The sequence below is a fragment of the Psychroflexus sp. MES1-P1E genome (assembly GCF_002836055.1).
Lineage (GTDB): Bacteria > Bacteroidota > Bacteroidia > Flavobacteriales > Flavobacteriaceae > Psychroflexus.
Map to the genome: position 1 here is coordinate 1 of NZ_PJBS01000312.1, position 54,195 is coordinate 54,195.

Consider the following 54,195-nt stretch of genomic DNA (forward strand, 5'->3'; position numbering starts at 1 on the left):
TAAGTTAATTAATTTTATAAATAAAAAAAACTGTGCTAAGCTATGTCGACGTATAATTCAATTTATTTATACGACATTATAAATTTAATTTGGTGTTCCCAAAAAAAACTGAAATACACAATTTTAGTAAATTAAACTTAGCATAAAAAAATCGCTTTATCCGTAGATAATGCGATTTTATGACAATTACTAGCGTAAATGTTTCGGTATTTATAAATAAAAAAGGCGGCATCATTGCCGCCTTTTTTAAGCTCTTACCGGTTGATTCATGATCAGATCCAAGTATAAATTGATTTTATTTTTCAATTCTTTTCTGTGTGAAATGAAATCTAAAAACCCATGTTCTTTTAAAAATTCTGAAGATTGAAAACCTTTTGGAAGGTCTTTACCCGTAGTATCTTTTACAACTCTAGGTCCTGCAAAACCTATTAAGGCACCAGGTTCTGATATATTAATGTCTCCTAACATAGCAAAAGAAGCTGTAGTCCCCCCTGTAGTAGGATCTGTACAAAGTGAGATATATGGCAATTTTGCATTAGCAAGTTGTGTGAGTTTTATGGATGTTTTAGCCAATTGCATTAGAGATAAGGCGGCTTCCATCATTCTTGCTCCTCCAGATTTTGAAATGATAATTAAGGGACACTTATGGGCAATAGCATGATCTACTGCTCTAGCAATTTTCTCACCAACTACAGAGCCCATAGAGCCACCAATGAATTTAAAATCCATCGCGGCAATAACTACCTCTTTACCTTTAGATTTGCCAATACCTGTTCTGATGGCATCATTTAACTGAGTCTTATCTTGAACTTCTTTAAGTCTGTCTTTATATTTTTTTGTATCCTCAAATTTTAAGGGATCTTTCGACTTAAGTTTTTCATCTAGTTCTTCAAATTTTCCATTATCAAACAAAATGTCAAAATATTCTACGGAACCAATTCTAACGTGATAACCATCCTCCGGACTTACATAAAAGTTTTTTGCTAGTTGCTCTGAATCAATTATTTTACCTGTAGGAGATTTATACCAAAGACCCTTGGGGACATCTTTTTTGTCTTCGGTAGCGGTTTGTATTCCCTTTTTCTTTCTTTTAAACCAAGCTGCCATATTTTTTTTATATAACTATTATAACGTGTTGACGTTGTTTAAATCCTCGAAAGCTTTCGTTAATCTGGCTATTAATGTGTTTTCACCTTCTCTCAGCCACTTTCTAGGATCATAATATTTTTTGTTTGGAACGTCGCCCCCTTCAGGATTTCCAATTTGAGTAGAAACATACTCAGCATTGTCTTTCATGTAATCTCTTATGCCTTCTGCAAATGCATATTGAAGATCTGTATCAATGTTCATTTTGATTACCCCGTATCCAATGGCCTCTTTTATCTCTTCTACTGTAGAACCACTTCCTCCATGAAAGACGAAATCGATATGATTTTCTTCGACATTGTATTTTTTGGATACGTATTCTTGAGAATTTTTAAGAATCTTTGGGGTTAATTTTACATTACCTGGCTTGTAGACTCCATGTACATTTCCAAAAGCTGCAGCGATTGTAAATTGATCGGATACTTTGCTCAACTCTTCGTAGGCATAAGCAACTTCCTCAGGCTGTGTGTAAAGCTTAGAAGAATCTATATCTGTATTGTCTACGCCATCTTCTTCACCACCTGTTACTCCAAGTTCGATTTCTAAAGTCATTCCCATTTTCTTCATTCTCTCCAAGTAGGTCTTACAGATCTCTATGTTCTCTTCTATAGGCTCTTCCGACAAGTCAATCATATGAGAACTATAAAGCGGTTTACCGTGAACTTTAAAAAATTCTTCACCTTCATCTAGCAAACCGTCGATCCATGGCAATAATTTTTTAGCACAGTGGTCTGTATGTAAGATGACAGTTGCACCATAAGCTTCTGCTAAATCATGAACATGTTTTGCACCAGTAGCAGCTCCCTTGATTGCTGCAAGCTCGTTAACATTGCTCAAACCTTTTCCAGCATTAAACTGAGCACCTCCATTCGAAAATTGAAGAATAACAGGCGAGTTTAGTTTTGCAGCAGTTTCTAAAACGGCATTGATTGTGTTAGACCCTACAACATTTACAGCTGGTAAGGCATAATTGTTCTCTTTTGCGTGTTGGAAAATCTCTTGAACTTCTTTTCCAGTGGCAACGCCTGGTTTTATGTTATGACTCATAGTTTATGTTTTAAAAGTTAAACGGTAAATTTAAGAAATAATAATCTTTTAGAACGGATAATTGATCCCGAAGTTAAAAATAACGTTGCTAAAATTATAATCTTTAAACCATTTAGACCCTTCACTACCAGGATTATAGGTTTTAAAACCAAGATCCATCCGGATCACGAAAAAATCAATATCATATCTTAATCCAAAACCAGAAGCAATGGATAACTCACTAAGATCTTTTAACCCATCAAACCTAGCTGCTGGGTCTTCTACATTATCTAATACATTCCAGATATTACCTGCATCTATAAATAAAGCACTGTTTAGTGAACCAAAAAGATTAAACCTATATTCTGCATTAAAGGATAATTTAAAATTAGCCTCATTAAAATCATTCACAGCATTGGTGCTTCCTGGTCCAAGATCGTAAGGTCTCCATCCTCTGTTGTCATTGGGGCCACCTCCAAAAAAACTTCTTGGGAATGGAATCGAGTTTGCGTTTCCAAAAGGAATGGCAATACCTCCATAAGCTCTTGTTGCAATAACGCGTTGGTTGCCCAAATCCCAATGCTTTATGTAGTTAAGCTCTGTTTTGACATACTGAGAAAACTGAACGCCAAATAATCTATAATTTCCAGCCTCAGTTTGTTCTAAACCCAAGGGCTTGGCTAAAGCAGACAAGAGGTTTCCAGCCCATTCTAACTTAGCTCTAAATTGTGAAAAGTTTTCATCATAAATATTCTGTCTTGAACTGTAGTCGTACACAAAATCAGAAGCGATTATAAGGTTATTTTCTGTTAGGCGTTCTTTTCTTTCTATTAATGAATTCGCTATTTGTTGTTCATCAACATTTAGTCTGGTTGTTCCGTTATTAATAGAATTAATAAAGCCTTCAGCACCTTGAGGAATAATGAGGTTGAAATCACCTTCATTATTTCCGACTAGGAATTCTGGATTCACCTGCCCTATATTAGCTATTGCTATTTCATTTAACTCTGTGTAAGAATTTCTAAAGACGTTGAAAAAGTTATCTACATTTAAATTATTTACAAACTGAACATTCATTAAATTGAATTGATAAGACCTTCTTTCTTTAGGTTTCCAGCGATAGCCAAAAGTAGCATTCAAATTTCTTCGATCTAAACCTATGTTTTCTTGCGTACTAAACCCAACACTTGCCGAAGTAAATGGAGACATCCTTTTGTTTATGATGCTTTGAATCGAGAAAGGAAAGATAATTCTAGGAAAATTCAGTCTTAGATCTGCTCCATACTCTAGAATGTCCAAAAATTGATCCTCAGAATTTGATAAATCTCGGGAAGCACCAAAATTTCCTCTTCCTGAAAGCTCTAAAGTTTCTGCCCCTCTAAAAATATTTCTTGCTAAAATAGAAGTGTTAAAACCAATACCAAATTCTTGAATATTACTTTGGCTTACGTCCACACTAAAGTTGGTAGAAAATCTCTCCTTTGGAGTTAAGAGAACATTGGCTATTAGGTCTGTGCCGGTAGTATCTCTTGGGTCTTCTTGATAAAGAATATTTGGGTATTTGAAAATTCGAGTTTCAGAAATTCTATTGTTTGTTCTTGTCCTATCTACATCCCTATAAACACTATCTTTTTTAATAAAAATAAAGTCAGACAAGACTTGAGGTTTGATCTTTAGGCTTCCAAAACTAAAAATATTTAAACCTTTTAAGCGCAATGAATCTTCTATTTTGGTAGACGTTCCGTCATAATCTGAAAAGACATTGACTTCACTTATTTTATGAACCTTAAACGGAATGGATGCAACGGTATCCCTCACGTCAACGCTGCGGTTGGAAATGTTTAATTCGAGGTTTATTTTTTTGTCATTATTAATTGTATCAGCGTAGTAGGTAATAAACTCTTTCTCAAAATGATAGAGTCCATGATTTCTAAAATAGGTGCTGATTTGATCTCTGTCAATATTAAACTGAATGGTATTGTAAGGTTGACCTACTTTAACTTTTGAGTTTTTTTTGATAATTTGATATAAAGAATCTGCGGAAGGAGATTCAATATTTTCTGAAATCGAATCTATAAGGTATAAGAAGCCAGGATTAACAGTGTAATTGATTTCAACTGTCTGTCTAATAGAGTCAGTCTTTACCGAGTATTCAGCTTTTGCATTAAACCAACCTTTGTTCCAATACCAAGATTCTAATTTTTTAAGTGAGTTTTCAGTTTTGGTTTTATCAAAAATAATTGGAACTTCTCCTGTTTTTTTAATAGAATTATTGATATTAATCCAATATTTTTTCAATTGAATTACTTGGCGTTTTGATAAAAATGAAACTAACTTATCTGATCTTTTGTCTTTCTTATTTATCCAATTTATAAATCGCTTTTCAGGATTGCGTTGACCTAAATTATAAATATGAAGTTTAAGAGGAAAGCTAAGAAGTTTGGAATTGACTTGCTGAGATAACTGATTGTAAAGTTCTCTTTTTATGACTAGAGAATCTTTGCTGTAAATAGATTGCTCTGTAATTAAAAACTCATTATTCTTTAGCTTTCTAGTTGCATCACAAGAAAAAAACAGGACTACTATTAGAAGAATTAATGGTAGTTTTGTGAGTCTATAGTTCAAGTGTTTCCTGTTTTCAAAAATGTAATTCTAAATGCTTAGTAAAAATCAAATTAAACTCATAAAAAGTTTAAATAAAAAAAAGCACCGATTGGAAAACGGTCTTTTTGTAGCTGAAGGTGTAAAAGTAATCAAAGAATTTCTAATAAGTCCATTCAGGCTTAATGCATTATATTCAATAGCAGATATTTTTCATATTGAAGAAGGTGAAAGTCATATTATTTCAGAAAAAGATCTACAGCAAATTTCAAATCTTAAAACAGCTCAAACTGCATTGGCAGTCTTTGAGATTCCTAAATCTTCTGTTCCCGATGAAAAAGTGGAGCTGACTCTTGCCTTGGATAGCATAAGGGATCCTGGGAATTTAGGAACTATAATTAGAATGTGCGATTGGTTTGGAGTAAAGCAGTTGATTTGCTCTTTGGATACAGTAGATTGTTTTAACCCTAAAGTAGTTCAAGCTACCATGGGATCTCTAACAAGGGTAAAGGTTATTTTTACAGATCTAGAGTCTTACCTATTAAGCACGTCCAATTTTAAATATGGAGCTTTTATGGATGGAGAAAATATTTATGAAACTTCATTAAAAACTAAAAACGCCATTATAGTTTTAGGAAATGAAGCCAACGGTATTAGCTCGGAAATTAACTCCCAGCTGGATGCTAAGATATCTATACCAAGACATGGTGTTGTGAAAAGTGCGGAAAGTCTGAATGTAGCTATGGCAGGAGCCATCTTGCTTAGTGAATTCAAGCGTAGATAAGTTATTGAAACGTAAAGTTGATAAAAATCCCTCTGGTTTTTAAAGATTCAATATTAGCGGTCCATAGACTATTTGAATCTTCGTCTCTAACTAGCTCATCGCCCATCCCAAAAACACCTCTAATTGATGGGGTGAATTTGAAATAATCAAAATAAAAATCTATTCCAAAACCTACTTCATAATAATAATTTTGAGTTTTTAGACGGAATTGGCCAGCAGAGTTATCCTGTGGATTGTCTTCATTACTGGATAAATTATGAGATATAGAAGCGCCTCCAATAACAAAAGGTTTAAAGTTATTGATTCGCTTGGTCGAAAATTTTAAGAGCAAAGGGATGTGGATGTAAGAAGACTTCACCTCCCTAAATTTATCACCTTGGTCCTCGAAATTGGGAAAATTTAAATTTCTATTGGCAAATACAACACTTGGCTCTAGTCTTAAATCTACATAATCATTAAGCCTTAAGTTTCCGATTAACCCCACACTAAAACTAGGACTTTTTTCAACTGTTATCTCTTCTCCTTGGGTTTTATATTTAATTTGGAAATCGTACATGTTAAATCCAAGGAAATAGCCCCAGGACCATCTTTTTTTATCCAAATTTTCTTTATTAAGAACCTTTTCTTCACTGAAAAGTTGAGCATTTACATAGTTAAAACCCAATAAAAAAACCAGTAGAAAAATAAGCCTCATAATCATTTTTTTGTTGCGGAATAAATTGTAGAAACTCCAAATGTTTGTGGAAGGTTTTCTACATCTGTAAACCCAACTTTCCTTAAAATATTGTTGAACTTTTCTCCAAAAGGAAAAACAGAGGCACTTTCACTTAAATATTGATAGGCGCTTTTGTCTTTAGAAAAAAGTTTTCCAATGTTAGGTAATATGTAGTTAGAGTAAACTTTATAGCCTTGTTTAAAAAGAAATTTAGTGGGGACTGATGTTTCTAGGATGACAAAGAGGCCTCCAGGAGAAAGGACTCGATAAATTTCAGATAGGCCTTTATCTAAATTTTCAAAATTACGAACACCAAAAGCAACTGTAATAGCATCGAAAGTGTCATCTGGGTAGGGTAAATTTTCAGAATCAGCTTGAACCATTTCAATGCGTTTGTTCAACTTTTTTTTCTGAATTTTATCTTTCCCAACTTGAAGCATACCAGCAGAAATATCAAGTCCAATAATTTTTTCGGCATCAGAATCTGCCATAGCAATAGCTAAATCTCCAGTACCAGTGGCGACATCCAAAATGTATTTAGGATTGGTTTTTTTCACCATCTCTATTACTTTTTTTCTCCATTTAAGGTCTATACCGAAAGTAATAACACGGTTTAAACCGTCATAGTTTCCTGAAATATTATCAAACATCTGTTCGACTTGTTTTTTCTTTTCTACTTCAGAATCTTTGTAGGGCTTAACGTCCTTACTCATAGCCTATTGTTTTTGGCGAAGATACATCTTCTAAAGAATACCTTTGTCCAATATATAAGTAGTTAATGGTACTTTTTTAAAATTTTACCTTAATTTTGTACTTATGAAAATAATTATTGCTGGTGCTGGAGAAGTTGGTTTTCATCTTGCCAAACTTTTCTCTTATGAATCTCACGCTATTACTCTTTTAGATATTGATGAAGATAGATTAGAGTACGCCAATAAACATTTAGATATCAAAACGATTTTAGGCGATGCGACCCTTCCAAGTTCATTGAAAGAGGCAGATGTTGTTCATTCAGATATGGTTATTGCTGTTACTTCCAACCAGTCTATCAATATATCCGTTTGTGTTTTTGCTAAACAGATGGGAGCTGGTAGAACTGTCGCTAGAGTTTCTAACCAAGAGCTCTTGGAATCTCACCAATTGGGGAGTGAAAAAGTTATAGACATGAAAGCTTTAGGGATTGATGAAATGATATCCCCTGAATCTCTAGCAGCTAAGGAAGTGGAAATGCTATTAAACCAATCTGCCTTTACAGATACTTTTAAATTTGATGACGGTGCCCTTACTATGATTGGGCTTACCTTGAGGTCTAAAGCACCGTTTATAGGTAACACGGTACAAGAAGCCGCTGACATTTTCCCAGGTTTACACTTTGTACCGATAGCCTTACAGCGCTATGGAACTCAACTTACTATCATGCCCCGGGGAGACACTATTTTTAAAAGAGGAGATAGAGTTTATTTTATTACAGATTCTGAAGGAGTTGAAGAGTTGTATAAACTTACTGGAGCAGAAAAGCGATCTATAAAAAAAGTAATGATTTTGGGTGGTAGTAATATTGGTAAAACACTTGCCGAAAAACTTTGCAAGGAGAAATTTGCAGTCAAAATTATAGAGAAAGATCTCAAGAAGGCGACTCACCTAGCCAATGTTTTACCAGATGCTTTGATAATTAATGCTGATGGTAGAAATGTTGAAATTTTAAAAGAGGAAAACATCAGTAAAATGGATGCCTTCATTGCTGTGACTGAGGATTCTGAAACAAACATTATCACTTGCCTAGTGGCTAACTCTAAAGGCGTAAGAAAAACCATAGCTTTGGTTGAAAATGTAGATTATTTTCAATTGAGCCATTCCATTGGGATTCACTCATTGGTTAATAAAAAACTATTGGCCGCCAATAGTATATTTAGATATTTACGAAAAGGAGATGTTATTGCTATGACAAAACTCAATAATATGAATGCTGAATTACTTGAGTTTGTGGTAAAAGCAAATTCAAAAGTGACCAACAGTAAAATCATTGACATCAATTTCCCTCGAACAGCTGTCGTTGGTGGTGTAATAAGAGATGGCAAAGGAATAATTGCTCTTGGTGATTTTAAAATTAGAGAAGGAGACAGGATTGTTGTGTGTACACTTCCTAAGTCTATAAAAAGTGTAGAGAATTTATTCTGTTAATGTGTTGAATTTGAATTTTAAAATAGTTGCGCATATCATGGGCGTGCTCCTTGTTTTTAATGGGGGCTTTATGCTTATACCCGCTATTTATAGCTGGTTTTCTCAGGAGTCTGTAGCGTTTTCCATCGCGGTCTCAGCTATTATTTCAATATTTATTGGTCTTTTAGCGATGTTTTTTACTAAAAATCACGACAAAGATATTTCCCAGAGAGAAGGATATTTAATTGTGACTTTAGGTTGGCTCTTTATGGTGTTGAGTGGAATGCTGCCGTACGCTTTGTCTGGAGAAATAAAGGGAATTGAAAATATCTTTTTTGAAACAATGTCGGGATATACCACTACAGGAGCTTCAATTGTAAACGATATCGAGGCACTGCCAGAAGGTATTTTACTTTGGAGAAGCCTTACGCATTGGATAGGGGGTATGGGAATTATCGTTCTTGCTGTAGCCATATTACCTTTATTTGGAATTGGAGGGATGCAATTGTTTTCTGCAGAATCTCCAGGTCCTAGTGCTGATAAAGTCAAGCCTAAAATAGCAGATACAGCTAAACGTTTATGGCTCATTTATTTTGGATATACCATCTCAGAAACAATTCTACTCAAAGTTGCTGGTATGACTTGGTTCGATGCGTGCAATCATGCTCTTAGCACACTTTCTACTGGAGGATTTTCAACAAAAAATGCAAATTTAGCCTATTGGAATGACAATCCATCCATACAATACATCGTTATATTTTTTATGTTTTTGGCAGGTACCAATTTTGTAGTAAGCTATTATGCGTTTAAAGGTAAAATAACTAATGTTCTTCATAATGAAGAATTTAAATGGTATTTCTTATTTATTCTTGGGGCTACTGCATTTACCTCATTATCGATCTATTATGTTTCAGATCCAACTAGTGCGAGTATAGAATATCCTATGGTTTTTGGTGAAATTGAAAGTGCTATACGTCATGGCTTATTTCAAGTCCTCGCTATAATAACCACAACAGGATTCGTCTCTGCGGATTATACCTTATGGACACCTTTACTTACTGTTTTATTCTTTGGGTTGTTTTTTCTCGGAGGGTCTGCAGGGTCAACTTCAGGTGGAATAAAAGTCATAAGACATCTTATTATGATCAAAAATGGATTTCAAGAGTTTAGAAGGATACTTCACCCTAACGCTATCCTTCCAGTGAGATATAAAGGATCCTCTGTAGACCAAAAAATCGTCTATAATGTTTTGGGGTTTTTTATATTATATTCTCTTTCTTTCATCATAGGTGCTGCAGTTTTTGCAGGAACTGGACTAGATTTTGAAACTGCTTTAGGAGCCTCTGCATCCTCTCTAGGAAACGTTGGGCCAGCCTTTGGAGAACTTAGTCCTGTAGATAATTATGTTTCACTTTCTGTATTTGGTAAATTTTGGAGCTCCTTTTTAATGCTGTTGGGCAGGTTAGAATTGTTTACAGTATTGATTTTGTTTACATCATACTTTTGGAAAAACAGTTAAAATAAAAGCTGCTTAAGTTTTCCTTAGCAGCTTTCAATGTAAAATTTAAAAAAGATTTTAAAAGCCTACTTTTTCAGATGTTTTTTTATATTCTCTTTGAAATAGCTCTTGTTCCTCGATCATTTTAGCGGTTTTTTCAGGTAAAGCTTCCTGCCAACCATTTTCACCGTTTGAAATTTTTTGCAGAATATCTCGAGAAAATATACTTAAAATATTTTTATCATAATTTTCAATATCAACAACTCTTCCGTTATGCTTAAAGAATTTGTAAAGCTCTTTCATACGAGGGTGAACTTTTAAGTTGTCACTATCAGTTACTTTTTCTGTTTTTGGATCCTTATAAGGATATAAATAAACCCTTAAATCTTTAAAAAATAGTTTACCAAAAGCTTCAAGAATTCCTCCGCTTAAGTGTCTGTAATACTTTTCGTCAAAAACATCTATAAGATTATTGACACCCATAGCAAGGCCCATTCTTTCTTTGGTATAATTAGAAAAGTACTCTACAAGTTTATAGTATTCTTGAAAGTTTGAAATCATAACTGTATGACCTAGTGAGCAAAGTAGCTTCGCTCTATCCATAAAGTCTTCTTCGTTTATTTCTCCTTCAGATCTTAAGTTGGATAATGTAATTTCAAATACGGCTTGGATATTTTCTTTTTTAACTTTCTTTTCCTTTTCAAAAAGTTCCAAAGCGGTATCATAAATATCCATATTTACTTTAGTGACCGGCCTAAAGCTCCCTCTTAGGGCTAAGATATTTTTTTTATATAAAGCTTTAGCCGGCAAAATATTATTGCCATCTGGGGCAAACATAACGGCTTCTGTCATGCCGTTTTTTACCAATTGTAAACTCATTAACCTATTATCTACTTCTTTAAAAACAGGTCCAGAAAAGTTTATGGTATCAATTTCTATCTGATCTTTATGTAAATGGTCATAAAGTTCATTTAGGATTTGCTTAGGATTATTATGGGCATAGTAAGCTGCATATATAAGGTTCGTTCCTAAAGTTCCCAATGTGTTTTGCTGTAATCTGGCATCATTTTCCTTAAAACGAATATGTAAGGCTATTTTGTTATATTCAGATTTAGGCTTTAATTGGTATTTGATTCCAACCCATCCATGGCCTTTATAACGCTTTGCAAAATCTATAGTAGCGACTGTATTCCCATAGGTGAAAAATAATTTGTTTGGATGTTTACTTCTGTGAATCCTTTCTTCAATTAGATTGGTCTCGTGGTCCAGCATCTTCTGAAGTCTACTTTCTGTAACATAGCGTCTATTTTCTTCAATACCATAGATAGCATCACTAAAATCCTTGTCGTAGGCACTCATAGTCTTTGCTATGGTTCCAGAGGAGCCACCAGCACGAAAAAAATTCCTCACGGTCTCTTGGCCAGCACCAATTTCAGCAAAAGTTCCGTAAATATTTTCGTTGAGGTTTATTCTTAAGGACTTGTCTTTGATGGAAAGTGCACTTTCAAAGTCTTTGTCACCCATTATTGTAATAGACATAAGCTGAAATTTTATGAAGTCTTAAACAGTTTTTAAACTCACAACAAAAATAGGTAATACTCTTATCTTAAGAAAAAAAAACTATAGTTTTGTATGAAAAATAACGTTTTGAAGGTAACATTTTTAGGTACAGGGACTTCGCAGGGAGTTCCCATTATAGGCAGTGATCATCCAGTATGTTTAAGTAAAAACCCAAAAGACAAGCGCTTAAGGGTTTCAGTGCTTCTAGAGTGGGAAGACTTTTCCTATGTAATTGATTGTGGTCCAGACTTTAGGCAGCAAATGTTAGCCAATAATGTAAAAAAAATAGATGGTATTTTATTCACTCACGAACATAACGATCACGTTATTGGTCTTGATGATATTAGGCCATTTTATTTTAGGCAAGGTAATATTTCAATTTATTCTCATAAAAGAGTTTTAAAGAGTTTAAAACAAAGGTTTCAATATGTATTCGAAACTGAAAATAAATATCCTGGTGCACCAACTTTAGACACCACTATTATTGATGATTCACCTTTTTTAATAGGGAACAAAGAAGTTATTCCTATGAATGTTTACCATCCAGAACTTCAAGTTTATGGCTTTAGATTTGGTGATTTCGCTTATGTAACAGATGCCAAGATCATTCCAGATGAAGAATTAGAAAAGCTTAAAGGTGTGAAAACTCTAGTGTTGAATGCTTTAAGAAAAGAAGAACACAGATCCCATTTGAATTTGAAACAAGCTTTGGATGTGGTTGATTATTTAAAGCCTGAAAGAGCTTACTTTACTCATATAAGTCATCACATGGGATTTCATGATGACGTTCAAAATGAATTACCAGAAGGAGTTTTTCTGTCATACGATAACTTAAAAATTGAAGTGTAATGGCTAAAAATATCTATTTATATCTTTTTGTTTTATCTGCGCTAATGGCTGTTTTTTTATATATGAATGGCAAGCGGATAATCGATGATCAAGAAAAAACTATCAATGAGCTTCAAACGAAAATTGAAAACCTAGAAGCAAAACAATAAATCTTTCTTAATTAAGTCTGAAATAAAGATCTATTTTCGAAATTCAATTTAAACTTTTAGGTGATGAATATTAAAGCATTGACTCTTGGATTGTTAGGTATTAGCATTATTGCTTGTGCTCAAAGCGATAGTACAATTGATACTTTAGAAGAAGATTATTCTCATGAAGTCATTATCGCAGATATAGAAATACCATGGGGATTGGATTTTTTTGAAGATGGAAGCTTTTTAGCAACTTCAAAAGAGGGCCAAATTTATTATCACAAAAACGGAACGACCACTAAAGTTGCTGATGTGCCGAATGTATATAACAGAGGGCAAGGGGGATTATTAGACGTGAAAATTCATCCAGATTATCCACAAAAACCCTGGATATACTTTACACATGCATCTACTTTAGGTGATGAAGATGGAGGTCATACAGCACTTGTAAAAGCCGACTTTATCGATGGACAACTTTCTAATATGGAGACTCTCTACAAGGCATCGCCAAATACAACAAAAGGGGTTCATTTTGGTAGTCGATTGGAGTTTGATAATGACGGGTACTTATATATGTCTGTTGGAGAAAGAGGGGAGAGGGAATTAAACCCTCAAGACATCAGTAGAGATGGAGGTAAGATCTATAGATTTAACGATGATGGTTCTATTCCTGGAGATAATCCTTTTTATACTGATGAAAATGCAATTAAAGCTATTTATTCTTATGGTCACAGAAATCCTCAGGGCATGGAAATGCATCCAAAGTCTGGTAAAATCTGGGTTCATGAACACGGTCCAAGAGGAGGTGATGAGATCAATATTATTAAAAAAGGCGCGAATTACGGTTGGCCTGTCATCAGTTATGGAATCAATTATAACGGTACCGAGTTGACAGACCAAACTTCACAACCAGGCATGGAACAGCCATTTTATTATTGGGTACCTTCCATTGCTCCTAGTGGAATGACCTTTGTCACTTCAGATAAATATCCAAAATTGAAAGGCAATATACTAGCTGGTTCCCTTAAGTTTCAATACTTAGAACATTTGGTTATCAACGAAAATGGTGTTCAGAAAAGAGAAAAACTTTTAAATAATGTTGGGCGAGTGAGAAGTGTAAAACAAGGCACAGATGGTTTTATTTATGTTGGTATAGAAGGGGTTGGCATCGTTAAAATGCTTCCAAAATCTTAAGTATGAAATATGTGTTTGTATTATTTTACATCGTCTTTAATTCATACTATACCAGTCCTGAAGTTGAATCTGAAAATTCTTCAAACTATTTTCCTATTCTTCAGGAAAAAGATCTAAAACAAAGCATTAAAGATGGACAAGGGGTATATTTAGGCTTTTGTATGCGTTGCCATTTATCTAAAGGAGAGGGGGTTGAAGGTATATATCCGCCTTTAGCAAACTCAAATTGGCTTTCAGAAAAAAGAATAGAAAGCATTAAGTCTGTCAAATATGGACTTAAAGGGGAAATTGAAGTTAATGGAAAGACATACAATAACTATATGACCTCTATGGGGCTTACCGATAGAGAAGTTGCCGATGTGATGAATTATATAATGAATAACTTTGGTAATGAAGATAGAGATCTTGCTCAGGTCACTTTGAAAGAAGTTTCGAAGCTTAGTAAAGATTAGTTTACTCTTTATTAATTTTTTTAAACTTTTATTTGTTGATCAAGAATTTTAAGAATTTAGTCTCTATGTTTTAAAAGAGGTTTATAAAAGAAAAGAGACTTACCAAAGAATGATTGTTAATGAATGCAGATTTTGGGTCGTCTTAAAGCCTAAATTTCTTTATATCTCAAATTTTATAAACTCTTCTTTAGTCATCATTAGTGGATTTTTTTATTTTGACATAAATATCGCCTTCAAATTCTATTAAAACAAACCTATCCCAATACTGATTTAAACCTTTAATGTCCCAATAAATTGTTTTTCTTTCACTTGGTTTTTATCAAAACAATTTGAAGCTAGGGTGATTTTAACTTTAATCAATCAAAAAACCTATGCTGATCTACCTCGTGGTATAATCAAATTTATTCATTTAGCATAACAAACTTAATTTGGTGTTGTAGATATATTAATTTAAACTCATTTCTTTAATATATTTTCAGCAAAATGCTGCTTTTGTTTAGAATCATTTATTTTCATCGAAAAGAGCTATAAACTCTTTTTGATGAAAATAAATTAACCGTGATTTGTATATTATTTTAACTAAAAATTTGTTTTTCAGTAACGAAAAAATGACGGTCATGGATGTATTAAAATTTGGAGGATCTTCAGTATGTAACACAGAAAACATAACTAAGGTTATGGATATTCTAGAAAGTTATTCAAAAAAAGGAAAAGTGATCTGTGTAGTTTCAGCTATAGGCGGTGTTACAGATAAACTACTTAATTCTGGCTTACTAGCTTTAAATAAAAATGAAGACTATATTACTGAATTTGAAGCTATAAAAAATACTCATTTTAAAATTCTTTCAGAATTAATTCCATCTGGTAATGAAATGGCTCAAGATTATTTATCAAGTGAATTAAACTATTTGAAAAATTTGTTGGATGGGATTTTTCTTATCAATGAATTAACGCCTAAAACGTCCGATAAACTGGTGAGTTTTGGAGAATTAATGTCTTCATTTATTATTACAGAAGCCGTTAAGGCAAGAGGTATTGACGCTGTAAGAAAAAATAGTCAGGACCTTATTGTGACCAATTCTATGTTTACAAAAGCAGATGTTAATTACTTGGTAACCAACAAAAATATTCAAGACTATTTTCAAGAAAGCCATAGGCTTACAATTCTTCCAGGGTTTGTTTCAAAATCTAATATTGGAGAAATAACCACTCTTGGTCGAGGAGGATCAGATTTTACAGCCTCTATTATTGCTGCGGCTCTTAGAGTAAAACAACTAGAAATATGGACTGATGTTAGCGGCATGTATACCGCTAATCCTAAGCTCGTGAAACAAGCTTCTCCTATAGAAGTATTGTCTTATCAAGAAGCCATGGAGTTGTCTCATTTTGGGGCTAAGGTTTTATTTCCACCTACAATACAGCCAGCTTTGGACTCAGAAATACCAATTTTAATTAAAAATACGCTAAAGCCGAATGATAAAGGGACTTTAATCAAAACTCAAGGTAACCTAGGGCTTAGAGCTAATGTAGTGAGTGGAATATCCAGCGTAGATAATATTGCTTTGCTTACGCTCCAAGGCAACGGAATGATTGGCATTCCAGGCTTCTCTAAACGTTTGTTTGAAGTTTTAGCGCTTGAAAAAATCAATGTCATTTTTATTACTCAGGCTTCCTCAGAGCATTCTATTTGCTTCGGAATTTCAGAATATGATGCAATGCTTGCCGCCACTGCTGTAGATGAGGAATTTGAATATGAAATTTCAAAACGCAAAATCAGACCTGTAACTGTTGAAAAAGACTTGTCAATTGTCGCTGTGGTCGGGGATAATATGAAAAACCACCAAGGTATAAGCGGCAAAATGTTTAGTGCTTTGGGAAAGAATAATATTAATGTTAGAGCAATAGCTCAAGGAGCATCTGAAAAAAATATATCGGCAGTTATCTTTAAAAAAGACGTCAAGAAGGCCTTGAATTCTCTTCATGAAACTTTTTTTGAAGTTAAAACGAAACAGCTTAATGTCTTTATTGCTGGTGTAGGAAATGTTGGAGAACGATTGTTGTCTCAGATTCATCAACAGCGTAAATTTTTAAAAAAAGAATTGCATGTTAATTTGAGAGTTATAGGAATTTCGAATTCTAAAAAAATGGTTTTTGATGACGAAGGCATTCAATTAGAAAACTGGAAAAAATTGCTTTTATCTGGCGAACCAGCATCCCTTCATAGTTTTTTAGAGAAAACTACTTTATTGAATAAACGAAACAGCATCTTTATAGATATTACAGCAAGTGAATCTGTTTCCAACATGTATTCAGAGTATTTAAAACGAAGTATTTCCGTAGTTGCTTGTAATAAGATTGCTTGTTCTAGTGATTACAAAAATTATCAAAATCTTAAAGACCTTGCCAAAAAATACAATGCTTCATTTCTGTTTGAGACCAATGTCGGAGCTGGCTTACCTATAATTGATACGCTAAATAATTTAGTGGCTTCAGGAGACAAAATAACATCTATTGAAGCTGTTTTATCTGGAAGTTTAAACTTTGTTTTTAATAATTTCAACAGTTCAACAAAATTTCATGATGTCGTAAAGCAAGCCCAAGCAGAAGGATTTACAGAACCAGATCCTAGAATAGATTTAAGCGGTGTAGATGTCGCTCGAAAGATACTTATTCTTGCAAGGGAAAGCGGTTATGAAATGAATCTAGATGATATTGCTAACGACTCTTTTTTGACTCAAGCCAATCTAAACAGCGACAGTGTGGCCGATTTTTATAAGACACTTATCGAAGATGAAAAGCATTTTCAAGACCTATTCGATTCTGCACAAGCTAACGACTCCCAATTGAAATATGTTGCACAATTTAACCAAGGAAAAGCTAATGTCGCTTTAAAAGAGATTCCTCAAGGTCATCCTTTTTACAATTTAGAAGGAAAAGATAACATCGTTATGTTTTATTCTCAGCGATATCCAGAACAGCCTATCCTTGTAAAAGGTGCCGGTGCAGGAGCAGAGGTTACAGCCTCTGGACTCTTTGCAGATATCATAAGAGTAAGCAATAGATAAATTGAATTAAAAAAGAGTAAAACTCTTGATAACCTTATAAAATAGAGTGGTTTTGAATAAAGAAATACGCATATTTTCTCCAGGTACAGTTTCTAACGTATCCTGTGGGTTTGATGTTTTGGGGTTCTGCTTAGAGACTGTTGGTGACGAAATGGTCGTGAGAATATCTTCAGAAAAAGGCATCCAAATAACAAAGATTGAAGGTTTTGATTTGCCTTTTGAAGCACATAAAAATGTAGCTGGAGTTTCTGCGCAAGCGCTCATCGATGACTTAAAACCAGACTGTGGTTTTGAAATTGAAATCTATAAATTTATAAAACCAGGTAGCGGAATAGGAAGTAGTGCTGCAAGTGCTGCAGGTAGCGTGTTTGCTATTAATGAACTAATGGGAAGACCTTATACCAAAACAGAATTGACTCGTTTTGCAATGAAAGGTGAAGCCTTAGCAAGTCAAAGTGAACATGCTGATAATCTAGCCCCAGCCATTTTTGGTGGCTTTACATTGGTGAAAAGTCTTTGTCCTTTAGAAATTTTAAAGCTTCCAATCCCAGATGAGCTTTATGCTACCATTATACATCCTCAAATTGAGATTAAAACTGCTGAAGCCAGAGCTATTTTACCAAAATCTGTTCCATTGCACGATGCTATTGCACAGTGGTCAAACTTGGGGAGTTTAGTCCATGCCTTACATAATGGAGATTATGAACTCTTGCAGCGGTCTCTTCATGATAGCATTGTAGAGCCTTACCGCAGTAAGCTTATTCCTCGTTTTGAAGATATAAAATTTGCTGCTTTAGCTTCAGGAGCTCTTGGAATTGGTATTTCTGGTTCTGGACCTTCAATTTTTGCTTTATCCAAAGGAGAAAAAATAGCAAAAGCAGTTGAAGATGCTATGTGCAAAGTATATACCAAGACTACCGTTCAATTTGAAACCTATGTTTCCAAAATCAACTCAAAAGGCATTAAGATCATAGAGGCATAAGTCTATAAAAAATAATACTAAAATGAATTTTTATTCACTTAACAAACAAGCACCAGAGGTAAGTTTTAAAGAAGCGGTCATCAAAGGACTAGCATCAGATAAAGGCTTATATTTTCCAACCTCAATAAAACCATTACCAAATTCATTCTTCGAATCCATAGGTGATTTATCTTATGAGGAGATTGCTTTTGAAGCTATTCAGCAATTTGTTACACCAGAAATTTCAAAAGATGAATTAAAACGAATGATATTTGAAACTCTTAGTTTCGATTTTCCAGTGGTTACTTTAGATAAGAACATCTCTTCGCTGGAGTTATTTCATGGACCAACGATGGCTTTTAAAGATGTTGGAGCAAGATTTATGTCCAGATGCCTCCGGCTTTTCAATTCTGAAGAAAAAAATGATATAACGGTTTTGGTTGCTACCTCTGGAGATACTGGAGGAGCCGTCGCCAACGGTTTTATTGGAGTTGAAGGGGTTAAGGTGATTATACTTTACCCAATGGGGAAAGTGAGTAAAGTACAAGAAAAACAACTCACTACTTTGGGACAAAATATTACAGCTCTGGAAGTCGATGGTTTTTTTGATGATTGTCAGGATATGGTTAAGAAAGCTTTTTTAGATCGTCAAATTACAGATCATATTCAACTCACTTCGGCTAATTCTATTAACGTGGCGCGTTGGTTGCCTCAAATGTTTTACTTTTTCTTTGCCTATAAACAGCTTTATAAAAATCATAAAAAAATTGTTTTTTCTGTTCCTAGTGGTAATTTTGGAAATATTTGTGCTGGATTTATGGCTCAAAAATTAGGCTTACCTATTCATCATTTTATTGCCGCCAACAACAGTAATCAAGTTGTTACAGACTATTTAGAAACTGAAAATTATCAGCCAAAACCCACGGTACCAACCATCAGTAATGCTATGGATGTTGGTAATCCTAGTAATTTTATTAGAATTCAGGAAATATTCAAAAACGAATTTAGCAATCTCAAGGCCCACCTGTCTTCGAGTAGTTTTTCAGATGATTCTACTATAGATGGGATTAAAGAGCTTTATAACGATTATAATTATATAGCAGATCCGCATGGAGCTATTGGTTTTTTAGCTGCAAAAGAGTACCAACAAAAACATCCTGATACCCACTGTGTTTTTTTAGAGACCGCTCATCCTAGCAAATTTTTAGAGACTGTAGAAAAAGCTATTCAAACGAAAGTAGAGTTACCATCACAGATAAAAGCTGTGATTGACAAAGAGAAAAAGTCTACACAAATCTCTACTTATGATGAACTCAAATCAATTTTACTCAACAAAAGGAGTTGAGTTTTTAGCAGATTATATTTTCTTCTGAATTTACTATTGATGCTATTAATGATGAACTAGTCATGTTAATCGTTTAGTTCACTTTTCCCAGCAACTTGGATAGTCGACAGTGATGAAGCTATATAATATACAAATAATGTCAAATTAAATTTATAATGTCGAATGAATAAATTGAATTATACTACGACGTAGCTCAGCACAGGTCTTTTGATTGTTTGAAGTCAAAAAAATTAGCATAACTTTAGTTACGGTAATTATTTTTGATAAAAAGCAGACGAAAAAAGCCTGTGTCGAATTCGTTTTGGTAAAACGATTTATTGCGGTATTATAGGTTTAAATTGGTACAACATAGTGTTTATACTTAAATAATATTTAATGCCTGTAGAGGGCTTTTTCTTCTCCACTTCAAAAGCTATCAATTCATTCCAAAATCAAATTCTGGGATAAATGATCCGTCCCGTTTAAAATAAATTTAAAAATATAAAGAGTTGAGTATTCCAATATGTATTAATTAAACATATGAATATCAATGTTTTGTGTTTATTTTTTGGTGATTGAATTTAACAAATACTCTCATTTCAAAAGATTCATCATCCCTTTAAAATTTAGATTTGATTTTTGAAAATGAAACAGGTATAATGGAACTAAATAAGTATAGCAAAACTGTTACTCAAGATCCTACTCAACCAGCTGCTCAAGCTATGTTGCATGCTATCGGTCTAACTAAAGAAGATTTTTTTAAACCTATTATCGGTATTGCTAGTACAGGATACGAAGGGAATCCTTGTAATATGCATCTAAACGATCTCGCTAAACTCGCTAAACAAGGGACAGCAAATAAAGATATTATAGGTTTAATATTTAATACCATCGGGGTAAGTGATGGAATTTCTATGGGCACACCAGGAATGCGTTACTCTCTACCTTCTAGGGATATCATCGCAGACTCCATGGAAACTGTTGTTCAAGCTATGAGTTATGATGGTTTAATTACTGTCGTAGGTTGCGATAAAAACATGCCCGGTGCATTAATAGCGATGATTCGACTCAACAGACCTTGCATTATGATTTATGGAGGAACCATCGATTCTGGTTGTCATAATGGGAAAAAACTGGACGTGGTTTCCGCTTTTGAAGCCTGGGGAAGTAAAGTGGCTGGAACCATGCAAGAAGAAGAATACCAAAGCATTGTAGAAAAAGCGTGTCCAGGGGCTGGTGCTTGTGGAGGAATGTACACTGCTAATACGATGGCCTCTTCTATAGAAGCTTTAGGAATGACTTTACCTTATAATTCTTCCAATCCAGCGCTCAGTCCACAAAAAAAACAAGAGTCTATAAAAGCTGGTGAAGCGTTGAGAGTTTTATTGGAAAAAGACATCAAACCTTCAGATATAATTACAAGAAAATCTTTAGAAAACGCTATACGGTTAATTACAATTTTAGGAGGATCTACAAATGCTGTTTTACATTTTCTAGCGATCGCTAGAGCTGCTGAAATAGATTTCACTTTAACTGACTTTCAGACTATTAGTGATAATACTCCTTTTTTAGCAGACTTAAAACCTAGTGGTAAGTACCTTATGGAAGATTTACACGAGGTAGGAGGAATTCCGGCAGTTTTAAAATATTTACTTAAAAAAGGACTTATTTACGGGGATTGCCTAACCGTGACAGGAAAAACATTAGCAGAAAATTTACTTGATGTAGAGGATCTTAAAGAAGGTCAGGAGGTTATAAAACCAATAGAAAGTCCCATTAAAATTTCAGGACATCTAAGAATGCTTTTTGGAAATTTAGCTGAAGAGGGCAGTGTTGCTAAAATTACAGGGAAAGAAGGTTTAAAATTTCGAGGTAAGGCAAAGGTTTTTGAAGGCGAATACAAAGCCAATGATGGTATTAGAGATGGAAAAGTTCAAAAAGGAGATGTAGTGGTTATCCGTTATGAAGGCCCTAAAGGAGGTCCAGGTATGCCAGAGATGTTGAAACCTACCGCTGCAATTATGGGAGCAGGTCTAGGTAAAGATGTTGCTTTGATTACCGATGGAAGATTCTCTGGAGGAACTCATGGTTTTGTAGTTGGGCATATCACTCCAGAAGCTCAAGAAGGTGGTACGATTGCCCTTGTTGAAGAAGGGGATTATATCACTATTGATGCCGAGACAAACAGTATCAATTTAGAGGTGTCTGATGAAGAACTCATCAAAAGGAAAAAAAATTGGAAGGCACCAAATTTAAAATTTAAACGAGGTGTTCTTTATAAATATGCTAGAATGGTCAATTCTGCATCAAAAGGGTGTGTGACAGACGAATTTTAAAAATAGTTAAAGAAGAAAAAAAATTGCCACGAATGGAAGAAAGTTATACCCTTGAAAAAAAAGAAAAAGCAATCACTATAGAAAGGATTTCTGGTAGTGAGGCCATAATGAAATGTTTGATGGCAGAAGGAGTAGATACGTTATATGGTTATCCTGGCGGTGCTATAATGCCTGTTTACGATCAACTTTACAAATATCAAGATCGAATTCACCATGTCATGGCTCGCCATGAACAAGGAGCGACTCATGCGGCTCAAGGCTATTCCAGAATTTCTGGAAGAGTGGGAGTAGTCATAGCAACATCAGGTCCAGGAGCGACAAATTTAGTAACGGGTATTGCAGATGCTCAAATAGATTCTACTCCTTTGGTTTGCATTACGGGTCAAGTGTCTTCCCATTTATTAGGAAGTGATGCTTTTCAAGAAACAGATATTATAGGGATTTCTACACCTGTTACCAAATGGAATCACCAAATTACAAGAGCTGAGGATATTCCCAAAGTTCTTGCAAAAGCTTTTTTTATTGCTAGAAGTGGAAGACCAGGTCCTGTTTTAATCGATATCACCAAAGATGCTCAGTTTGAAGAGTTTGATTTTTCTTATCAAAAATGCATAGGCATACGAAGTTATAAGCCTGTTCCTGTTGTGAACAAAAAACAAATTGAAGCAGCGGTAGCATTAATAAATTCAGCAAGGCAGCCTCTTATTGTTTGGGGTCAAGGGGTTATTTTGAGTGAAGCTGAAGAAATTTTTAAAGCCCTAGTTGAAAAATCAGGTATTCCATCAGCTTGGACTATCCTAGGAGCTTCCGCCTTACCTACTTCTCATCCGTTGAATGTTGGTATGGTCGGTATGCATGGTAATTATGCTCCCAATATGCTCACAAACGAATGTGATGTACTTATTGCTATTGGTATGAGATTCGATGATAGAGTTACAGGAAATTTGGATTCTTATGCCAAACAGGCCAAAATCATTCATCTTGAAATTGAACCTGCTGAAATCGATAAAAACGTTATTGCGGATATTGCAATTCTTGGCGATGCTAAGGATAGTCTGACTCAGTTATTACCTTATTTGGAAGAAAAAACATACACCGATTGGCATCAGAAATTCAAAGATTTATATGCTATTGAATATGATAAAGTTATCAAGAATGATCTTCATCCTACAAAAGAAGGCCTTACTATGGGTGAAGTTATTCATCAGATAAATCTCCAGACAAAAGGTAATGCCGCTATTGTAAGTGATGTCGGTCAACATCAAATGATTGCTTGCCGATATTCAAACTTTAATATTACAAAAAGTAATATTACTTCTGGGGGATTAGGGACTATGGGTTTTGCTCTTCCAGCGGCTATTGGAGCTAAAATGGCTGCACCAGAACGCGATGTCATTGCAATTATTGGTGATGGAGGTTATCAAATGACTATTCAAGAATTAGGAACTGTGTTTCAACAAAGAATACCCCTAAAAATAGTGGTCTTAAACAATGAGTTTTTGGGTATGGTAAGGCAATGGCAACAGTTGTTTTTTGATAAACGATATGCCTCTACAGAAATGACAAATCCAGACTTCGTGGCCATTGCTAAAGGGTATTATATAGATGCTCAAAAAGTAACTAAGCGGTCAGAATTAAAATCGGCTGTTCAAGAAATGATGGCAAGTGTTGGTCCTTACTTCTTGGAAGTTTGTGTTGAAAAAGAAGGTAATGTATTTCCAATGATACCCTCAGGAGCGAGTGTTTCAGAAATAAGATTAGAATAATATGTGCGAAAATAAAACCTATACCGTTTCGATTTATACCGAAAATAACATCGGATTACTAAATAGGATCTCTGCTATTTTTCAACGAAGACATATCAATATTGAAAGTATTAATACGTCGTCTTCTGAAATTGACCATATTTCAAAATGGACTATTGTTGTAAAATTGTCCGAAGATCGAATGAAGAAAATCATCGGACAAATAGAAAAACAAGTGGAAGTGATCAAGGCTTACTATCATAAAGAAGATGAAATCATTTACCAAGAATCGTGTTTGTTCAAAATAAAATCAGAATTCCTTTTTGAAGAACGACAAATTCAAAACATCATTAAAGATAGTAATGCAAAGATAGTCCACGTGAACCGAGAGTTTTTTGTTTTAGAAAAATCGGGGAGAACAGAAGACATCGAATTATTTCATAGGGAATTAAAAGCCTTTGGAATCATGCAATTTACTCGATCTGGACGCATAGCGGTAACCAAGGATGAAATGAAAATAAGTGAAATGCTCAAAGTATTTTAAAATTAAAACATAGTAAAATGGCGAATTATTTTAACACACTTACCTTAAGACAACAACTCAAAGAGTTGGGTAAATGTAGGTTTATGGAATCTTCTGAGTTTGAAGGTGGAGTAAAAGCTCTAAAAGGCAAGAAAATTGTTATCGTTGGTTGTGGAGCTCAAGGCTTAAATCAAGGTCTTAACATGAGGGATTCTGGTCTTGATATTTCATATGCTCTTAGACAAGGGGCTATTGATGAGGAGAGAGATTCTTTTAAAAATGCGAAGTCAAACGATTTTAAAGTGGGAACTTATCAAGACTTGATCCCAGAGGCAGATTTGATTTTGAATTTAACCCCAGATAAACAACATACCAATGTGATTAAAAGTATTATGCCTCTGATGAAGAAAGGCTCAACTTTAAGTTATTCTCATGGGTTTAATATTGTAGAAGAAGGAATGGACATAAGAAAGGATATCACAGTGATTATGGTCGCACCAAAATGTCCTGGAACAGAAGTTAGAGAAGAGTACAAAAGAGGTTTTGGGGTTCCAACTCTCATAGCAGTTCATCCTGAAAACGATCCTGAACAGAAAGGTTGGGAACACGCAAAAGCCTATGCAGTAGCCACCGGTGGAGATAGAGCCGGTGTTCTAGAATCTTCATTTATTGCTGAGGTGAAAAGTGATTTGATGGGAGAACAAACTATTCTTTGTGGAGTGTTACAAACTGGTGCTATTTTATCTTTTGACAAAATGATAGATGAAGGCATAGAGCCAAGCTATGCTGTGAAATTAATTCAATACGGATGGGAAACCATCACCGAAGCTCTAAAGCATGGGGGGATAACCAATATGATGGATCGTCTTTCCAACTCGTCCAAGATAAAAGCTTTTGAATTTTCCGAAGAATTAAAAACTATTCTAAGACCTTTATTTGAAAAACATATGGACGATATCCTTTCTGGTCATTTTTCCAAAACTATGATGGAAGATTGGGCTAATGATGATGCTAATCTTTTAAAATGGAGGGCTGAAACAGGAGAAACTGCTTTTGAAAAAACAAAAATAACCGAGCAACATATCAATGAACAAGAGTATTTTGACAATGCCGTCCTTCTTGTTGCTTTTGCTAAATCTGGAGTTGAATTAGCTTTTGAAACCATGGTAAGTGCTGGGATAATTGAAGATTCTGCCTATTACGAATCTTTGCATGAATTACCTTTAATAGCCAATACTATTGCAAGGAAAAAATTATTTGAAATGAACAGAGTCATTTCTGATACAGCAGAATATGGCTGTTATTTATTTGATCATGCCAGCAAACCCCTATTAGCCGATTTTATGGAATCTGTAGATACTTCAGTTATTGGGCAGCCTTATCCTAACGCAGACGAACTCGATAACATTAAATTGATAGAAGTAAATGATGAGATAAGAAATCACCCTATCGAAAAGGTAGGTAAACGCTTGAGAACAGCCATGATAGCCATGAAAGGTCTCAAAAAAGAATCTAAAGAAAAAGTGACTTTATAAAATGGAAGTAGAAACTGCTTATTTTCCAAAACTTAAGGATGTGATAAAAGCATCCGAAAATCTTAAAGGGGTTGCTATTGTTACTCCTCTAAGCTATAATTTAAGATACTCAAAACAATACAATTCCAATGTTTTTTTCAAAAGAGAGGATTTACAACAAGTTCGTTCCTATAAAATAAGAGGCGCTTACACTAAAATGTCTTCACTTTTAGAAGATGAAATAAAAAACGGAATTGTTTGCGCTAGTGCTGGAAACCATGCCCAAGGTGTTGCCCTCTCTTGTAAAATCTTAAAGATTAAAGGAACAATTTTTATGCCTTCCACAACACCCAATCAAAAAATAGATCAGGTGGAAATGTTTGGGGAAGAATTTATAAATATCATTTTGGTTGGAGATAGTTTTGATGATGCTTATCATGCAGCTATGGAACAACGCGACAGATTAAACCAGACCTTTATACATCCGTTTAACGATCCAAAGGTCATTGAGGGACAAGCGACGGTTGGTCTTGAAATTATAAACCAATCTGAAGAAAAAATAATAGATTATGTGTTTCTTCCCGTTGGAGGCGGTGGATTAGCGTCAGGGCTTTCCTCTGTTTTTAAACATTTATCTCCGTCTACCAAAATAATTGGGGTAGAGCCCAAAGGGGCTCCCTCCATGTCAAATTCTATAAAGAATGATAAAAATATTGAACTGAATACAATTGAAAACTTTGTAGACGGAGCGGCTGTCAAACGGGTAGGTGATTTGACCTTTTCTATTGCTAAGCAAAACTTGCACGGTATGATAACTGTAGACGAAGGTCATATTTGCCAGACTATATTAGATTTATATAATAAAGAGGCTATTGTCGCAGAACCTGCAGCAGCTCTTAGTATTGCTGCTTTAGAGCATTATGCAGAAGAAATTCAAGGTAAAAATATAGTTTGTATTATAAGTGGGAGTAACAACGATATTACGCGAACTGCTGAAATAAAAGAACGAGCTATGCTGTATGCTCAATTAAAACATTATTTTATTGTCAAATTCCCTCAGAGGGCTGGAGCTTTGCGTCAGTTTGTTGCTGAAATTTTAGGGCCTGATGACGATATCACTTATTTTCAATATACTAAAAAAACCAATAGAGAAAACGGTGCCGCAGTAGTAGGATTAGAACTGAAATCGAAAGAAGACTTTGATCCTTTAGTAAAGCGTATGAAAGACAACAAATTTTATGGAGATTACTTAAACAATAAGCCAGACTTATTTCAATTTTTAGTTTAATACGAATAATTGGAATAAATATTTGATCTTTAACTGGTTATATGAATAATAATTCTATATTTGAAATATGATATTATTAAAAAATAAAATTATACCACATTTCCTAATAATGGGAATTCTCCGCTGTAGCTAGTTTTTATCTCTCCAACGCTATAGATTTTATTATTATAATTTTATTTTATCATTATGTTTATACATATCACATATAAAAATCCACTAGTTAGCTTTAATAGTTCTATAACTTCTATTAGTTTTTCTAATCTATTTCGTCGCCCTTAGGGGCTATTCTATTTTCAGAACTTAGATGTGTTCGGTTCTACTTTCCAAAATTTAATATTTCTTTTTAATTTTTAAAACATCAATCACAATGAGAATTCTTATTGCTGATAAGTCGCACAGCATTTATGCTGAAATTATTTGCCAAGCTATTGCTAAAGCTGCTCAAATTAGGGGGACTGGTATCGCTAAGCGAGAGCCAGACTACATTAACGCCAAAATGAAAAAGGGTGATGCTGTTATCGCTTTAGATGGAGACCAATTTGCAGGCTTCTGTTACATTGAGTCTTGGAGCCATGCTAAGTTTGTAGCCAATTCAGGCTTAATTGTAGATCCCGATTATCGAAATATTGGCTTGGCAAAACAGATTAAGCAGAAAATCTTTGATCAATCCAGAATCAAATTCCCAGATGCTAAAATATTTAGTATTACCACGGGATTAGCTGTTTTGAAAATGAATAGCGATTTAGGCTACAAACCTATGCCCTTTTCTGAATTAACCGATGATCAGTCTTTTTGGAACGGTTGTCAAACCTGTAAAAATTACGATATACTTCAACGAACAAATCAGAAAATGTGCTTGTGTACAGGAATGCTTTTTGACCCTAAAGCCAAACAAGACCCTAAACCAAAAAAGCACCCATTTGATAAAAAAATATGGAAGCGAATAAGAGAATTGAAACAGTCTATTTTACTAAAAAAAGATAAAAAATGAAAAAATTAGTCATAGCCTACAGTGGCGGTTTAGATACCTCCTACTGTGCAGTAAGCCTATCAAAAGCAGGATACGACGTACATGCCGTAAGTGTTAATACAGGAGGATTTACTTCAGAAGAAATTCAAAAAATCAAAGCTAAAGCCCTTAAAATGGGTGTGACAACCTATCAAAATATCGATGCTATTCAATCGTATTATCAAAAGGTGATTAAATATCTTATTTATGGTAATGTTCTTAAAAACAATACTTATCCATTGTCTGTAAGTGCTGAACGTATCATTCAAGCTATTGAAATTGTTCACTATGCGAAAAGCATCAATGCCAACTATATAGCTCACGGCAGTACAGGTGCTGGTAATGACCAAGTGCGTTTTGATATGATCTTTCAAATTTTAGCGCCTGAAATAGAAATTATAACACCAATAAGAGATGGGAAATTAACCAGACAAGAAGAAATAAATTATTTGAAGTCCAATGGTATTGAGGTGCCATGGGATAAAGCAAAATATTCTATCAACCAGGGACTGTGGGGTACAAGTGTTGGCGGCAAGGAGACTTTGACCTCTCAAAATCCATTACCAGAGTCAGCATATCCTTCACAACTTGAAAAAGAAGTAGGTGAAAAAATCACCTTAAGCTTTGAAAAAGGTGAATTGGTAGCTTTAAACAGCACTAAAAATTCACCAGAGAAAAACATTGAGTTATTAAACAAACTAGCCTCGGCTTATGCGATAGGCAGAGATATTCATGTAGGCGATACCATCGTTGGCATTAAAGGGAGAGTTGGCTTTGAAGCTGCTGCAGCTCTAATTATCATCAAAGCTCATCATTTATTGGAAAAACATACACTCACCAAATGGCAACTTCAGCATAAAGAATACTTATCTAGTTTCTATGGGATGCACTTACACGAAGGTCAGTATTTAGATCCAGTGATGAGAGATATGGAAGCCTTTTTAGAAAGCAGTCAAGCCAAAGTTTCTGGAAATGTAGTTGTGAGTTTGGAGCCTTACTATTTCATGTTGGATGGTATAGATTCTAAGCATGATTTAATGAATGCCAAATTCGGAAGTTATGGAGAAGAGAACAAAGGATGGACGGCAGAAGAAGCTAAAGGGTTCATAAAAATACTTGGCAATCAGAACAAAATCTATCAACAGGTAAATTCAGAATCATGATACAGGTAGGTATAATAGGCGGCGCAGGATACACAGCGGGAGAATTGATTAGACTACTACTCAATCATCCTGAAATCCACATTAATTTTATTTATAGCACTTCCCAGGCTGGTCATAAAATCAGTAAAATCCATCAGGATTTAATTGGGTCAACAGATTTGGTGTTTTCAAGCAAAATTAATCCAGAGATAGATGTTTTGTTCTTGTGTCTAGGTCATGGTAATTCTAAAGTATTTTTAGAAAAAAACAGCTTTTCTAAAACCACAAAAATTATTGATTTAAGCACTGATTTTAGATTAGAAGCAGATTTGAATTTTAACGGAAAAAGCTTTGTTTACGGTTTGCCGGAATTACAAAAAGAAGCTATTAAAAAAGCGAATTATATTGCAAATCCAGGTTGTTTTGCAACAGCAATTCAATTGGCATTATTACCACTAGCCAAGTCCAATAGGTTAAAAGATGATGTGCATATTAACGCGGTGACTGGTGCTACTGGAGCAGGAACTACTCTGTCAGCAACGACCCATTTTACTTGGAGGGACAACAATTTTTCGCATTACAAAGCATTTACGCATCAGCATTTAGCAGAGATTAATCAGACCGTAAATCAATTACAGTCTAACTTTAATTCAGAAATTAATTTTCTGCCGAATCGCGGGAACCATTCCAGAGGAATTTTCGCTACACTATACACAAAGTTTGAAGGGAGTATAGAAGAAGCAAAAAAAATGTATTTAGATTTTTATAAAAATGCAGGGTTTACTTTTGTTTCCGACGATCCTATTCATTTAAAGCAAGTGGTAAACACCAATAAATGTATTCTTCATTTACATAAACACAACGACAAACTATTGGTTACAAGCATCATAGATAATCTTTTAAAGGGGGCTTCAGGGCAAGCGGTTCAAAATATGAATCTAATGTTTGGTTTTAATGAAACAGAAGGCTTACAATTGAAAGCAAATTATTTTTAATAATTTCACTCTATGTATACCAGTGAAGGTGCTGCTGATTTATTGATTACAAATGGCCTTCATCCAGAAGAAGAAATTGACCGTATGACTACGCCCAAAGGGTTTGTCATTTAAGGCTTGAACTCATTTCTACTGCAAGGTATGGTCGCTTCATTTAACAAGATTATCACTATAAAAAAGAACAGATATGAGTTTATTTAATGTGTACCCCTTATTTGATGTCACACCTGTAAGCGCAAAAGATATTTATGTTTACGATGATAAAGGCATTGAATATTTAGACCTTTATGGTGGACATGCCGTCATTTCAATCGGGCACTCCCACCCAACATATGTGGCTGCAATCACAGAACAAATTCAAAATCTCGGATTCTATAGCAATGCTATTCAGAATCCGTTACAAGCGAAATTGGCTAATAAACTCGAAGTTCTTTCTGGTTGTGAAGGCTACCATTTATTTATGTGTAGTTCAGGAGCAGAGGCTAACGAAAATGCTCTAAAATTAGCATCGTTTCATAATCAAAAGCACAGAATTTTAGCCTTTAAAAATTCCTTTCACGGTCGTACTTCGGCAGCGGTGGCTGCCACAGATAATACAAAGATTGTAGCACCCTTAAATGCTCAACAAGGTGTTGATTTTGTTGAGTTAGGGAACTTAAATGCAGTTGAAAATATTCTGAGACAAAGCGAAACTTGTGCAGTCATTGTTGAGTGCATTCAAGGGGTTGGTGGTTTAGACCAAAGTACAACTGAGTTTTGTCAAGGTTTAGAAAAACTTTGTAAGCACTACAACACAGTACTAATTGCTGATGAAGTACAGTCAGGTTTTGGAAGAACTGGTGATTTTTTCGCTTTTGAAAAGCATAATTTTAAACCGGATATTATTTCAATAGCAAAAGGCATGGGCAACGGCTTCCCCGTTGGTGGTATCTTAATCCATCCAAAGATCCAAGCATCCTACGGACTGTTAGGAACTACTTTTGGAGGAAACCATTTAGCTTGTGCTGCTACGCTTTCTGTCCTAGAGGTTTTAGAGAATGAAAACTTGATGCAAAATGCCAAAGAAATGTCTGATTATTTTGTTGATAAAGCCGAAAAAATCCCAAAATTAAAAGCTGTTAAAGGGCGTGGATTAATGCTAGGTTTGGAGTTCGATTTTCCCGTTGCTACCTTGAGAAAAAATCTTCTTTATCATCAACACATATTTACAGGAAGTTCAAAAAATCCTAACCTCATACGAATTCTCCCACCTTTGACTATTCAAAAAAAACATATAGACCTCTTCTTTAAAGCCCTAAAACTAGAATTGTAAAATGAAAAAATATACCGATATATCAGATATTTCAAACCTCAGTGAGACTATTATGCAAGCCATATCGCTAAAAAATAATCCTTTTCTTTATTCGGAATTAGGCAAGCATAAAACCTTAGTCATGTTATTTTTTAATGCCAGCTTACGCACCCGATTAAGCACAGAAAAAGCGGCTAGAAACTTGGGTATGGAAGTCATGATTTTGAATGTAAACGACGCATGGCAGTTAGAATTTGAAGATGGCACTGTTATGAATACCAACACTTCTGAGCATATTAAAGAGGCGGCTCAAGTTATTTCGCACTATGCAGATGTGATCGCAGTTCGGTCATTTCCAACTCTAAAGGACAAAAAAAAGGATGAGTCTGACTATGTGTTGAATAGCTTTGTAAAATATGCATCGGTTCCAGTTATTAATATGGAAAGTTCAACATCACATCCTTTACAAGCATTGACAGATGCGATAACAATTTCAGAATTAACCACTAAGCGAAAACCTAAAGTGGTACTGTCTTGGGCACCACATCCAAAAGCTTTACCTCAAGCTGTACCCAATTCGTTTGTTGAAATGATGCAGCTTATAGAGGTTGATTTTTGTATCACGCATCCCAAAGGCTATGAGTTAAACCCTGAAATTACTAAACACTCACAGATTAATTACAACCAAGATGCCGCCTTGAAAGATGCCGATTTTGTGTATGTAAAAAACTGGAGTAGTTATAAGGAGTATGGTCAGATTTTATCTCAAGATGACAGCTGGAGGATGACCCAAGCCAAGCTTGGCGATGCAAAATTCATGCATTGCTTACCTGTAAGACGGAATGTGGTTGTTGAAGATGCTGTTTTAGAGAGTAATCAGTCCATCGTGATGCAACAAGCCAATAACAGAACCTTCGCTGCACAAGTGGTTTTGAAGCAACTCTTAGAAAATTTGAATAAATAAAACCCTTCCCGTTGGGAAGATTAGTATGGGAAAGAAAACACTTAAAGTCATTAAAATAGGAGGGGATATCATAAATGATAATGAAGCCTTGTTGGTCTTTCTAAAAGACTTTTCAAACCTTAAAGGTCCTAAGCTATTGGTCCATGGTGGTGGTAAATCAGCGACAGATTTGGCTCAAAAAATGGGTGTAGAAGTTAAAATGATTGATGGCAGACGTATAACCGATGTCCACACTTTAGATATAGTTGTTATGATGTATGCCGGTAAAATCAATAAAAACATAGTTGCAAATCTACAGGCTAACCAGTGCAATGCTATCGGGTTTTCAGGCGCAGATGGAAATAGCATCATCTCTACAAAAAGACCTACTACTCCAGTTGATTTTGGATTTGCAGGCGATGTGAATCAAGTCAATACAGAGGTTCTGGAATTATTGATCAATCAAAATATAACGCCTGTATTTTGTGCTATTACACATGATAAAAATGGACAACTTTTAAATACCAATGCCGATACTATTGCTTCAGAATTAGCTATCGCTTTGGCTAAGACCTACCAAACAGAATTATATTTCTGTTTTGAAAAAATTGGAGTTTTAAGGGATATCAACAATGAATTTTCAGTTATAGAATCAATAACTCCGGATAATGTGCAAGAGTTAATTCAAAATAAAATAATTTCCGATGGTATGCTTCCCAAAATTCAGAATAGCATAAACGCCGTTAATCATAAAGTCAATAAAGTCTGTATAGGCAAATCTGAAATGATTTTCAACCCATTTACACATTTTACAAGCATAACAAAATGATAGATAAATTAACAACTAAAGCCATCAACTTATTGAAACAACTCATAGAAACGCCATCCTTTTCTTTTGAAGAGGAACAGACAGCGCAACATATAGAGCATTGGTTTCAACATCAAAGTATTCCATTTAACCGTCAAAAAAATAATATTTGGTCGACCAATGCCTATTTTGATGAAAGTAAACCTACAATTTTACTCAACTCTCACCATGATACTGTGCAACCTAATAGTGGTTACACCAAGGACCCATTTAAGGCTGTGATTAAAGATGGAAAGCTATATGGACTGGGGAGTAATGATGCTGGTGGATGTTTGGTCTCTTTACTAGCCACTTTCGCCTATTTTTATGCAAAGAAAGACTTGAAGTACAACTTAGTACTCGTAGCGTCTGCTGAAGAGGAAAAGAGTGGCGATAATGGCTTAAATAGTATGTTGTCCATTATTCCAAAAATTGAGGTAGCTATTGTTGGTGAACCCACCTTAATGCAGCTTGCTGTTGCCGAAAAAGGCTTGGTGGTTTTTGATGCTAAAATAAAAGGCACACCTAGTCATGCGGCTCATCCTAATACTGACAATGCTATTTATAACTGTATACCCGTTTTGCAATGGTTTCAAGATTATAAATTTGAACGAACATCGTCCGTTTTAGGCGATGTAAAAATGACTGTAACACAAATAAAAGCAGGTAAACAACACAACGCGATACCAGCAGAGGTGGAGTTGGTTGTCGATGTCCGGGTGAATGATAGTTACACCAACAAAGAAATTGAAACTATCTTAAAAGAAAAAGCACCTAGTACCAGTATAGTAGCAAGAAGTTTAAGATTGAACTCGTCTTCTATCCCTCTCGATCACGAATTGGTGAAAGCGGGTACCGAATTGGGAAGGACAACTTATGGTTCACCAACGCTTTCAGACCAGGCGGTATTAACCTGCCCTTCGTTAAAATTAGGTCCAGGCGATAGTAGACGATCGCATACTGCAGATGAGTTTATCTACGTAAATGAAATTGAAGATGGGATTAAAACTTACATTAATTTATTAAAAAAAGTATTATAAAACTGAGATTTTAAACTAGTAAAACCACACTTATGAAACTTTGGGACAAAGGTATTTCGATCGATAAAAAAATAGAACAATTTACCGTTGGTAACGACCGTGAAATTGATTTGCATATTGCTAAATACGATGTCAAAGCGTCTCTAGCACATGCTAAAATGTTAAGGCATATTGGTATTTTAACCGATGACGAATTAATTCTATTGGAACAAGGCTTAAAAGGTTTAGCACAACAAATTGAAAAAGGTTTTTTTACAATTGAGCCTCAGTTTGAAGACGTTCATTCTAAAATTGAATTTGAGTTGACCACTAGTTTAGGTGAAGTCGGTAAAAAAATTCACACGGCACGTTCTAGAAACGATCAAGTTTTGGTGGCTTTACACTTGTTTTACAAAGATCATTTAAAGGAAATTAAAACGAAAACGAAAACTTTTTTCGACACGCTTCTATCGCTTTCAGACACCCATAAAAACTCTTTGCTTCCTGGTTACACCCATTTACAAGTAGCTATGCCTTCCTCTTTTGGTTTGTGGTTTTCAGCCTATGCCGAACAGTTAATAGACGATGTCTTTTTATTGGATGCGGCTTTAAAAACGGTAGACCAGAACCCTTTGGGTTCAGCTGCTGGATATGGAAGTTCATTCCCGATAAATAGAGAGTTTACAACCAAAGAACTAGGCTTTTCGACATTAAAATACAATGTGGTGGCTGCTCAAATGAGTCGTGGTAAAAGCGAACGAACTTTAGCATTAGCTCTGGGAAGTTTATGCAATACCATGTCGCGTTTTGCTATGGATATTTGTTTGTATAACAGTCAGAATTTTGGATTTATTGCCTTTCCAGACCAATTGACGACAGGGAGTAGTATTATGCCACATAAAAAAAACCCAGATGTCTTTGAGCTTATAAGAGGAAAGTGCAACAAAATTCAAGCGTTACATACAGAGATGGTTTTAATTACCAATAATTTGCCAAGCGGTTATCATAGAGACTTCCAATTATTAAAAGAAAACAGCATTGCCGCAGTTGAAGATGTAAAAGACATACTTGACATTTTTAATTATACCATTCAAAAAGTGATTGTAAAAGACATTGATTTAACGGATGAAAAGTACCAGCATTTATTTACTGTAGATAGTATAAACAATCTGGTAATTGAAGGAATGTCATTTAGAGAAGCTTATCAAACTATAGGGAAACAAGTTCAAGAAGGCACTTATACTTCAGATTCTGGTAAAAGCCACACTCACGAAGGCAGTATAGGAAACCTTTGCTTAGAAGAAATAAAAGCTAAATTTCCAAAATAAAACACAGCATTTGTTAAGAAATGCTGTGTTTTGCAAGCTGTTAATAAAAAAATGTAAAGCCTAAATTATGGTCGATTGTCCAATATGAATATTTAAAAAATTATGGTTGGAGTCAGCTGGGTTACTGATGAAATCAGCGATGAAGTCACCGACTTTAGAAGTCGAGACTTCCTCATGTTCTATAGCTAAATCAGGGGTAGTGATGCCCAGTTTTAGTGATTTTTCTACGGCATAATTTATCATTTCAGCCTCATCAAACAGTCCAAAATGTTCTAAAAGCATAGCTGCAGATAGAATAGCTGCAATAGGATTGGCAATGCCTTTTCCTGCAGCCTCTGGGTAGGAGCCATGAATAGGCTCAAATAATGCATACTTATCTCCAATAGAAGCTGAGGGTAACAGACCTATAGAGCCGCCGATAACACTCGCCTCGTCACTTATAATATCGCCAAACATATTCTCAGTCAAAATCACGTCGAATTGTTTAGGGTTTAATATCATTTGCATCGCTGCATTATCTATATATAAATACTCCAGTTTTACTTCAGGATAAGCTTTTGAAAGTTCAGTAACGGTTCGTCTCCATAGGCGAGAAGTTTCTAGGACATTTGCTTTATCAATTAAGGTGACCTTTTGGCGTCTAGCTTTAGCTGCTTTAAAAGCTAAATGAGCTATGCGTTCAATTTCTTTTTTGGAATACTCACACAAATCAGAGGCATAATTACCATCCTGACTCACCTCTTTTTTTCCAAAATAAATTCCACCTGTTAATTCTCGATAAATACTGATATCAACATCTTTTATAAGGTGTGTTTTTAGGGGGGACTTATCCAATAATGAGTCAAAAGCTTTTACAGGTCTTATGTTTGCAAATAGACCTAATTCTTTTCTCATTTTAAGTAAACCTTGTTCTGGACGTATTTCAGCATTATCGTATTTTGGATCACCAATTGCCCCAAACAATACAGCATCGCTAGTTTTACAAAGCTCCAAGGTCTCTTGTGGGAAGGGATCTCCGCAGTCGTCAATGGCAGCAGCTCCTACCTTAGCGTTTGTAAAGTAAAACTTGTGGTCAAATTCCAAAGCAATTGCATTCAATGCTTTAATAGCTTGATCGCTTACTTCTGGCCCAATTCCATCTCCAGCTAAAACAGCTATATTCAATTTCATCTTTAATATTTTTTATAATTATTATTATTTTTAGCGTTTATTTATATTTATAAATACGAAAATAAAGTCGTGCTTTCACCACTCGTTATTTTCTTTAATTAAGGGAAATAGAGCTTATACATACCGTTCAGCCGTTAACGTGGGGTAATTTTCTTTGGTTCTCAAAGTGTTCTATTTTATCTTTTTTACTCAATAAAAAGTCGATGTCATCATACCCATTGATCATGCAAGTTTTTTTATAAGTATCGATTTCAAAACTTTCTTTAAGCTTTGAATTTTCTATTGAAATAGTTTGACTATCAAGATCGACTCTTACCAACGTAGCAGGCTTTTCAGAAATCAATTTCATGATTTTCTTAAGGAAATCGGGACTTACTTGAACGGGTAACAAACCATTATTGAGGGCATTACCTTTAAAAATATCAGCAAAAAAACTAGACACTATCGCTTTAAAACCATAATCTGAAAGTGCCCATGCAGCATGTTCTCGACTGGATCCACAGCCAAAATTATCGCCAGCTATCAAAACACTACCAGAGTAGCGTTTGTCGTTTAAAACAAAATCAGATTGTTCTGATCCATTTTTATCGCATCTCCAATCTCTAAAAAGGTTTTTTCCAAACCCTTCTCGACTTGTAGTTTTCAAAAAACGCGCAGGGATGATTTGATCTGTATCAACATTTTCAATATCCAGCGGTATAGCTCTTGAGTTTAGGGTTATAAATTTTTCCATTTTAGTTCAGTTGTTTAGTGATATCTACAATTTTACCTTCAATAGCTGCAGCAGCAGCGACCAAAGGGCTTGCTAAAATAGTCCTAGAGCCTTGACCTTGTCGTCCTTCAAAATTTCTATTTGAGGTAGATACGCAATATTCATCCTCAGGAATTTTATCATCATTCATAGCCAAACAAGCACTGCAACCAGGTTGTCTCAATTCAAACCCTGCCATTTGGAATATATCTTTTAAGCCTTCTTTTTCAATTTGGTTTTCTACCTGTCTGCTGCCTGGAACAAGCCAAGCGGTCACGTTTTTAGCCTTTTGCTTTCCTTTTACATAATGGGCAACAACTCTAAAGTCTTCAATTCTAGAATTTGTACAGCTCCCTATAAATACATAATTGATAGGTTTGCCTGCCATAGCTTCACCCTTTTGAAAGTTCATATATTTCAAAGATTTTTCAAAAGACGCATCTTTTTTGTCAGGAATTTTCTGCCCTACTTTAATGCTCATTCCAGGGTTTGTACCAAAAGTGATCATCGGATCAATATCTTCAGCATCAAAAATGAATTCTTTATCAAAAATGGCATCTTTATCAGATGGTAAAGTCTTCCAATACTCAAGTGAAGACTTCCATTTCTCAGCTTTTGGAGCAAACTTTTTACCTTTTATATACTCAAAAGTAGTTTGGTCAGGAGCAATCATTCCGCCTCTAGCGCCCATTTCAATGCTCATATTACAAACGGTCATTCGACCCTCCATGGACATATTTTCGAATACCTTTCCTGCATATTCACAGAAATATCCAGTTCCTACATTGGTTCCTAGTTTCGAGATGATGTAAAGAATCACATCCTTGGGGAGGACACCATTTTTCAAGGTTCCATTAACTTTTATTCTCATGCTTTTTGGCTTGGTCAGTAGCAAACACTGACTTGCAAATACTTGAGTCACTTGGCTTGTTCCAATCCCAAATGCAATGCTACCGAAGGCTCCATGTGTAGAGGTGTGTGAGTCACCACAAACTATGGTCATGCCAGGTTGGGTAATCCCCAATTCTGGTGCTATAACGTGTACTATTCCATTGTACTTATGCCCAAGTTCGTATAGTTTTATGTTGTTCTTTTTACAATTTTCGGATAATTGAGCAAGTTGTTTTCTTGACAATTCGTCCTTCACGGGTAAATGTTGATCAACGGTTGGGGTATTATGATCTGCTGTGGCCACAATTTCTTCAGGCCTGAAAACTGGAATATTTCTTTTCTCTAGTTCTTGAAAAGCTTGTGGACTGGTCACCTCATGGATTAAATGCTTATCTATATATAAAATCTGGGGACCATCTTCGATCGTATCAACAACATGTGCCTCCCAGACCTTTTCAAATAATGTTTTACTCATAGTTTTATCTTTAAGCCGACATAATATCTCTGTAAACTTTACTTGTTTCTATAATTTGATGAATGTCTTCATCATTAACTTCTTTACGCTGATCTGCAAAACTTAAGAAATTTGCGTAGACTTCATCGAGTTGTAGTTTAGTTAAATCATATCCGACGTTTTTAGCTTTATAAGCTAGAGCAGCTCTACCACTTCTTGCTGTAAGAATAATGGCAGATTCTGTAACACCCACATCTGCAGGGTCTATTATCTCATAAGTATCTCTTCTTTTGATAACTCCATCTTGGTGAATGCCGGAACTATGTGCAAAGGCATTGGCTCCCACTATTGCTTTATTGGGTTGTGGGTAAATACCCATGTGCTTAGAAATTAACTGACTTAATTTAAAAAGATGTTTGGTATTGATATTAGTATCAAAATTTAAGTAGGGATGTTGTTTCAAAATCATTACGATTTCTTCCAAAGCTGTATTTCCAGCGCGTTCTCCGATGCCATTAATAGTGCATTCCACTTGTCTTGCTCCGTTTATAACGGCTTCTATAGAATTGGCAGTGGCAAGCCCTAAGTCATTGTGACAATGACAAGAAATAATGGCTTTATCAATATTCTTTACATTCTCTTTAAGATATTTGATTTTTGCACCATATTCGCTAGGTAAACAATACCCTGTCGTATCAGGAATGTTCAATACAGTAGCTCCTGCTTTTATAGCAACTTCACATACTTTAGCTAGGTAGTCGTTGTCGGTACGACCAGCATCTTCAGCATAAAACTCAACATCTTCAACAAAAGTTTTAGCATACCTTACGGCATCGTAAGCTCGTTGTATGATTTCTTCTCTGTTGGATTTAAATTTATATTTTATGTGGGAGTCTGAAGTCCCTATACCTGTATGGAGTCTTGGTCTTTTAGCGTAGGTAATAGATTCTGCAGCAACCTTAATATCGTTTTCAACCGCTCGACTTAAGCTACATACTCTAGCATTTTTAACGAGTTTAGAAATAGCAACAATAGAGTTGAAGTCACCAGGACTCGATACGGCAAATCCTGCTTCAATAACATCTACGCCTAACTCATCAAGCTCTTTGGCAATAATGAGCTTTTGCTCGGTATTGAGTTTACATCCAGGGACTTGTTCTCCATCTCTTAATGAAGTATCGAAAATTTCAACTTTATCATGTGACATATCAAAATTATTTATATGTTTCTATTTCAAAACTATATGTTATTAGCGTTGAAAAATAACCGGTAATTGGTATTTTTACGATGTTCAATTTCTGTTTTTTTAAGTAAGACACTGATAATTAGTATTGTATATAAAAATTTCATTGATGATTAAAGATCAAAAAGACAACCTATTTTTATTGATAAAGTCTTTAACCAAATCTGAAAAGCGCCAGTTTAAGCTATATGTAGGTCGATTGGAAGATAATGAGGATTCAAAATTCTTGAATTTATTCAACTTTTTGGAAAAGGCTTCTAAGTATAAAGAAAAGGATATTTTGACGACGGGCTTTGTGAAAAAACAACAATTAGCCAATGTAAAAGCACATTTATATAAGCAGATTTTAATCAGCCTTAAGCTTAATCCTTTTCATCAGAATGTACGTTCACAAATAAGAGAACAAACAGAATTTGCTACTATTCTTTACCATAAGGGTTTGTATAAGCAAAGCCTAAAAATCTTAGGTAAAGCTAAAGAGATAGCGGTAAGCCATGAAGAAAAGAATTTAGTATTTGAGATTGTTGAGTTAGAAAAACTTATAGAGTCACAGTATATCACTAGAAGTATTGAAAGTAGAGCAGATGATTTGATTGAGCAGTCTAGCAGATTTAGCAATCTTAACTTGATCGCGAGTAGTTTATCTAATTTGTCACTTAAACTTTATAGTATTATTTTAAAGACAGGCTATGTGAAAAGTGACAAAGAGAAGGTTGAAGTTCTGGATTACTTTAATTCTAATCTCCCAAAATTTGACATAAAGGATTTAGGATTTAGAGAAAAACTATGGCTTTATAATTCTTATTTATGGTTGAGTTTCTTAATCCAAGATTTTATAGCCTGTTACAAATATTCCAAAAAATGGGTAGAATTATTTCAAGACTATCCTAAAATGATTTCCCTGAACCCTGTTTGGTTTTTAAAAGGAAATCAATATCTGTTGGAATCTCTATTTTATATACAAGACCACAAAAGGTTTGAAGCTGTGTTGGAAGACATGGAAATGAATATTTCCAAAAAATCCTTTCCAAAAGATGATAATATTGAGGGGTTAGTTTTCTTATATCTAAATACCGACAGATTAAACCTTTGCTTTATAAAAGGTTTATTTGAAGAGGGACTTAGCTTAGTGACTGATATCCTAAAGGGTATAAAACATTTTCAAAACAGAATTGATGAACACCACATTATGGTTTTCTATTACAAAATAGCGAGCCTTCATTTTTGTGTAGGAAACAATAAAGAGTGTATATATTATTTGGATAAAATTATTTCCAACAAATCTTTAATCATGAGAGAAGATTTGATGTGTTTCTCAAGAATATTAAATCTCTTCGCACATTATGACGCTGGTATGGATTACCATTTGGAATCACATTTAAGAAGTACTTATAAGTTTCTTATCAAAATGAACGAATTGAATGATGTGCAAAAGGAAATTATCAGTTTTATGAAAGCCTTACCAGATATTTTTCCTCACGACCTCAAATCAGCTTTTAGAGAAGTTTTAGAGAAACTCAAGATATACGAAGATGACCCTTACGAGCGAAGAGCTTTTTTATATCTAGATATCATATCTTGGTTGGAAAGTAAAATTACAAACGTATCTGTAGATCAAATTATAAGGAATAAGTTTTTAGAAAAAAAATCAATGTATTAACTCGGTATTATTAACTCTAAAATTCTATTTCTCTAGTGAAGGTCTGCTCCAAACAAATAAAGGTTTCTGTCCTAGCGACGCCATCTATCGTTTGAATCTTGTTGCTTAAAACTTCAGTGAGGTGCTTATTGTCTTTGCATATCACTTTGACTAATAGTGAAAAGTTACCCGTTGTATAATTACATTCTACCACTTCATCAATTTCATACAAGGCTTGACTTACTTTCCTATAAATATTGGCTTTATTGAAGTAAATACCGATAAAGCTCTGAGTTTGATAGCCCAATAAATACGTGTCTATGATACTCTTTGAACCAGTGATAATCTTTTGTTCCTCCAGTTTTTTCACCCGCAGATGAACCGCTGTAGGACTCATGTTGCATTCATTTCCAATTTGCTTTAGAGGAGCTCTAGCGTCCTTACTTAATATATTTAAGATTTTCTTATCAGTTACATCTAGCATCTTTATAATTTTTAGTATTTAGCTAAATTAAAACTTATTTTTAATAATTTTGCCTTTTAAGTTGTTTTATATTAAGTATTATCTCTTATTTGCTTTAAATAATTTAAATATAATCTGTTATGTGTGGAATATTTGTAGCTATCGAAAGTGCAAAATCTAGTCAATTCTTAGTGGATGAGTTCATGAAAATCAAACACCGTGGACCAGACTCTTCAGACTTTAAGACCATTAAAGAAAATACCTATTTTGGTTTTCATCGTTTAGCCATAAATGGCTTAACACCAATGGGAAACCAACCGATGTATAAAAATGGTGTTTGGCTAGTCGCCAACGCAGAAATATTTAATTATTTAGAATTAGCAGATAAATATGATATTAAGTTAGAGACAGGATCGGATTGTGAAATTCTTATCGATTTATATCAATTGATAGGTGAAGAGAAAATGCTTCAAGAAATAGATGGAGAGTTTGCTTTTGTTCTTTATGATGAATCCAAAGATCTATACATCGCTGCACGAGATCACTTAGGCGTGAGAGGCATGTATATGGGATATGATGACTCTGAAATTTATTTTGCGTCAGAAGCCAAAGCTATTTGTTTTTCAAAAGAATTAAACCAATTTCCTCCAGGGCATTATTGGAATTCCTATACGGATAAAGTGACACCTTACTTCTTTCATGATTATATCACTACAGATCTCACTGAAGAGGAGTACTGTGAAAAAATCAATACCTTATTAACTCGATCTGTTGAAAAACGGATGATGAGTGAAAGACCTCTAGGCTGCTTATTAAGCGGAGGTTTAGATAGCAGTCTTGTAGCAGGAATACTGGCTAGAAAATTAAAAGAAAAAGGGAAACAATTAGAAACGTTTTCTATTGGTTTAGAAGGAAGCCCAGATATTGTTGCTGCCAAAAAAGTAGCAGATCATATAGGAAGTAAACACCATAGCATCGTTTGTACAGAACAAGATTTCTTAGACGAACTAGAGCATACAGTTTATATGCTAGGAAGTTATGATGTCACGACTATACGCGCTTCGGTGGGTCACCAACTCGTCGCCAAATATGTAAGAGACCACTCCGGTGTGAAAGTCTTATTCTCTGGAGAAACTGCAGATGAATTTGGATCTTATCTTTATTTTCAAAATGCACCAGACTCAGAAAGCTTTCAACATGAATCTATAAGATTGCTTAAGGATATTCAGTTTTTTGATATGAAGAGAGCGGATAGGTCAATTTCAAATGCGGGACTAGAAGCAAGAGTTCCCTTTGCAGACAAAGCTTTTGTGAAATTCTTCATGTCTATACCTCCTGAAAGCAGACTATTTTCTGACCAAAAAATTGAAAAGTACCTGATCAGAAAAGCTTTTGAAAAGGAAAACTTAATTCCAGAAGAAATACTATGGCGTCGTAAAAACGGATTTTCAGATAGTGTGAGCAGTAAGCAAAAATCATGGAGCACTGTCATCCAAGAGCACGTTAATAGTTTAGTTTCTGATGAAGAATTTCAGACTGAAAAGTTTAAATATTCTCCTGAACCCGCAACAAAAGAAGCATACTACTATCTCAAAACTTTTGAATATTATTATAAACCACACTTTCAACTCACCCCTTATCAGTGGTTGCCTAAATGGTGTGGGGATATTAAAGATCCTTCAGCTAGGGTTTTAGAGATATATCAAGCCGATTAATTTATTTTTAATTTTAGTTTGTTACTGCCTATTTATCTCAAATAGGCAGTTTTTTTATTTAGAAATTTGAGGAGAGCCTATCACTACTTTTGCTATGGCATTGGCACAACGCTCGCCATCCAATGCAGCTGAAACAATTCCTCCAGCGTATCCCGCTCCTTCACCACAAGGATATAAGCCTTTTAAATCAGGATGTTCTAACGTATCCTTGTCTCTTGGAATTCTCACAGGAGAGGACGTCCTAGACTCTGGAGCCAAAATAACAGCATCAGGATGATCAAAGCCTTTCATCTTTTGAGTAAAATTTATAAACCCTTGTCGAAGTCTCTTTGTTATGGTTTCAGGAAAAATAGCATCCATTTCTACTGAAGTTGTTCCTGGTTGGTATGAATTTTTAGGGATAGAGTCAGATTTCCTCTTTTTAATAAAATCCTGAAGACGTTGAGCGGGAACATTTTGAGATTCACCAGCTAATGTCCAGCATTTTTTTTCAATATCTTCTTGAAATTTCAAACCTTTTAATGGTCCATATTTTTTATAATCTCCCAATTGTTCGTCATCAACAGTCACTACAATACCAGAATTGCCATAAGGATTATTTCTTTTGGAGGGTGACCAACCATTGGTGACTACTTCACCAGGGGAAGTGGCACATGGGGCAATTATACCACCAGGACACATACAAAAAGAATAAACTCCTTTGTCATCTACTTGCTCGACCAAACTATAAGCCGAAGGGGGTAGGTATTCTCCACGTTCTGGTTTTTTATATTGTATTTGATCTATAAGTGATTGAGGATGCTCCACACGAACTCCCATAGCAAAGGTCTTGAATTCTATTTTTATGTTTCGATCATGAAGCAGATAGAATATATCCCTTGCGGAATGTCCCGTAGCTAGAATACAAGCTTCTGCAAAAATGGTTAGGTTCTGGTTGATCTCCACACCTGTAAGGCGATTTTTATCTATGATAAAGTTAGTTAACTTACTGTTAAAATGTATTTCTCCACCAAATTCCAAAATTGTTTCCCTCATCTTAGTGATGATATTTGGTAGCTTATTAGTACCGATATGCGGATGTGCATCTACGAGAATATCTTCACTAGCACCATGCTCAACAAAAATTTCCAGCACTTCCTTTATGGCTTTTTTATGACCGGAACGGGTGTATAATTTTCCGTCTGAATAGGTGCCAGCTCCTCCTTCACCAAAACAGTAGTTGGATTCTGGATTTACCAAATGCTCTTTGTTGATTTTTGCTAAATCTCGGCGTCTTGCTCTTACTTCTTTTCCACGTTCTATAACAATGGGTTTAAGACCTTTTTCAAGAAGCTTTAAAGCGGCATAAAGTCCTGCAGGGCCACTTCCCACTACAATGACTTTAGGACTCTGTTCGTTGACGTGTTGATATTTTTTTGCCGGTAGTAATGGCCAGTTCACCTCTTCTCCTCTCACATAATAGGCTATGCGTAACTGAAACTTAATTTGCCTTGCTCTAGCATCAATCGAACGTTTAAGAATTTTAAAATCTAAAAGATCGCTTGATGGAATGTCGAGATGCTGAATAATGGCTTTTTTTAAGCCTTCAGTATCGTGAACAACTTCTGGATTAACTCTTATATCAATATGATGGGGTAGGGATAGCATGATCTAAATTATAATGCAAAGGTAACCAAATCCAAGTTGAAATATATGGGAAAATGGGTATTACCCATTAAAAAAGCCTCCCAAAAAGGAGGCTTAAGTTGATTATACTCAAAGCATGAAATTATGCATTAAGTTGTTTTTCTAAAAGTTCAGCTACTTTTTCTGATGAAGCAGGATTTTGACCAGTAATCAAGTTACCATCTTCTACAGCATAAGGATGCCAGTCTTCAATCTTAGTGTATACACCACCATTTTCAATTAACATATCTTCTAATAGGAATGGAACAACAGTCGATAATTGAACAGCGTCCTCTTCTTGATTGGTGAAGCCTGTTACTTTTTTATCTTTTACTAGTGGATGCCCATCTGTGCCTTTAATATTTTTTAATAGCGCTGGGGAATGACACACAAATGCAAGTGGTTTTTTATTGGCGTTAAAAGATTCAATCAATTCCTTTGATTTTTTATCCTCTACTAAGTCCCAAAGCAAACCATGACCTCCAGGATAAAAAATAGCATCATAATCAGATTCTTTAATTTCTGATAATAAATGTGTATTGGAAAGTAGGGCTTGAGTTTCTTTATCCAAATTGAAACGCTCTGTCGCTTTTGTAGCAGCATCTTCAGTTTCAGAATTAGGATCTACTGGAGGTTGTCCACCATTTGGAGACGCTAAAGTAAGGTCGAAACCCGCATCTTTTAACTTATAATAAGGGGCTGCAAATTCTTCTATCCAAAATCCAGTTTTGTTTCCTGTATCTCCTAATTTATCATTGCTTGTTATAACAAAAAGTATTTTTTTCATGGTATTTTATTTTATACAAATATACTGACTCAGGTCTCCTTAAAAATTGATGTAGATCAATTCATAGCGTTAATGTATGTTAATCTGTCAATATTAAAGTGCTAGTTATGAATTCAATACCACAGATTAATTAAGTCCTTTTCGAAGTCTACTTAAACTTTCGGGTGTAATGCCAAGGTAATTGGCAATATGATAATTGGCAACTCTGCCTTGAAGGTTTGGATATTGCTCACAAAATTCTAGATACCGTGTTTTGCTATCTTTTTGAAGTGAAGAAAGTATTCGGTTTCTTAAGGCCACAAAGGCTTTGGTGATTTTAAGTCTGAAAAAACGCTCGAATTTTGGGATTCTAAAGTATAAATCCTCTAAAACTGATATGTCAAGACTTAAAACTTCGCTATCCTCAATACATTCCACATACAATTGAGCTGGATAAGCATTGAAAAATGCCTCAAAGTCACTGATCCACCAATCTTCTGTAGCAAATTGTATAATATGTTTTTGTCCAGCTTTATCGAGATAATAAGCTATTAAGCAACCTTTGAGCACATAATATTCTTTGGCAACTTTTTGGCCAGGCTGTATTAGGAGACTTTTTTTTAAAAAAGTATGATGCTCTAATATGCTGAGGAACTCTTGTTCTTCTTCTGGTGTGAGTTCAATATCCTTGGATAAATGCTTAAGTAGTTGTTTGTACATGAAAAAAATAAAAATACAAGTTTACATATATATTCCATAAAAAAACGAACATCTTCTTATAGTCTTCTTTATTTTTGACAACTAGTATATAACAAGTATAAGAGAAGGAGACTTCCTAGCTTATTTAAATGATGAATTATGACCACTAATGATATTTTGAGAAGATTACGTTATACATTCGATTATTCCGATTCTAAAATGATGTCTCTTTTTGCCATGGGGAGCAAAGAAGTCACTAGGGCAGAAGTGAGCGATTGGTTGAAGGATGAGGAAGATGAGGCTTACGTGGAAATGGAAGATAAGATGCTTGCCATCTTCTTAAATGGACTTATTGTTGATAAACGAGGAAAAAAAGAGGGACCTCAACCAGAGCTGGAAACTTTTTTGAATAATAACGATGTGCTAAAAAAACTGAAAATAGCGTTTCAACTAAAGTCAGACGAGATTATAGAGCTTTATCAATTAGCAGGAAAAAAAGTGAGTAAGCATGAGTTAAGTGCTTTTTTAAGGAGACCTACTCAACCTCAATACAGAGAACTTATGGACCAATACTTAAGAAATTTTCTCTATGGGCTTCAATTAAAGCACAGAAACTCTTAATTATAAGAACTAAAGAAGAGCAGATTTCGCCTCACCATCTTCTATTTTAAGACTACTTACAGTAACGAGAAGTTGTCCAATATGACGTTGACTATGCTCAGCAGCATGAAATAAGATTCCAATAAGGGTGGAGGGTAATCCTTGTCTGCCAACACTTCGCTTACTGGTTAAATCCGTATGGTGAAGTTTTTTAAAATAGTCTATCGCCTTTTCCACTTTAGTATCGAAGTTACGACACAGGGAATCTATTGTAATTTCAGCATTAGGGACATCTTCATTTTCTAATTCCTTAAATTGAACTTCAGATAAACTTTTTTCTTGAGCGTAGGATAGCATTCTGTCTAAAACTCCGGTGATATGCTGAAGGTGAAATCCAACACTTGCTCTACTATGAGGCGTTGTCCACAGCAAGGTTTCATCAAATGACTCAGTATATTTGTAGGCTTCTAGTTTGGATTGTAATAAGGCATGAGCAGCAGGCTGTAATAAATCTGGAACACCTTCAATAGAGCCCCTAAGCCAATATTCTGGAGGAGCCTTATCCATTAATTTCTCTTTGAAACTTTAGATATAATCCCTCTACTTTAGTTCTTGCCCAAGGGGTTTTACGAAGAAACTTAAGGCTAGATTTTACAGAAGGATTTTCTTTAAAACACCGTATGTTGATAGTCACTCCAAGGTAATCCCAGCCATAAAAAGCTTCCAAATCGGTTAAGATTTGTTCTAAAGTAATGCCGTGCAAAGGGTTATTCTTTTGAACGCTCATGTTTCCCTTTTTTGAAGTTTATCGCCTTGGTTTGTTTGAGCTTTGCCTAGAGCTACTAGATTTCTCTCTTTGAGGTCTATTAGATTCTCCAGAACGAGAATTGGATTGTGGTTTTCTTCCGCGTTGCTGAGGATTAAAGGGTTTGGTGGAAGCGTTAGGGTCTGGCTCAAAACCTTCAATAATATCCATAGGAATTTTATCACCAATTAATTTTTCAATATCTTTTAGAAATACGGTTTCGTCGGCACTTACAAGAGAAACGGCAAGTCCACTAGCACCTGCTCTTCCTGTTCTCCCAATTCTATGCACGTAATCTTCAGATACATTAGGTAATTCAAAATTGACCACATAAGGTAATAATGGAATATCTAATCCACGAGAAGCGATATCTGTGGCTACTAATACTTTTACACTACCACTTTTAAAACCCGCTAAAGCTTTGGTTCTAGCACCTTGGCTTTTATTACCATGAATAGCAGCAGCTCCTATTTTAGCAGCTTCCAATTTTTTAGCTAACTTATTAGCGCCGTGTTTAGTTCTTGAAAACACAAGAACTTGCTCCCAATTCCCCTCAGAAATTAATTTTATCAACAAGTCTGTCTTTTTTTCTTTAGCAACGCGATAGACTTGCTGCTCAATAGCTTCCACAGTTGTATTTTCAGGAGTGGATTCTACGGACACAGGGTTTTTCAAAAACTCACTCGCTAGCGATCTTATTTCTCTAGAAAATGTTGCAGAGAACAGTAGAGTTTGTCTCTGTTTTGGAATAAGTTTCATTATTTTTTTGATATCTCTTAAAAAGCCCATGTCAAGCATACGGTCTGCTTCATCCAAAACTAGGATTTCAACTTTTGCTAGAGATAATAAACCCTGATTGTTCAAATCTATAAGTCGACCTGGAGTCGCCACTAAAACATCTACTCCATTTCGAAGGGTAGACACTTGAGACTTTTGATTGACACCACCAAAAATAACGGTAGATCTCAAATCAACAAATTTCCCATAGTCTTTTACGCTTTGATGAACTTGGGCAGCCAACTCTCGGGTTGGCGTCAAAATTAATGCACGTACAGGTCTATTTCTTAAGGGTGGTGTTTGAGATAGCAATTGGAGTAGAGGTAAAGTAAAACCTGCGGTTTTACCCGTCCCTGTTTGGGCAGACGCCAAAACATCTTTCCCTTCCAATACTGCAGGGATCGATTTTTCTTGAATAGGTGTTGGGGTATCATAGCCTTGTGAGCTTACAGCTTTTACAAGGGCTTCAGAGAGTCCTAATGACTTAAATAACATAGAGTGTTTTTTTGAAATGACAATCTATAGGATTATAGGTCATTTATATAATTATTTGCAAAGGTACGTTTTAATCCTGCGCAAAAGAATTATTCATAAAATCTGCTTAGTTTTTATAAAACAAACCACAAATTAGAGTAATTTTAATCTTGTCTGCAATGTTATTTTAATCCTTTTTATTTTCTTAGATCCACCCGCTAAAAATACACAGGTGGCTTTAATAAAAATTGACTTGCGGTGTCTTACCAATCTATAAAGGAAACTCCAAGACCAATGGTCGTTTGCTTGTGATTATAATCGATAAGGGTTTCTCCATAACCTGTAAATACTTGTAAGTGAAGTCTAAGATTAGATTTTACAGAATATAAATAGTTAACCTCCAAGCTCCCTCGGTTTTCATCAAAATCCATTGTATTTCTTCCAATAACTAATACGCTATGTTTATTTATATTATATATAAAAGTGGCTTCCAGACGACCTATATAACTTTCTATAGAAGGGTTGTCGTCTTTGTCTGAATTTTCTATTCTTATCCATGGTCTTAGGTACATTTGAAAGTTATCTCTTTCGAAAGCTGCATGGAATATGAATCTATTCCAGCTTCTAGATCTCGGTAAATCTCTACCATTGGATTGATGATTTAAGGCAAAACCAGCCATTCTTAAATTCAGCCCAAATAGAGTGATGTTGAGAGGGAAGTTGACAATAAGTTCAGGCTCATAATTTAATTCTCTAAAAGGTCTTGAGATGGGGTCGTTGTAAACTTGCCAATTTGCTAATTGAGTGTAACCTAACCAGATATCACCATGACCGAATAAAAAGGATTGAATGAGCTTAGTTTTTAAACTCAATTGAAATTTGGCTTCTATTTGATTATAATTTTCAGGGTCTTCAAAACTATTATCTGGGTTTTCACTTTGTGGTAATTCGTTCGGGTTATTGGACCAGCGTGTGGGTAAAACATACACTGGATTGTAATAAGTTAATTTAAAGGTCCCATTTTTATCTTCATCATCTAACTCCCAGCGCTCTGACATGCTTTTTGTAATGACCTTATCCTCTCCAAATATGGATTGAGAATGGCCAATTTGAAATGCAAAAATAAATAATATAAGAATTTGAGTTTTCATTGAAGCTAGTGTCAAACACAAATATAAGTTAAGCTCACTTTATATTAAGTTTCAAGTGGATGTTTTCAGGATAATACACATTAAAATATATTGCATTTTTAATATTTTTTGTATTCATCCAGCTTCATTTCCAAAAGAGGAAGCGAACTTGGATTTTGGATATCCTTGTAAGACGACATTTTTTCTTTTAAAATTTCAGCAACCAATAGCCTAGCTTGATCTTTATGATTTGAAGGGATGACATACCATGGAGCACTTTTTGTATAAGTTTTACTAATAGCTTTCTCTTAGTTTAGACTATAGTTCTCCCACAATTTGCGCTCTTCTATATCTTCAGGGGCGATTTTCCAATTTTTGTCTGGCTTATTTAATCTTCTCAAGAGTCTATGTTTTTGTTCCTCTATAGAAATGTGCAAATAAAATTTAAAGATGATACACTCATTGCTACTGATAGTATTTTAAAATTTTTAGTTTGCTGAATTCTTTTGGTCCTAAACTCTTCAGTTATGTTTTCAATAAAGTTGATGTATGGATTGTTTTCATGGAGAATAATTTCTGGATGAACTCTTGAAATAATAATATTTTCGTAATGTGTCCGATTGAAGACAGCATACCCTCCACGAGCAGGCAAAGCTTTATAATGTCTCCAAATGAAATCATGCTTAAGTTCTTGTGATGTGGGTTTTTTGAAACTGTGAGCGATAATCTCTCTAATGTTGAAGTCTTAAAACACCTGACGAATTAAGCTATCTTTTCCTGAAGTATCCATGCCTTGTATACAAACAAGTACAAAATATTTTCCGTGAGCTTAAAGTATATTCTGCAAACCACCCAATTCCCTCCTAACCTTTTTCATTTTTTTATTTCCTTTTTTTGCAGTTAAAGCAGCGGGGGTTTTTCTTAAATTTATCTTTGAAGTGACTTAAAATTCGATTGCTTTTTTGGTCATTAGACCAAGTTTTAAATGCAATTAAATATAGAATTTCTATTTGTAAAACTGGGGTAGATAAATCTATTGGCTTATGTTCGGTATTAAATCAAGGCTTTCTTCTTCATCTAATGGGCCAAGCTATAACTTAAACTTAAGAATAAATCCTGGAATTTAATTAAATTCGTTATATGTATCGAATAATTAATAATTCGATACATATAACGAATAACTAGTAATCCGATGTATATATCGAATATTTTTGTATTTTTATAGGGTTCAAACTAATTTTTATGATAGCTGTAATCACTGGAGACATCATTAATTCTAGAGAAGGTAAAGCTTTAGAGTGGCTTGAGTCTTTAAAGAAGGCTTTGAATCGGTATGGAAATTCTTCTGAAGACTGGGAAGTTTATAGAGGAGATAGCTTTCAATTAAAGACCAACATAGAATCCAGTTTAGAAGCTTGCTTATACATTAAAGCTTGCATTAAACAATTTAGTGCTCTAGATGTAAGATTGGCTATAGGCATAGGAAATTCAAAAGGGCCTATTGGCAAAATAACAGAGGAGCAAGGCGAGGCATTTTACAGGTCGGGTGAGTGTTTTGAAAATTTAAAATCAGATCATTTAGCTATAAATACTGGAGATGAACAACAAGATATAATTTTGAATTTAATGCTGGATTTAGGTTTGTTAACCTTCAATGCTTGGTCAAGTGTAGATTCGGTTACTCTTAAAGTTATCTTAGAACATCCAGGCTATACTCAAAAGCAAATTGCAGAACTGCTCAAAAAGTCGCCAAGTACATTAAGTTTTACGCTTCAGAAGGCTGGATATAAGGAGATCCAAAGTTTATTGAAGTATTACAAATCAATTATGTTAAAACAATGACAACGATTTTGCTTCAACTTTTACTAGCACACTTTTTGGGAGATTTTGTCTTGCAAACTACCAAGTGGGTAAAAGATAAAGAAGAAAAAGGATTAAAGTCTATCTACTTATGGCTGCATATAGGTATTCATTTCCTTTTGATGTTTGTTTTTACAGCCTTCAAGATCAAATTAATTCCAGTCCTCGTAGTTATAGGATTAAGTCATTTAATCATAGATGTCATTAAAATTAAACTAAAGCATCGCTTACCGGCTTCCTCTCTTTTTTTTGGAGATCAATTGTTGCATCTTCTTATTCTTGTAGGGGCACTAGGGATTTATTTTGATATCAATTGGATTTGCTTTTTAAATCCTTCAGAACAATGGATGATATGGATTTTAGCTTTTATAATGCTTACTTCCGTATCTGCTGTTATTTTGAAAGTAGCTTTATCTAAATGGGATCTCAAAACCTTTGATGGTGAAGCTCTGGAGAAGGCAGGCTTATACATAGGGATCTTAGAACGTTTATTCATTTTTGGATTTGTAGTTATGGAGTATTGGGCTGGTATAGGGTTTTTGATTGCAGCTAAATCTATATTTCGCTTTAGCGATCTATCTAGATCTAAGGACAGAAAGCTAACAGAATATGTGCTTATTGGGACCTTGTTGAGTTACGGACTCGCTATTATTATTGCCTTAGGAGCTTTATGGGCTCTTCGGTTGTAGTGATTTAAATTTATTGAATTGTTGAACTTAAATCATAGAAATGATGCTTTCAAAAGTTTTGACAATTGGTTTGCTGTTTATTGCTCATACAATATCAGCGCAATCAGATCTAGAAGTTTTAGAAAAGTCACCTAGGTATCACGAATGGATAGGATTAGAGAATGATGTGCGCACCTTATACATATCCAGAAGTATCCCAAAAAGCAAAGGTAATCCTAGTCATTCACGAAAATAGAGGGCTAAACGACTGGGCAAGACGTTTTCAGATGAGATGGCTGCCAAGGAATTTATAGCCATAGCTCTAGATTTATTATCCAAGGCTTCAGAAAATATGTCCAAAACCAGCGATTTTTAAAATTCTGATCTTGCTCGTAACGCCTTATATGAATTGAACCCAAAGCAGGTGACTTCAGATTTGGATGCTGCCTTCGACTATGCTAAATCTATCCCTGCAGGAAATGGAGAAGTTTCTGTTGTTGGGTTTTGTTGGGGTGGCTCACAACGTTATAGTTATGCTACTCACAATCCAGATTTAGAAGAGGTTATTGTCTTTTATGGCACTGCTCCAAAAGATAAAGTAGACTTGGCTAAAATTCAAGTTCCTGTGTACGCATTTTATGGGGGTAACGATGCTAGAGTAAATGCAACAATACCAAAAACAGAAGAAGGCATGAATCAACTTGGAAATTTTTATGACTATGAAATCTATCTGGGTGGCGGACATGGTTTTATGAGAAGTGGCGTATAACCAGACGCATCTTTAGAAAATATCCAGGCTAGAGAAAAGGCGTGGAATCGGCTTTTGGAGATTTTAAAATAGGTTTTTAATTAAAATTCTTACTTTTTTAAATTTAAATTAAGCCCTATAAAATTGATTAGTCTTTTTGAAATAAGATACAAACTGTCATAAGACATTGAGGTTTTATGTTTTTTTCTTTTGAAACCTACACCATAATCC

Annotated in this window: 47 protein-coding genes and 2 pseudogenes; 30 read left to right on the forward strand and 19 right to left on the reverse strand. The window is 34.8% G+C overall.

Features of this window, described 5'->3' with window-relative positions:
* Positions 1–246: 246 nt before the first annotated feature.
* Genes accD through tamL form a run of 3 tightly spaced genes read right to left on the reverse strand, consistent with a single transcriptional unit; the run spans position 247 to position 4,797 of the window.
* A complete protein-coding gene (gene accD, locus CXF67_RS12050) occupies positions 247–1,107 on the reverse strand; it encodes an acetyl-CoA carboxylase, carboxyltransferase subunit beta (protein ID WP_102088972.1) in 861 nt (286 codons plus the stop codon).
* An 18-nt stretch (positions 1,108–1,125) separates the two neighbouring features.
* Entirely contained in the window at positions 1,126–2,193 is a 1,068-nt protein-coding gene (fbaA, locus tag CXF67_RS12055; protein ID WP_102088973.1) for a class II fructose-bisphosphate aldolase, read from the reverse strand.
* A 48-nt stretch (positions 2,194–2,241) separates the two neighbouring features.
* Positions 2,242–4,797, reverse strand: a complete 2,556-nt coding sequence (gene tamL, locus CXF67_RS12060) for a translocation and assembly module lipoprotein TamL (RefSeq protein WP_102088974.1) — start codon at positions 4,795–4,797, stop codon at positions 2,242–2,244.
* Between the two features lie 31 nt (positions 4,798–4,828).
* On the opposite strand from tamL, the gene CXF67_RS12065 reads away from it, so the two are divergent.
* Positions 4,829–5,557 (forward strand): TrmH family RNA methyltransferase, encoded by a 729-nt coding sequence (locus tag CXF67_RS12065; RefSeq protein ID WP_102088975.1) that lies wholly within the window; start codon positions 4,829–4,831, stop codon positions 5,555–5,557.
* A gap of 1 nt (position 5,558) precedes the next feature.
* Here the strand turns inward: CXF67_RS12065 and porT are convergent, their stop codons facing one another.
* Together porT and ubiE are read right to left on the reverse strand one after the other, a co-directional pair.
* Positions 5,559–6,251 (reverse strand): type IX secretion/gliding motility protein PorT/SprT, encoded by a 693-nt coding sequence (porT, locus tag CXF67_RS12070; protein WP_102089013.1) that lies wholly within the window; start codon positions 6,249–6,251, stop codon positions 5,559–5,561.
* Positions 6,252–6,253: 2 nt separating this feature from the next.
* Positions 6,254–6,985, reverse strand: coding sequence for a bifunctional demethylmenaquinone methyltransferase/2-methoxy-6-polyprenyl-1,4-benzoquinol methylase UbiE (gene ubiE / locus CXF67_RS12075; RefSeq protein ID WP_102088976.1), 732 nt, complete (start codon positions 6,983–6,985; stop codon positions 6,254–6,256).
* A 103-nt stretch (positions 6,986–7,088) separates the two neighbouring features.
* On the opposite strand from ubiE, the gene trkA reads away from it, so the two are divergent.
* Together trkA and CXF67_RS12085 are read left to right on the forward strand one after the other, a co-directional pair.
* On the forward strand, positions 7,089–8,453 hold the full coding sequence (gene trkA / locus CXF67_RS12080; protein ID WP_102088977.1) for a Trk system potassium transporter TrkA: 1,365 nt from the start codon (positions 7,089–7,091) through the stop codon (positions 8,451–8,453).
* A 37-nt stretch (positions 8,454–8,490) separates the two neighbouring features.
* A complete protein-coding gene (locus CXF67_RS12085) occupies positions 8,491–9,951 on the forward strand; it encodes a TrkH family potassium uptake protein (protein ID WP_102088978.1) in 1,461 nt (486 codons plus the stop codon).
* A gap of 57 nt (positions 9,952–10,008) precedes the next feature.
* Here the strand turns inward: CXF67_RS12085 and CXF67_RS12090 are convergent, their stop codons facing one another.
* The gene (locus CXF67_RS12090; RefSeq protein WP_102088979.1) at positions 10,009–11,469 is read right to left on the reverse strand and encodes a nicotinate-nucleotide adenylyltransferase; all 1,461 of its coding nucleotides are present in this window, start codon (positions 11,467–11,469) and stop codon (positions 10,009–10,011) included.
* 93 nt (positions 11,470–11,562) lie between these two features.
* On the opposite strand from CXF67_RS12090, the gene CXF67_RS12095 reads away from it, so the two are divergent.
* The 21 genes and pseudogenes from CXF67_RS12095 (at position 11,563) to argH (ending at position 35,446) form a co-directional block, all read left to right on the forward strand.
* The gene (locus tag CXF67_RS12095; RefSeq protein WP_102088980.1) at positions 11,563–12,339 is read left to right on the forward strand and encodes an MBL fold metallo-hydrolase; all 777 of its coding nucleotides are present in this window, start codon (positions 11,563–11,565) and stop codon (positions 12,337–12,339) included.
* A complete protein-coding gene (locus CXF67_RS18280) occupies positions 12,339–12,488 on the forward strand; it encodes a hypothetical protein (RefSeq protein ID WP_157609229.1) in 150 nt (49 codons plus the stop codon). Before CXF67_RS12095 ends, CXF67_RS18280 begins: the two co-directional genes overlap by 1 nt.
* Before the next feature lie 63 nt (positions 12,489–12,551).
* Positions 12,552–13,664 carry a PQQ-dependent sugar dehydrogenase gene (locus CXF67_RS12100; protein ID WP_102088981.1) on the forward strand — a complete coding sequence of 371 codons (1,113 nt, stop codon included), beginning with the start codon at positions 12,552–12,554 and terminating at the stop codon, positions 13,662–13,664.
* Between the two features lie 2 nt (positions 13,665–13,666).
* Positions 13,667–14,116 carry a c-type cytochrome gene (locus CXF67_RS12105; protein WP_102088982.1) on the forward strand — a complete coding sequence of 150 codons (450 nt, stop codon included), beginning with the start codon at positions 13,667–13,669 and terminating at the stop codon, positions 14,114–14,116.
* Between the two features lie 617 nt (positions 14,117–14,733).
* On the forward strand, positions 14,734–17,181 hold the full coding sequence (thrA, locus tag CXF67_RS12110) for a bifunctional aspartate kinase/homoserine dehydrogenase I (protein ID WP_102089014.1): 2,448 nt from the start codon (positions 14,734–14,736) through the stop codon (positions 17,179–17,181).
* 52 nt (positions 17,182–17,233) lie between these two features.
* Positions 17,234–18,163 carry a homoserine kinase gene (locus CXF67_RS12115; RefSeq protein ID WP_102089015.1) on the forward strand — a complete coding sequence of 310 codons (930 nt, stop codon included), beginning with the start codon at positions 17,234–17,236 and terminating at the stop codon, positions 18,161–18,163.
* Positions 18,164–18,185: 22 nt separating this feature from the next.
* Positions 18,186–19,487, forward strand: a complete 1,302-nt coding sequence (thrC, locus tag CXF67_RS12120; protein WP_102088983.1) for a threonine synthase — start codon at positions 18,186–18,188, stop codon at positions 19,485–19,487.
* A gap of 638 nt (positions 19,488–20,125) precedes the next feature.
* A complete protein-coding gene (gene ilvD / locus CXF67_RS12125; protein ID WP_102088984.1) occupies positions 20,126–21,802 on the forward strand; it encodes a dihydroxy-acid dehydratase in 1,677 nt (558 codons plus the stop codon).
* 32 nt (positions 21,803–21,834) lie between these two features.
* On the forward strand, positions 21,835–23,568 hold the full coding sequence (ilvB, locus tag CXF67_RS12130; RefSeq protein WP_102089016.1) for a biosynthetic-type acetolactate synthase large subunit: 1,734 nt from the start codon (positions 21,835–21,837) through the stop codon (positions 23,566–23,568).
* Position 23,569: 1 nt separating this feature from the next.
* A complete protein-coding gene (gene ilvN, locus CXF67_RS12135) occupies positions 23,570–24,091 on the forward strand; it encodes an acetolactate synthase small subunit (protein WP_102088985.1) in 522 nt (173 codons plus the stop codon).
* A gap of 17 nt (positions 24,092–24,108) precedes the next feature.
* Positions 24,109–25,605 carry a ketol-acid reductoisomerase gene (gene ilvC / locus CXF67_RS12140; RefSeq protein ID WP_102088986.1) on the forward strand — a complete coding sequence of 499 codons (1,497 nt, stop codon included), beginning with the start codon at positions 24,109–24,111 and terminating at the stop codon, positions 25,603–25,605.
* Position 25,606: 1 nt separating this feature from the next.
* Positions 25,607–26,872, forward strand: coding sequence for a threonine ammonia-lyase IlvA (gene ilvA, locus CXF67_RS12145; RefSeq protein WP_102088987.1), 1,266 nt, complete (start codon positions 25,607–25,609; stop codon positions 26,870–26,872).
* Between the two features lie 367 nt (positions 26,873–27,239).
* Positions 27,240–27,863, forward strand: a complete 624-nt coding sequence (locus tag CXF67_RS12150; protein ID WP_102088988.1) for a GNAT family N-acetyltransferase — start codon at positions 27,240–27,242, stop codon at positions 27,861–27,863.
* Positions 27,860–29,044, forward strand: coding sequence for an argininosuccinate synthase (locus tag CXF67_RS12155; protein ID WP_102088989.1), 1,185 nt, complete (start codon positions 27,860–27,862; stop codon positions 29,042–29,044). The genes CXF67_RS12150 and CXF67_RS12155 overlap by 4 nt, the downstream gene beginning before the upstream one ends.
* Positions 29,041–30,018 (forward strand): N-acetyl-gamma-glutamyl-phosphate reductase, encoded by a 978-nt coding sequence (gene argC, locus CXF67_RS12160; protein ID WP_102088990.1) that lies wholly within the window; start codon positions 29,041–29,043, stop codon positions 30,016–30,018. The genes CXF67_RS12155 and argC overlap by 4 nt, the downstream gene beginning before the upstream one ends.
* Positions 30,019–30,027: 9 nt before the next feature.
* Positions 30,028–30,219 (forward strand): annotated as a pseudogene (locus tag CXF67_RS18860) (pyrroline-5-carboxylate reductase dimerization domain-containing protein); the annotation flags it as partial.
* A complete protein-coding gene (locus CXF67_RS12170; RefSeq protein ID WP_102088991.1) occupies positions 30,206–31,330 on the forward strand; it encodes an aspartate aminotransferase family protein in 1,125 nt (374 codons plus the stop codon). The pseudogene CXF67_RS18860 and the gene CXF67_RS12170, both read left to right, overlap by 14 nt.
* Before the next feature lies 1 nt (position 31,331).
* Positions 31,332–32,273: a Rossmann-fold NAD(P)-binding domain-containing protein gene (locus tag CXF67_RS12175; RefSeq protein ID WP_102088992.1), complete on the forward strand. Its 942-nt coding sequence runs from the start codon at positions 31,332–31,334 to the stop codon at positions 32,271–32,273.
* A gap of 25 nt (positions 32,274–32,298) precedes the next feature.
* The gene (gene argB, locus CXF67_RS12180; RefSeq protein WP_102088993.1) at positions 32,299–33,081 is read left to right on the forward strand and encodes an acetylglutamate kinase; all 783 of its coding nucleotides are present in this window, start codon (positions 32,299–32,301) and stop codon (positions 33,079–33,081) included.
* The gene (locus tag CXF67_RS12185; protein WP_102088994.1) at positions 33,078–34,139 is read left to right on the forward strand and encodes a M20 family metallo-hydrolase; all 1,062 of its coding nucleotides are present in this window, start codon (positions 33,078–33,080) and stop codon (positions 34,137–34,139) included. The genes argB and CXF67_RS12185 overlap by 4 nt, the downstream gene beginning before the upstream one ends.
* A gap of 32 nt (positions 34,140–34,171) precedes the next feature.
* Positions 34,172–35,446 carry an argininosuccinate lyase gene (gene argH / locus CXF67_RS12190; RefSeq protein WP_102088995.1) on the forward strand — a complete coding sequence of 425 codons (1,275 nt, stop codon included), beginning with the start codon at positions 34,172–34,174 and terminating at the stop codon, positions 35,444–35,446.
* 60 nt (positions 35,447–35,506) lie between these two features.
* On the opposite strand, the gene leuB is transcribed toward argH, so the two are convergent.
* From leuB to CXF67_RS12210, 4 genes are all read right to left on the reverse strand, one after another.
* Positions 35,507–36,616: a 3-isopropylmalate dehydrogenase gene (leuB, locus tag CXF67_RS12195; RefSeq protein WP_102088996.1), complete on the reverse strand. Its 1,110-nt coding sequence runs from the start codon at positions 36,614–36,616 to the stop codon at positions 35,507–35,509.
* Positions 36,617–36,743: 127 nt separating this feature from the next.
* Positions 36,744–37,349, reverse strand: a complete 606-nt coding sequence (gene leuD / locus CXF67_RS12200) for a 3-isopropylmalate dehydratase small subunit (protein ID WP_102088997.1) — start codon at positions 37,347–37,349, stop codon at positions 36,744–36,746.
* A gap of 1 nt (position 37,350) precedes the next feature.
* A complete protein-coding gene (gene leuC / locus CXF67_RS12205; protein ID WP_102088998.1) occupies positions 37,351–38,733 on the reverse strand; it encodes a 3-isopropylmalate dehydratase large subunit in 1,383 nt (460 codons plus the stop codon).
* 10 nt (positions 38,734–38,743) lie between these two features.
* On the reverse strand, positions 38,744–39,919 hold the full coding sequence (locus CXF67_RS12210) for a 2-isopropylmalate synthase (RefSeq protein WP_102088999.1): 1,176 nt from the start codon (positions 39,917–39,919) through the stop codon (positions 38,744–38,746).
* 145 nt (positions 39,920–40,064) lie between these two features.
* Here CXF67_RS12210 and CXF67_RS12215 point away from each other — a divergent pair, with 145 nt between their 5' ends.
* Positions 40,065–41,615, forward strand: a complete 1,551-nt coding sequence (locus tag CXF67_RS12215; protein WP_102089000.1) for a hypothetical protein — start codon at positions 40,065–40,067, stop codon at positions 41,613–41,615.
* Positions 41,616–41,631: 16 nt separating this feature from the next.
* Here CXF67_RS12215 and CXF67_RS12220 read toward each other — a convergent pair whose 3' ends face one another.
* The gene (locus CXF67_RS12220) at positions 41,632–42,078 is read right to left on the reverse strand and encodes an Lrp/AsnC family transcriptional regulator (protein WP_102089001.1); all 447 of its coding nucleotides are present in this window, start codon (positions 42,076–42,078) and stop codon (positions 41,632–41,634) included.
* Positions 42,079–42,197: 119 nt separating this feature from the next.
* Here CXF67_RS12220 and asnB point away from each other — a divergent pair, with 119 nt between their 5' ends.
* Positions 42,198–43,772, forward strand: a complete 1,575-nt coding sequence (gene asnB, locus CXF67_RS12225) for an asparagine synthase B (protein WP_102089002.1) — start codon at positions 42,198–42,200, stop codon at positions 43,770–43,772.
* A gap of 54 nt (positions 43,773–43,826) precedes the next feature.
* Here asnB and CXF67_RS12230 read toward each other — a convergent pair whose 3' ends face one another.
* The 3 genes from CXF67_RS12230 to CXF67_RS12240 all read right to left on the reverse strand — a co-directional run bounded on the left by CXF67_RS12230 (position 43,827) and on the right by CXF67_RS12240 (position 46,923).
* The gene (locus CXF67_RS12230) at positions 43,827–45,419 is read right to left on the reverse strand and encodes an NAD(P)/FAD-dependent oxidoreductase (protein WP_102089003.1); all 1,593 of its coding nucleotides are present in this window, start codon (positions 45,417–45,419) and stop codon (positions 43,827–43,829) included.
* Between the two features lie 121 nt (positions 45,420–45,540).
* Positions 45,541–46,224: a type 1 glutamine amidotransferase domain-containing protein gene (locus CXF67_RS12235; RefSeq protein WP_102089004.1), complete on the reverse strand. Its 684-nt coding sequence runs from the start codon at positions 46,222–46,224 to the stop codon at positions 45,541–45,543.
* Between the two features lie 126 nt (positions 46,225–46,350).
* Positions 46,351–46,923 (reverse strand): Crp/Fnr family transcriptional regulator, encoded by a 573-nt coding sequence (locus CXF67_RS12240; RefSeq protein ID WP_102089005.1) that lies wholly within the window; start codon positions 46,921–46,923, stop codon positions 46,351–46,353.
* Positions 46,924–47,061: 138 nt separating this feature from the next.
* Here CXF67_RS12240 and CXF67_RS12245 point away from each other — a divergent pair, with 138 nt between their 5' ends.
* On the forward strand, positions 47,062–47,523 hold the full coding sequence (locus tag CXF67_RS12245) for a YehS family protein (protein WP_102089006.1): 462 nt from the start codon (positions 47,062–47,064) through the stop codon (positions 47,521–47,523).
* A gap of 9 nt (positions 47,524–47,532) precedes the next feature.
* On the opposite strand, the gene CXF67_RS12250 is transcribed toward CXF67_RS12245, so the two are convergent.
* The 5 genes and pseudogenes from CXF67_RS12250 to CXF67_RS19215 form a co-directional block, all read right to left on the reverse strand.
* Positions 47,533–48,069, reverse strand: a complete 537-nt coding sequence (locus CXF67_RS12250; protein ID WP_102089007.1) for a DinB family protein — start codon at positions 48,067–48,069, stop codon at positions 47,533–47,535.
* Positions 48,062–48,289, reverse strand: coding sequence for a VF530 family protein (locus tag CXF67_RS12255; protein WP_102089008.1), 228 nt, complete (start codon positions 48,287–48,289; stop codon positions 48,062–48,064). Before CXF67_RS12255 ends, CXF67_RS12250 begins: the two co-directional genes overlap by 8 nt.
* Positions 48,290–48,307: 18 nt before the next feature.
* A complete protein-coding gene (locus tag CXF67_RS12260) occupies positions 48,308–49,579 on the reverse strand; it encodes a DEAD/DEAH box helicase (protein WP_102089009.1) in 1,272 nt (423 codons plus the stop codon).
* A gap of 242 nt (positions 49,580–49,821) precedes the next feature.
* Positions 49,822–50,709: a phospholipase A gene (locus CXF67_RS12265; protein ID WP_102089010.1), complete on the reverse strand. Its 888-nt coding sequence runs from the start codon at positions 50,707–50,709 to the stop codon at positions 49,822–49,824.
* A 98-nt stretch (positions 50,710–50,807) separates the two neighbouring features.
* Positions 50,808–51,619: pseudogene (locus CXF67_RS19215) on the reverse strand (PPK2 family polyphosphate kinase).
* Between the two features lie 311 nt (positions 51,620–51,930).
* Between CXF67_RS19215 and CXF67_RS12275 the strand changes: the two are divergent.
* The 3 genes from CXF67_RS12275 (at position 51,931) to CXF67_RS18865 (ending at position 53,985) form a co-directional block, all read left to right on the forward strand.
* Positions 51,931–52,530, forward strand: coding sequence for a transcriptional regulator (locus CXF67_RS12275; RefSeq protein ID WP_102089011.1), 600 nt, complete (start codon positions 51,931–51,933; stop codon positions 52,528–52,530).
* Positions 52,527–53,237 (forward strand): DUF3307 domain-containing protein, encoded by a 711-nt coding sequence (locus CXF67_RS12280; RefSeq protein WP_102089012.1) that lies wholly within the window; start codon positions 52,527–52,529, stop codon positions 53,235–53,237. The genes CXF67_RS12275 and CXF67_RS12280 overlap by 4 nt, the downstream gene beginning before the upstream one ends.
* A 403-nt stretch (positions 53,238–53,640) precedes the next feature.
* Positions 53,641–53,985, forward strand: coding sequence for a dienelactone hydrolase family protein (locus CXF67_RS18865; RefSeq protein WP_257984683.1), 345 nt, complete (start codon positions 53,641–53,643; stop codon positions 53,983–53,985).
* Positions 53,986–54,195: the final 210 nt, after the last annotated feature.

Coding starts and splice junctions, on each gene's coding strand:
- accD (WP_102088972.1), bottom strand. CDS start 1,107: ATGGCAGCTTGGTTTAAAAGAAAGAAAAAGGGAATACAAACCGCTACC.
- fbaA (WP_102088973.1), bottom strand. CDS start 2,193: ATGAGTCATAACATAAAACCAGGCGTTGCCACTGGAAAAGAAGTTCAA.
- CXF67_RS12065 (WP_102088975.1), top strand. CDS start 4,829: ATGCTTAGTAAAAATCAAATTAAACTCATAAAAAGTTTAAATAAAAAA.
- porT (WP_102089013.1), bottom strand. CDS start 6,251: ATGAGGCTTATTTTTCTACTGGTTTTTTTATTGGGTTTTAACTATGTA.
- ubiE (WP_102088976.1), bottom strand. CDS start 6,985: ATGAGTAAGGACGTTAAGCCCTACAAAGATTCTGAAGTAGAAAAGAAA.
- trkA (WP_102088977.1), top strand. CDS start 7,089: ATGAAAATAATTATTGCTGGTGCTGGAGAAGTTGGTTTTCATCTTGCC.
- CXF67_RS12085 (WP_102088978.1), top strand. CDS start 8,491: ATGGGCGTGCTCCTTGTTTTTAATGGGGGCTTTATGCTTATACCCGCT.
- CXF67_RS12090 (WP_102088979.1), bottom strand. CDS start 11,469: ATGTCTATTACAATAATGGGTGACAAAGACTTTGAAAGTGCACTTTCC.
- CXF67_RS12095 (WP_102088980.1), top strand. CDS start 11,563: ATGAAAAATAACGTTTTGAAGGTAACATTTTTAGGTACAGGGACTTCG.
- CXF67_RS18280 (WP_157609229.1), top strand. CDS start 12,339: ATGGCTAAAAATATCTATTTATATCTTTTTGTTTTATCTGCGCTAATG.
- CXF67_RS12100 (WP_102088981.1), top strand. CDS start 12,552: ATGAATATTAAAGCATTGACTCTTGGATTGTTAGGTATTAGCATTATT.
- CXF67_RS12105 (WP_102088982.1), top strand. CDS start 13,667: ATGAAATATGTGTTTGTATTATTTTACATCGTCTTTAATTCATACTAT.
- thrA (WP_102089014.1), top strand. CDS start 14,734: ATGGATGTATTAAAATTTGGAGGATCTTCAGTATGTAACACAGAAAAC.
- thrC (WP_102088983.1), top strand. CDS start 18,186: ATGAATTTTTATTCACTTAACAAACAAGCACCAGAGGTAAGTTTTAAA.
- ilvD (WP_102088984.1), top strand. CDS start 20,126: ATGGAACTAAATAAGTATAGCAAAACTGTTACTCAAGATCCTACTCAA.
- ilvB (WP_102089016.1), top strand. CDS start 21,835: ATGGAAGAAAGTTATACCCTTGAAAAAAAAGAAAAAGCAATCACTATA.
- ilvN (WP_102088985.1), top strand. CDS start 23,570: ATGTGCGAAAATAAAACCTATACCGTTTCGATTTATACCGAAAATAAC.
- ilvC (WP_102088986.1), top strand. CDS start 24,109: ATGGCGAATTATTTTAACACACTTACCTTAAGACAACAACTCAAAGAG.
- ilvA (WP_102088987.1), top strand. CDS start 25,607: ATGGAAGTAGAAACTGCTTATTTTCCAAAACTTAAGGATGTGATAAAA.
- CXF67_RS12150 (WP_102088988.1), top strand. CDS start 27,240: ATGAGAATTCTTATTGCTGATAAGTCGCACAGCATTTATGCTGAAATT.
- CXF67_RS12155 (WP_102088989.1), top strand. CDS start 27,860: ATGAAAAAATTAGTCATAGCCTACAGTGGCGGTTTAGATACCTCCTAC.
- argC (WP_102088990.1), top strand. CDS start 29,041: ATGATACAGGTAGGTATAATAGGCGGCGCAGGATACACAGCGGGAGAA.
- CXF67_RS12170 (WP_102088991.1), top strand. CDS start 30,206: ATGAGTTTATTTAATGTGTACCCCTTATTTGATGTCACACCTGTAAGC.
- CXF67_RS12175 (WP_102088992.1), top strand. CDS start 31,332: ATGAAAAAATATACCGATATATCAGATATTTCAAACCTCAGTGAGACT.
- argB (WP_102088993.1), top strand. CDS start 32,299: ATGGGAAAGAAAACACTTAAAGTCATTAAAATAGGAGGGGATATCATA.
- CXF67_RS12185 (WP_102088994.1), top strand. CDS start 33,078: ATGATAGATAAATTAACAACTAAAGCCATCAACTTATTGAAACAACTC.
- argH (WP_102088995.1), top strand. CDS start 34,172: ATGAAACTTTGGGACAAAGGTATTTCGATCGATAAAAAAATAGAACAA.
- leuB (WP_102088996.1), bottom strand. CDS start 36,616: ATGAAATTGAATATAGCTGTTTTAGCTGGAGATGGAATTGGGCCAGAA.
- leuD (WP_102088997.1), bottom strand. CDS start 37,349: ATGGAAAAATTTATAACCCTAAACTCAAGAGCTATACCGCTGGATATT.
- leuC (WP_102088998.1), bottom strand. CDS start 38,733: ATGAGTAAAACATTATTTGAAAAGGTCTGGGAGGCACATGTTGTTGAT.
- CXF67_RS12210 (WP_102088999.1), bottom strand. CDS start 39,919: ATGTCACATGATAAAGTTGAAATTTTCGATACTTCATTAAGAGATGGA.
- CXF67_RS12215 (WP_102089000.1), top strand. CDS start 40,065: ATGATTAAAGATCAAAAAGACAACCTATTTTTATTGATAAAGTCTTTA.
- CXF67_RS12220 (WP_102089001.1), bottom strand. CDS start 42,078: ATGCTAGATGTAACTGATAAGAAAATCTTAAATATATTAAGTAAGGAC.
- asnB (WP_102089002.1), top strand. CDS start 42,198: ATGTGTGGAATATTTGTAGCTATCGAAAGTGCAAAATCTAGTCAATTC.
- CXF67_RS12230 (WP_102089003.1), bottom strand. CDS start 45,419: ATGCTATCCCTACCCCATCATATTGATATAAGAGTTAATCCAGAAGTT.
- CXF67_RS12235 (WP_102089004.1), bottom strand. CDS start 46,224: ATGAAAAAAATACTTTTTGTTATAACAAGCAATGATAAATTAGGAGAT.
- CXF67_RS12240 (WP_102089005.1), bottom strand. CDS start 46,923: ATGTACAAACAACTACTTAAGCATTTATCCAAGGATATTGAACTCACA.
- CXF67_RS12245 (WP_102089006.1), top strand. CDS start 47,062: ATGACCACTAATGATATTTTGAGAAGATTACGTTATACATTCGATTAT.
- CXF67_RS12250 (WP_102089007.1), bottom strand. CDS start 48,069: ATGGATAAGGCTCCTCCAGAATATTGGCTTAGGGGCTCTATTGAAGGT.
- CXF67_RS12255 (WP_102089008.1), bottom strand. CDS start 48,289: ATGAGCGTTCAAAAGAATAACCCTTTGCACGGCATTACTTTAGAACAA.
- CXF67_RS12260 (WP_102089009.1), bottom strand. CDS start 49,579: ATGTTATTTAAGTCATTAGGACTCTCTGAAGCCCTTGTAAAAGCTGTA.
- CXF67_RS12265 (WP_102089010.1), bottom strand. CDS start 50,709: ATGAAAACTCAAATTCTTATATTATTTATTTTTGCATTTCAAATTGGC.
- CXF67_RS12275 (WP_102089011.1), top strand. CDS start 51,931: ATGATAGCTGTAATCACTGGAGACATCATTAATTCTAGAGAAGGTAAA.
- CXF67_RS12280 (WP_102089012.1), top strand. CDS start 52,527: ATGACAACGATTTTGCTTCAACTTTTACTAGCACACTTTTTGGGAGAT.